Source organism: Actinomycetospora aeridis (assembly GCF_037400275.1).
Taxonomy (GTDB): domain Bacteria; phylum Actinomycetota; class Actinomycetes; order Mycobacteriales; family Pseudonocardiaceae; genus Actinomycetospora; species Actinomycetospora aeridis.
In genome coordinates, this window is record NZ_JBBEGL010000010.1 from 1 (window position 1) to 56,178 (window position 56,178).

56 protein-coding genes and 1 pseudogene (1 of these 57 only partly in view) are annotated in these 56,178 nt (G+C 74.9%); 24 read left to right on the plus strand and 33 right to left on the minus strand.

From position 1 onward, the window contains the following. Positions 1 to 152 precede the first annotated feature (152 nt). On the plus strand, positions 153 to 1,553 hold the full coding sequence (locus WCD41_RS26555) for an Hsp70 family protein (RefSeq protein WP_337718223.1): 1,401 nt from the start codon (positions 153 to 155) through the stop codon (positions 1,551 to 1,553). Positions 1,554 to 1,687: 134 nt separating this feature from the next. Here WCD41_RS26555 and WCD41_RS26560 read toward each other — a convergent pair whose 3' ends face one another. Together WCD41_RS26560 and WCD41_RS26565 are read right to left on the minus strand one after the other, a co-directional pair. Then, the gene (locus WCD41_RS26560) at positions 1,688 to 2,404 is read right to left on the minus strand and encodes an HAD-IA family hydrolase (RefSeq protein ID WP_337718225.1); all 717 of its coding nucleotides are present in this window, start codon (positions 2,402 to 2,404) and stop codon (positions 1,688 to 1,690) included. Beyond that, complete coding sequence (locus WCD41_RS26565; RefSeq protein WP_337718227.1) at positions 2,401 to 3,345, minus strand: phosphoribulokinase; 945 nt, start codon at positions 3,343 to 3,345, stop codon at positions 2,401 to 2,403. The genes WCD41_RS26560 and WCD41_RS26565 overlap by 4 nt, the downstream gene beginning before the upstream one ends. 114 nt (positions 3,346 to 3,459) lie before the next feature. On the opposite strand from WCD41_RS26565, the gene WCD41_RS26570 reads away from it, so the two are divergent. From WCD41_RS26570 to WCD41_RS26595, 6 genes are read left to right on the plus strand one after another with little or no spacing between them, the layout of a single operon-like run. After that, a complete protein-coding gene (locus WCD41_RS26570) occupies positions 3,460 to 4,122 on the plus strand; it encodes a response regulator (protein ID WP_337718228.1) in 663 nt (220 codons plus the stop codon). After that, positions 4,119 to 5,363: a GAF domain-containing sensor histidine kinase gene (locus WCD41_RS26575; protein ID WP_337718230.1), complete on the plus strand. Its 1,245-nt coding sequence runs from the start codon at positions 4,119 to 4,121 to the stop codon at positions 5,361 to 5,363. Before WCD41_RS26570 ends, WCD41_RS26575 begins: the two co-directional genes overlap by 4 nt. Before the next feature lie 35 nt (positions 5,364 to 5,398). Continuing rightward, positions 5,399 to 6,823: a form I ribulose bisphosphate carboxylase large subunit gene (locus tag WCD41_RS26580; RefSeq protein ID WP_133825759.1), complete on the plus strand. Its 1,425-nt coding sequence runs from the start codon at positions 5,399 to 5,401 to the stop codon at positions 6,821 to 6,823. A 14-nt stretch (positions 6,824 to 6,837) separates the two neighbouring features. Beyond that, a complete protein-coding gene (locus WCD41_RS26585; protein WP_337718234.1) occupies positions 6,838 to 7,302 on the plus strand; it encodes a ribulose bisphosphate carboxylase small subunit in 465 nt (154 codons plus the stop codon). Next, on the plus strand, positions 7,289 to 8,278 hold the full coding sequence (locus tag WCD41_RS26590) for an AAA family ATPase (protein ID WP_337718236.1): 990 nt from the start codon (positions 7,289 to 7,291) through the stop codon (positions 8,276 to 8,278). Before WCD41_RS26585 ends, WCD41_RS26590 begins: the two co-directional genes overlap by 14 nt. A 60-nt stretch (positions 8,279 to 8,338) precedes the next feature. Next, a complete protein-coding gene (locus WCD41_RS26595) occupies positions 8,339 to 9,214 on the plus strand; it encodes a LysR family transcriptional regulator (RefSeq protein WP_337718238.1) in 876 nt (291 codons plus the stop codon). On the opposite strand, the gene WCD41_RS26600 is transcribed toward WCD41_RS26595, so the two are convergent. Further along, complete coding sequence (locus tag WCD41_RS26600) at positions 9,215 to 10,216, minus strand: class I fructose-bisphosphate aldolase (protein ID WP_337718241.1); 1,002 nt, start codon at positions 10,214 to 10,216, stop codon at positions 9,215 to 9,217. Between the two features lie 160 nt (positions 10,217 to 10,376). Here WCD41_RS26600 and WCD41_RS26605 point away from each other — a divergent pair, with 160 nt between their 5' ends. Then, complete coding sequence (locus tag WCD41_RS26605) at positions 10,377 to 10,994, plus strand: hypothetical protein (protein WP_337718243.1); 618 nt, start codon at positions 10,377 to 10,379, stop codon at positions 10,992 to 10,994. A 9-nt stretch (positions 10,995 to 11,003) separates the two neighbouring features. Here WCD41_RS26605 and WCD41_RS26610 read toward each other — a convergent pair whose 3' ends face one another. Together WCD41_RS26610 and WCD41_RS26615 are read right to left on the minus strand one after the other, a co-directional pair. Continuing rightward, a complete protein-coding gene (locus WCD41_RS26610; RefSeq protein ID WP_337718245.1) occupies positions 11,004 to 11,321 on the minus strand; it encodes a hypothetical protein in 318 nt (105 codons plus the stop codon). A gap of 109 nt (positions 11,322 to 11,430) precedes the next feature. Then, the gene (locus tag WCD41_RS26615) at positions 11,431 to 12,267 is read right to left on the minus strand and encodes an alpha/beta fold hydrolase (protein WP_337718247.1); all 837 of its coding nucleotides are present in this window, start codon (positions 12,265 to 12,267) and stop codon (positions 11,431 to 11,433) included. A 176-nt stretch (positions 12,268 to 12,443) separates the two neighbouring features. Here WCD41_RS26615 and WCD41_RS26620 point away from each other — a divergent pair, with 176 nt between their 5' ends. Beyond that, positions 12,444 to 12,956, plus strand: a complete 513-nt coding sequence (locus WCD41_RS26620; protein ID WP_337718249.1) for a hypothetical protein — start codon at positions 12,444 to 12,446, stop codon at positions 12,954 to 12,956. Positions 12,957 to 13,005: 49 nt separating this feature from the next. On the opposite strand, the gene mftC is transcribed toward WCD41_RS26620, so the two are convergent. From mftC to mftA, 3 genes are read right to left on the minus strand one after another with little or no spacing between them, the layout of a single operon-like run. After that, positions 13,006 to 14,226, minus strand: a complete 1,221-nt coding sequence (gene mftC / locus WCD41_RS26625; protein ID WP_337718251.1) for a mycofactocin radical SAM maturase — start codon at positions 14,224 to 14,226, stop codon at positions 13,006 to 13,008. After that, positions 14,223 to 14,540 (minus strand): mycofactocin biosynthesis chaperone MftB, encoded by a 318-nt coding sequence (mftB, locus tag WCD41_RS26630; RefSeq protein ID WP_337718372.1) that lies wholly within the window; start codon positions 14,538 to 14,540, stop codon positions 14,223 to 14,225. Before mftB ends, mftC begins: the two co-directional genes overlap by 4 nt. 35 nt (positions 14,541 to 14,575) lie before the next feature. Further along, complete coding sequence (gene mftA / locus WCD41_RS26635) at positions 14,576 to 14,668, minus strand: mycofactocin precursor MftA (protein WP_337718252.1); 93 nt, start codon at positions 14,666 to 14,668, stop codon at positions 14,576 to 14,578. A 144-nt stretch (positions 14,669 to 14,812) separates the two neighbouring features. Between mftA and WCD41_RS26640 the strand changes: the two genes are divergently transcribed. The 3 genes from WCD41_RS26640 (at position 14,813) to WCD41_RS26650 (ending at position 16,596) form a co-directional block, all read left to right on the plus strand. Then, positions 14,813 to 15,400 (plus strand): acyl-CoA-like ligand-binding transcription factor, encoded by a 588-nt coding sequence (locus WCD41_RS26640; protein ID WP_337718255.1) that lies wholly within the window; start codon positions 14,813 to 14,815, stop codon positions 15,398 to 15,400. Beyond that, positions 15,397 to 15,762, plus strand: coding sequence for a GntR family transcriptional regulator (locus tag WCD41_RS26645; RefSeq protein ID WP_337718257.1), 366 nt, complete (start codon positions 15,397 to 15,399; stop codon positions 15,760 to 15,762). Before WCD41_RS26640 ends, WCD41_RS26645 begins: the two co-directional genes overlap by 4 nt. Before the next feature lie 84 nt (positions 15,763 to 15,846). Continuing rightward, positions 15,847 to 16,596 carry a hypothetical protein gene (locus tag WCD41_RS26650; RefSeq protein WP_337718259.1) on the plus strand — a complete coding sequence of 250 codons (750 nt, stop codon included), beginning with the start codon at positions 15,847 to 15,849 and terminating at the stop codon, positions 16,594 to 16,596. Between the two features lie 334 nt (positions 16,597 to 16,930). Here WCD41_RS26650 and WCD41_RS26655 read toward each other — a convergent pair whose 3' ends face one another. Then, positions 16,931 to 17,638, minus strand: coding sequence for an SDR family NAD(P)-dependent oxidoreductase (locus WCD41_RS26655; RefSeq protein ID WP_337718262.1), 708 nt, complete (start codon positions 17,636 to 17,638; stop codon positions 16,931 to 16,933). A gap of 260 nt (positions 17,639 to 17,898) precedes the next feature. Between WCD41_RS26655 and mdo the strand changes: the two genes are divergently transcribed. The 4 genes from mdo to mftM all read left to right on the plus strand — a co-directional run bounded on the left by mdo (position 17,899) and on the right by mftM (position 23,077). Continuing rightward, entirely contained in the window at positions 17,899 to 19,191 is a 1,293-nt protein-coding gene (mdo, locus tag WCD41_RS26660) for an NDMA-dependent methanol dehydrogenase (RefSeq protein WP_337718264.1), read from the plus strand. A gap of 98 nt (positions 19,192 to 19,289) precedes the next feature. After that, a complete protein-coding gene (locus WCD41_RS26665) occupies positions 19,290 to 20,549 on the plus strand; it encodes an AAA family ATPase (protein ID WP_337718266.1) in 1,260 nt (419 codons plus the stop codon). 30 nt (positions 20,550 to 20,579) lie between these two features. Continuing rightward, a complete protein-coding gene (locus WCD41_RS26670; protein ID WP_337718268.1) occupies positions 20,580 to 22,124 on the plus strand; it encodes a VWA domain-containing protein in 1,545 nt (514 codons plus the stop codon). Beyond that, on the plus strand, positions 22,121 to 23,077 hold the full coding sequence (gene mftM, locus WCD41_RS26675; protein ID WP_337718270.1) for a mycofactocin oligosaccharide methyltransferase MftM: 957 nt from the start codon (positions 22,121 to 22,123) through the stop codon (positions 23,075 to 23,077). The genes WCD41_RS26670 and mftM overlap by 4 nt, the downstream gene beginning before the upstream one ends. A gap of 51 nt (positions 23,078 to 23,128) precedes the next feature. On the opposite strand, the gene WCD41_RS26680 is transcribed toward mftM, so the two are convergent. Then, on the minus strand, positions 23,129 to 24,376 hold the full coding sequence (locus WCD41_RS26680) for a nitric oxide synthase oxygenase (RefSeq protein WP_337718272.1): 1,248 nt from the start codon (positions 24,374 to 24,376) through the stop codon (positions 23,129 to 23,131). A gap of 315 nt (positions 24,377 to 24,691) precedes the next feature. Beyond that, a complete protein-coding gene (locus WCD41_RS26685) occupies positions 24,692 to 24,865 on the minus strand; it encodes a hypothetical protein (RefSeq protein ID WP_337718274.1) in 174 nt (57 codons plus the stop codon). Positions 24,866 to 25,068: 203 nt separating this feature from the next. Here WCD41_RS26685 and WCD41_RS26690 point away from each other — a divergent pair, with 203 nt between their 5' ends. Next, on the plus strand, positions 25,069 to 25,974 hold the full coding sequence (locus WCD41_RS26690; protein WP_337718275.1) for a hypothetical protein: 906 nt from the start codon (positions 25,069 to 25,071) through the stop codon (positions 25,972 to 25,974). Between the two features lie 282 nt (positions 25,975 to 26,256). Continuing rightward, positions 26,257 to 27,966: an FAD-binding oxidoreductase gene (locus WCD41_RS26695; protein WP_337718277.1), complete on the plus strand. Its 1,710-nt coding sequence runs from the start codon at positions 26,257 to 26,259 to the stop codon at positions 27,964 to 27,966. Between the two features lie 122 nt (positions 27,967 to 28,088). Here the strand turns inward: WCD41_RS26695 and WCD41_RS26700 are convergent, their stop codons facing one another. Together WCD41_RS26700 and WCD41_RS26705 are read right to left on the minus strand one after the other, a co-directional pair. Continuing rightward, positions 28,089 to 28,613: an OsmC family protein gene (locus WCD41_RS26700; protein WP_133825776.1), complete on the minus strand. Its 525-nt coding sequence runs from the start codon at positions 28,611 to 28,613 to the stop codon at positions 28,089 to 28,091. Between the two features lie 32 nt (positions 28,614 to 28,645). Beyond that, complete coding sequence (locus WCD41_RS26705; RefSeq protein ID WP_337718281.1) at positions 28,646 to 30,028, minus strand: MFS transporter; 1,383 nt, start codon at positions 30,026 to 30,028, stop codon at positions 28,646 to 28,648. 58 nt (positions 30,029 to 30,086) lie between these two features. Between WCD41_RS26705 and WCD41_RS26710 the strand changes: the two genes are divergently transcribed. Further along, positions 30,087 to 30,620, plus strand: coding sequence for a winged helix-turn-helix transcriptional regulator (locus WCD41_RS26710; RefSeq protein WP_337718283.1), 534 nt, complete (start codon positions 30,087 to 30,089; stop codon positions 30,618 to 30,620). A gap of 52 nt (positions 30,621 to 30,672) precedes the next feature. Here the strand turns inward: WCD41_RS26710 and WCD41_RS26715 are convergent, their stop codons facing one another. Further along, positions 30,673 to 31,125, minus strand: coding sequence for a carboxymuconolactone decarboxylase family protein (locus tag WCD41_RS26715; protein ID WP_337718285.1), 453 nt, complete (start codon positions 31,123 to 31,125; stop codon positions 30,673 to 30,675). Between the two features lie 82 nt (positions 31,126 to 31,207). On the opposite strand from WCD41_RS26715, the gene WCD41_RS26720 reads away from it, so the two are divergent. Then, entirely contained in the window at positions 31,208 to 32,092 is an 885-nt protein-coding gene (locus WCD41_RS26720) for a sigma-70 family RNA polymerase sigma factor (RefSeq protein ID WP_337718286.1), read from the plus strand. Positions 32,093 to 32,170: 78 nt separating this feature from the next. Here WCD41_RS26720 and WCD41_RS26725 read toward each other — a convergent pair whose 3' ends face one another. The 7 genes from WCD41_RS26725 to WCD41_RS26755 all read right to left on the minus strand — a co-directional run bounded on the left by WCD41_RS26725 (position 32,171) and on the right by WCD41_RS26755 (position 40,319). Beyond that, complete coding sequence (locus tag WCD41_RS26725) at positions 32,171 to 32,848, minus strand: MadR family response regulator transcription factor (protein WP_337718287.1); 678 nt, start codon at positions 32,846 to 32,848, stop codon at positions 32,171 to 32,173. Further along, positions 32,845 to 34,251 carry a MadS family sensor histidine kinase gene (locus WCD41_RS26730; RefSeq protein WP_337718288.1) on the minus strand — a complete coding sequence of 469 codons (1,407 nt, stop codon included), beginning with the start codon at positions 34,249 to 34,251 and terminating at the stop codon, positions 32,845 to 32,847. Before WCD41_RS26730 ends, WCD41_RS26725 begins: the two co-directional genes overlap by 4 nt. A gap of 19 nt (positions 34,252 to 34,270) precedes the next feature. Then, on the minus strand, positions 34,271 to 35,575 hold the full coding sequence (locus WCD41_RS26735) for an iron-containing alcohol dehydrogenase (protein ID WP_337718289.1): 1,305 nt from the start codon (positions 35,573 to 35,575) through the stop codon (positions 34,271 to 34,273). A gap of 148 nt (positions 35,576 to 35,723) precedes the next feature. Further along, complete coding sequence (locus WCD41_RS26740; RefSeq protein ID WP_337718290.1) at positions 35,724 to 36,437, minus strand: PIG-L deacetylase family protein; 714 nt, start codon at positions 36,435 to 36,437, stop codon at positions 35,724 to 35,726. Further along, positions 36,434 to 36,736, minus strand: a complete 303-nt coding sequence (locus tag WCD41_RS26745) for an AzlD domain-containing protein (RefSeq protein WP_337718291.1) — start codon at positions 36,734 to 36,736, stop codon at positions 36,434 to 36,436. The genes WCD41_RS26740 and WCD41_RS26745 overlap by 4 nt, the downstream gene beginning before the upstream one ends. Beyond that, positions 36,733 to 37,449 (minus strand): AzlC family ABC transporter permease, encoded by a 717-nt coding sequence (locus WCD41_RS26750; RefSeq protein ID WP_337718292.1) that lies wholly within the window; start codon positions 37,447 to 37,449, stop codon positions 36,733 to 36,735. The genes WCD41_RS26745 and WCD41_RS26750 overlap by 4 nt, the downstream gene beginning before the upstream one ends. Before the next feature lie 218 nt (positions 37,450 to 37,667). Further along, positions 37,668 to 40,319: an AAA family ATPase gene (locus WCD41_RS26755; RefSeq protein WP_337718293.1), complete on the minus strand. Its 2,652-nt coding sequence runs from the start codon at positions 40,317 to 40,319 to the stop codon at positions 37,668 to 37,670. Between the two features lie 163 nt (positions 40,320 to 40,482). Between WCD41_RS26755 and WCD41_RS26760 the strand changes: the two genes are divergently transcribed. Next, positions 40,483 to 41,319, plus strand: coding sequence for a class I SAM-dependent methyltransferase (locus WCD41_RS26760; RefSeq protein WP_337718294.1), 837 nt, complete (start codon positions 40,483 to 40,485; stop codon positions 41,317 to 41,319). Here the strand turns inward: WCD41_RS26760 and WCD41_RS26765 are convergent. From WCD41_RS26765 to WCD41_RS26775, 3 genes are read right to left on the minus strand one after another with little or no spacing between them, the layout of a single operon-like run. Continuing rightward, a complete protein-coding gene (locus WCD41_RS26765) occupies positions 41,316 to 42,482 on the minus strand; it encodes an XdhC family protein (protein ID WP_337718295.1) in 1,167 nt (388 codons plus the stop codon). The genes WCD41_RS26760 and WCD41_RS26765 overlap by 4 nt on opposite strands. Next, entirely contained in the window at positions 42,475 to 43,704 is a 1,230-nt protein-coding gene (locus WCD41_RS26770) for a vWA domain-containing protein (protein WP_337718296.1), read from the minus strand. The genes WCD41_RS26765 and WCD41_RS26770 overlap by 8 nt, the downstream gene beginning before the upstream one ends. Before the next feature lie 28 nt (positions 43,705 to 43,732). Continuing rightward, on the minus strand, positions 43,733 to 44,629 hold the full coding sequence (locus WCD41_RS26775) for an AAA family ATPase (protein WP_337718297.1): 897 nt from the start codon (positions 44,627 to 44,629) through the stop codon (positions 43,733 to 43,735). Positions 44,630 to 45,143: 514 nt separating this feature from the next. On the opposite strand from WCD41_RS26775, the gene WCD41_RS26780 reads away from it, so the two are divergent. Together WCD41_RS26780 and WCD41_RS26785 are read left to right on the plus strand one after the other, a co-directional pair. Continuing rightward, positions 45,144 to 45,788, plus strand: a complete 645-nt coding sequence (locus WCD41_RS26780) for a LysM peptidoglycan-binding domain-containing protein (protein WP_337718298.1) — start codon at positions 45,144 to 45,146, stop codon at positions 45,786 to 45,788. A gap of 418 nt (positions 45,789 to 46,206) precedes the next feature. Beyond that, complete coding sequence (locus WCD41_RS26785) at positions 46,207 to 46,893, plus strand: LysM peptidoglycan-binding domain-containing protein (protein ID WP_337718299.1); 687 nt, start codon at positions 46,207 to 46,209, stop codon at positions 46,891 to 46,893. Positions 46,894 to 46,923: 30 nt separating this feature from the next. On the opposite strand, the pseudogene WCD41_RS31210 reads toward WCD41_RS26785, so the two are convergent. From WCD41_RS31210 to WCD41_RS26815, 5 genes and pseudogenes are all read right to left on the minus strand, one after another. Next, positions 46,924 to 47,861 (minus strand): annotated as a pseudogene (locus WCD41_RS31210) (molybdenum cofactor biosynthesis protein MoaE). Next, a complete protein-coding gene (gene moaC, locus WCD41_RS26800) occupies positions 47,833 to 48,321 on the minus strand; it encodes a cyclic pyranopterin monophosphate synthase MoaC (protein WP_337718302.1) in 489 nt (162 codons plus the stop codon). Before moaC ends, WCD41_RS31210 begins: the two are co-directional and overlap by 29 nt. Beyond that, entirely contained in the window at positions 48,314 to 49,774 is a 1,461-nt protein-coding gene (locus WCD41_RS26805) for an NAD-dependent malic enzyme (protein ID WP_337718303.1), read from the minus strand. Before WCD41_RS26805 ends, moaC begins: the two co-directional genes overlap by 8 nt. A 25-nt stretch (positions 49,775 to 49,799) precedes the next feature. Further along, positions 49,800 to 50,360, minus strand: a complete 561-nt coding sequence (locus tag WCD41_RS26810) for a nucleotidyltransferase family protein (RefSeq protein ID WP_373695205.1) — start codon at positions 50,358 to 50,360, stop codon at positions 49,800 to 49,802. A 62-nt stretch (positions 50,361 to 50,422) separates the two neighbouring features. Continuing rightward, a complete protein-coding gene (locus tag WCD41_RS26815; protein ID WP_337718304.1) occupies positions 50,423 to 50,629 on the minus strand; it encodes a hypothetical protein in 207 nt (68 codons plus the stop codon). Between the two features lie 104 nt (positions 50,630 to 50,733). On the opposite strand from WCD41_RS26815, the gene WCD41_RS26820 reads away from it, so the two are divergent. Then, a complete protein-coding gene (locus WCD41_RS26820; protein ID WP_337718305.1) occupies positions 50,734 to 53,076 on the plus strand; it encodes a helicase-associated domain-containing protein in 2,343 nt (780 codons plus the stop codon). A 143-nt stretch (positions 53,077 to 53,219) separates the two neighbouring features. Here WCD41_RS26820 and WCD41_RS26825 read toward each other — a convergent pair whose 3' ends face one another. The 4 genes in view from WCD41_RS26825 to WCD41_RS26840 are tightly spaced (at most 22 nt apart) and all read right to left on the minus strand, a layout consistent with a single transcriptional unit that may run on beyond the window. Then, the gene (locus WCD41_RS26825) at positions 53,220 to 53,810 is read right to left on the minus strand and encodes a GTP-binding protein (protein ID WP_337718306.1); all 591 of its coding nucleotides are present in this window, start codon (positions 53,808 to 53,810) and stop codon (positions 53,220 to 53,222) included. Beyond that, positions 53,791 to 54,486 (minus strand): DUF742 domain-containing protein, encoded by a 696-nt coding sequence (locus tag WCD41_RS26830; protein ID WP_337718307.1) that lies wholly within the window; start codon positions 54,484 to 54,486, stop codon positions 53,791 to 53,793. The genes WCD41_RS26825 and WCD41_RS26830 overlap by 20 nt, the downstream gene beginning before the upstream one ends. Positions 54,487 to 54,508: 22 nt before the next feature. Next, positions 54,509 to 54,931 carry a roadblock/LC7 domain-containing protein gene (locus tag WCD41_RS26835; RefSeq protein ID WP_116707154.1) on the minus strand — a complete coding sequence of 141 codons (423 nt, stop codon included), beginning with the start codon at positions 54,929 to 54,931 and terminating at the stop codon, positions 54,509 to 54,511. Further along, a protein-coding gene (locus tag WCD41_RS26840) for a sensor histidine kinase (RefSeq protein ID WP_337718308.1) crosses the window boundary here: on the minus strand, positions 54,928 to 56,178 show its 3' portion. The gene runs 3,411 nt beyond the window's last position; 1,251 of the gene's 4,662 nt are visible here — the last part of the coding sequence; its start codon lies beyond the right edge, outside the window; its stop codon occupies positions 54,928 to 54,930. Before WCD41_RS26840 ends, WCD41_RS26835 begins: the two co-directional genes overlap by 4 nt.

Consider the following 56,178-nt stretch of genomic DNA (forward strand, 5'->3'; position numbering starts at 1 on the left):
GCGCGAACTTCGGGGCTATCGCCCCGACGTTCGCTCACATGGGGAAGTCCGCGGGTCCACCCCGGCCCGGGTGGGGTGTTCCCTACTGTCCGGCGGCCCGGGGCGGCGCAGGCTCGTGATCACCCCGCCCGCCCCGCCCGCCGGAGACGACGATGACCTACCACCTCGGTGTGGACCTCGGCACCACGATCACGACCGCCGCCGTCCACCGTGCCGGCCGTGCCGGCGTCGTCGCCCTCGGCGAGCACAGCGCCTCGATGCCCTCGGTGCTGCTGTGGCCCGAGGTGGGCGCCCCGATCGTCGGCGACGCCGCGGTCCGCCGCGCCGCCGCCGAGCCCGGCCGCGTGGCCGACGGCATCCGGGCGCGCCTGACCGATCCGACCCCGTTCCTGCTCGACGGCGCCCCCTTCGCCGCGAGCGCGCTGCTCGGCGTGCTGCTGCGCCGGGTCGTCGACCTCGCCGCCGAGCGCGAGGGCGGCGCGCCCGACGGGATCGTCCTGACCCACCCCGCCACCTGGGGCGTCGCGGAGCGCGAGGCGTTCACCGGCGTGGGCGCGTCGCTCGGGCTCGGCGAGATCGCGCTCGTGCCGGCGCCCGTGGCCGCCGCCGTCGGGCACACCGAGGGCCGGGTGCTCGCCGAGGGCGCGACCGTGGCGGTCGTCGAGGTCGGCGGGGGCGCCGTCGAGGCCGCCGTGCTGCGGCACGCGGCCGGGGTCTTCACGGTGATCGGGACCGCCGTCGGCGACGGCGACGGGCCCGTCGTGGACGTCGTGCGCCGGGCGCTCACCGGCGCCGGAGTGATCGCCTCCGATCTCGACTCCGTGCTGCTGGTGGGCCGCTCCGGCCGGATGGGGTCGACCGCGGCCGCGCTGGGCGACGACCTCGGCCGCCCCGTCACCACCGGCCCGGAGCCGGAGCACGCCGTCGCCGTCGGTGCCGCCCACCTCGCGGCGCGCACGGCCGTCGCGGTGACCTCGCTGGCGCGGATGGCGCCCGTGGCTCCGGTCCGGCGTCCGCGTCCCGTGCTCACCGACCCCGTCACGGGGCCGATCAGCGCCCCGATCCCCGCGCCCGCGCCGGCACGACCCTCCGGCCGGCGGACCCTCGTCACCACGCTCGCGGCGGCGGCCATCGCCCTCGGGGTCGTCGGCGGCGGGGCGTACGCCCTGGTCGGCGCGGCCACGCCCGCCGTCGCCGCGGCGCCCGTGGTCCCGACGCCGACCGCGTCGTCGACGCCCACGACGACCGTCACGCCGGAGGCCACCGCGGTCGCCGAGCCGAGCCCGGTCGCCGTCGCCCGCCCGTCGGTGCGGTCGGAGAACACCGAGACCCGCGCCCCCCGCACCCGCGAGACGACCCGCCGACCGCAGACGGGCTCGGGTCGCGGCACCACGTCGCACCACGACACCACCGGCACGCACGACGACCACGACAGCCACGGCACCGACACCCACGGGACCGACACCGGCAGCACCCACGGGACCGACGGCACCGACACCCACCCGGCCGGCGAGGACACCGACTCCACGCCCTCCGGCACCCAGTCTTGGTGACCGACCGATCCACGGGGTGTGTCAGCGTGGCGGCCACGCTGACGTTGGACGTCAGTATTCCCACCCGCTCGACCCGGCCAAGATCGTGGTGGGTTTCCTGACGTTCAACGTCAGCATGGCCGCCAGGCTGACACTCACCAGGCGCGCACGTGGGGTGTGCGGACCAGGGCCGTGCCCAGCTCGTCCGCCGTGAGCTGGTCCGGCGCGTCGAAGGCCTCGCGCACGATCGCCGCGCCGGTCAGGTCGTGGTCGGCGGTGTAGTCGTTGGTCACCACGACCGTCGCCAGCCCCGCCGCCAGGGCCGCCCGCAGCCCCGGCCCGGAGTCCTCGACGGCCACGGTCGCCGCGGCGTCGACGGCCAGGCGCGCCAGCGCCACGCGGTAGGCCTCGGGGTCGGGCTTGAGCGCCGCCACGTCGTCGCCGCAGACCACGACCTCGGCCGTACCCGGGCCGAGGAGGTGGTCGAGCAGCGGCTCCACCCACGCCCGCCGGCCCGTCGTCGCGACCCCGATCCGCACGCCGCGGGCGCGCAGGTCGTCGACGAGCGCCGGCAGCCCCGGGCGCGGCGCGATGCCGCCGCGGCGCACGACGTCGGTGAACAGCGCGGTCTTGGTGCGGTGCACCTCGGCGGCGAGGCCGTCCGGGTCGTCGACGCCGGTCGCGCGCAGCGCCGCGGCGATCCGCCGGCGCCCGCCGGTGATCGCCAGCAGCTCGCCGTAGTGCTCGACGTCCCAGCGCAGGTCGAGCCCGTGCACGGCGAACGCGTCGTTGAACGCGACCCGGTGCCCGTCGCGCTCGGTGTCGGCGAGGGTGCCGTCGACGTCGAGGACGACCGCCTCCGGGACGCTCACCGCGCGGCGTCCGTCAGGTGGTAGAGCAGCAGGAGCTGGGCGATCGCCAGGGGCTCGCTGCGCGCGTCCCCGAGACGTCCCAGACACTGCGGCGTCTCGGTGTCGGGCGTGCCGAGCGAGGTCCAGATCGCCTTCTCCACCGCGAGGCTCTCCTCGCGCGGCACGTACCCGTGCACGTGCAACGACTCGACCGGGCGCCCGTCGGGATCGCGCTCGAGTTTGAGGTGCATCGCCCGCGACAGGCCCGGCTGGAGGGCCTCGGTGAGGTCGGGGTGGTCGATCGTCGGGCGCATCATCATCGTCGCCGACAGCGGCGTGTCCGGCGGGTCGTCGCGGCCCTCGATGGGCGCGAAGCGCACGACGAGGTCGGCGTTGGCGCGCTGCGGGCGGATCCAGGCCTCGGACTCGGGCTCGCGGCGCTCCAGCTCGGCGAGCACCTTCTCCTCGGTGTAGCCGCGCTTGCTGGTGTCCCGGCTGACCTTCCACCCGCGGCGGATCTCCTCGGGCGGGTCGAGGAAGACGGTGACGTCGAAGCAGGCCCGCGAGAGCTTGCTCCAGAGCGGGAAGAGCCCCTCGACGATGACGAACTCGGCCGGCTCGACCAGTTCGGGGCGCACGAGCTGCCCGGAACCGTGGTCGTAGACCGGCTTGAGCACCGGCGAGCCCGTCGCGAGCAGCTGCAGGTGCTGCTCCATGATCTCGAGGTGGTTGCAGTCCGGGTGGAGCGCGGTGAACGGCAGCTCCTTGCGCTCCTCCCGGTCGAAGCGGTGGTAGTCGTCGGTGCACAGCGACACGCACCGCTCGGGCCCGAGGGCCTCCACCAGACCCTTCGTCATCGTCGTCTTGCCGGCGGCGCTGTCGCCGGCGATCGCGAGCATCACCGGGCGGCGGTTCGGCGGCGCCGAGCCGGCACGCCGGATGCGCAGGGACTTGTCGGGCACGAGGTCTCCCTTCCTCGACGCCGACGCTAGGGACCGGCGCCCGGCGTGTGCTCCCCCGTCACGGGGGGTCCAACGGGGGAGACGGAACCACGGAGCGTCCCTAGGGTGCTCAGGATGACGGCGACCGCACCGCTGCGCGTGGTCCTCGTCGACGACCACGAGATGGTGGTCGCCGGGCTCAAGGCGATGCTCGCCCCGTTCGCCGGGCGGGTCCGCGTGGTGGGCAGCGCCAACAGCGCCCGCGAGGCCCTCGACGCCGCCGTGTCGCTGGCGCCGGACATCGTGCTCTGCGACGTCCGCCTGCGCGGCGACAGCGGCCTCGACCTGTGCCGCAGCCTGGCCGAGCGGGCCCCGGGCCAGAAGGTCGTGCTGCTCTCGGTCTACGACGACGAGCAGTACCTCTACCAGGCACTCCGGGCCGGGGCGGCCGGCTACCTGCTCAAGCACATCGGCGGCGAGGAGCTCGTGCGCCACCTCGAGCTCGCGGCGTCGGGGACGACGGTCGTCGACGCGACGATGGCCGGGCGCGCGGCGGCGTCGGCGGCCCGCCTCGAGCGCGACGAGTTCTGGCCGGGCGCGCACCTCGGCCTGACCCAGCGCGAGAGCGAGGTCCTCGCGCTGCTCGTCGCCGGCCACAGCAACCGCGCGATCGCCGCCGAGCTCGTCATCGGCGACGAGACGGTGAAGAGCCACGTGCGCGCGCTGCTGCGCAAGCTCGCGGTGCCCGACCGGACCGCGGCCGTCGCGGCGGCGCTGCGGGAGGGGGTGTTCCGGTGACGCGGGAGACGCAGCGGAGCGGAGCTCGACCCCTCGGTGCGGGCCTGGGCCTCGCCGATCCGGAGCGCGAGAACGCCGTCCTCCTCGCGATCATCGAGGCCGCGACGCGCGGGCCCGGCGTCGAACCGCTGGCCGCCGCGGTCGCCCGCGTGATCACCGAGGCCACCGCCACCGACGTCTGCTTCGTGCACGTCCTCGACGACACCGAGCCCTCGCTGACCCTCGCGGGCGCGACGCCGCCGTTCGACACCCAGGTCGGCGCGGTGCGGCTGCCCCTGGGCACCGGGGTGACGGGCTGGGTCGCGAGCCACCGCGAGCCCGTCGTCATCCCCGACCACAAGCAGGACGATCCCCGCTACGTCGCGATCCCCGAGCTGCGCGGCGAGGCCTACACGTCGATGGTGTCGGTGCCGATGGAGAGCGAGCCGGCCGGGCTGGTCGGGGTGCTCAACGTGCACACCGTGGCGCGCCGGGAGTTCGACGAGCGCGACGTCCGGGTGCTGCGCACGATCGGGCGGCTCGTCGCGGGCGCGGTGCACCAGGCGCGGATGCACCGGCGTCTCGCGGCGCGCGAGGAGGCGCACGGGCGCTTCGCCGAGCAGATGGTGGCCGCGCAGGAGGCCGAGCGGCAGCGTCTGGCGCGCGACATCCACGACGGCATCTCCCAGCGGCTGGTGACGCTGTCGTTCCACCTCGACGCCGTGCGCACGTTCCTCGGTCACCAGCAGGCCGAGGCCGCCGACGAGAACCTCGCCACCGCCTGCGACCTCGTCCTCACCACCCTCGACGAGGCCCGCGCGGCGATCGGTGCGCTGCGCCCGCCGGTGCTCGACGACCTCGGGCTCGCCGGCGCGCTCGCCGCGCTGGCCCGCGGGCTGCCCGACGTGCGCGTCGTGCTCGACCTCGACGACCGCCGCCTGCCCGAGCACGTCGAGGTCGCGCTGTACCGGATCGCGCAGGAGACCCTGCAGAACGTCCTCAAGCACGCCGGCGCCGACGAGGTGGACGTCCGCCTGGAGGCCGTCGGCGACGGCGTGCACCTCACGGTGGCCGACGACGGCGTCGGGTTCGACCCCCAGACCGGCTCCCGCGGCTACGGCCTCGCCTCGGTGCGCGAGCGCGCCGAGCTCGTCGGCGGCACCGTGCGGGTGGCCTCGCGACCCGGCACCGGCACGACCGTCACCGTCGCCGTCCCCCTCGACGATGAGCCGAACGGCGAAGGGTTCGCCGAGAACACTTGATTGTCCTGCACACGGTCGGCCCGCACTCTCGGTGCATGGCCGATCGATGGAGCGCGGGCGTCATCCCCTACGCGGAGATGGGGTACTGGCAGCCCGACTACGAACCCAAGGACACCGACCTCCTGTGCGCGTTCCGCGTGACGCCGCAGGACGGGGTGCCGCCCGAAGAGGCGGGCGCCGCGGTCGCCGGTGAGTCCAGCACGGCGACGTGGACCGTCGTCTGGACCGACCGGCTCACGACCTTCGAGCACTACCAGGCGAAGTGCTACCGGGTGGAGCCCGTCCCGGGCGTCGAGGGGCAGTGGATCGCCTACATCGCCTACGACCTCGACCTCTTCGAGGAGGGGTCGATCGCGAACCTGACCAGCTCCATCATCGGCAACGTCTTCGGCTTCAAGCCGCTCAAGGCCCTGCGCCTCGAGGACATGCGCATCCCGGCGCACTACGTCAAGACCTTCCAGGGCCCGGCGCACGGGATCGTCACCGAGCGCGAGTACCTCAACAAGTTCGGCCGCCCGCTGCTGGGCGCCACCACCAAGCCGAAGCTCGGGCTGTCGTCGCGCAACTACGGCCGCGTCGTCTACGAGGCCCTGCGCGGCGGGCTGGACTTCACCAAGGACGACGAGAACATCAACTCGCAGCCGTTCATGCGCTGGCGGGACCGCTTCATCGCCTGCATGGAGGCGGTGAACAAGGCACAGGCCGAGACCGGCGAGGTCAAGGGCCACTACCTCAACGTCACCGCCGCGGACATGGAGGACATCTACGAGCGCGCCGAGTTCGCCAAGGACCTCGGCAGCGTCATCGTCATGGTCGACCTGACCGTCGGCTACACGGCGATCCAGTCGCTGGCGAAGTGGGCGCGGCGCAACGGCGTGATCCTGCACCTGCACCGCGCGGGCCACGCCACCTACACGCGCCAGAAGAACCACGGCGTCAGCTTCCGCGTGATCTCGAAGTGGATGCGCCTCGCCGGCGTCGACCACATCCACGCCGGCACGGTCGTCGGCAAGCTCGAGGGCGACCCGGCGTCGGTCCACGGCTTCTACGACGTGCTGCGCAAGGGCCGCTACGACGCCGATCCGTCGAAGGGCCTGTTCTTCGAGCAGGACTGGGTGTCGATGCCCGCGACGATGCCCGTCGCGTCCGGCGGCATCCACGCCGGCCAGATGCACCAGCTGCTGCACCACCTCGGCGAGGACACGGTCCTGCAGTTCGGCGGCGGCACCATCGGCCACCCGATGGGCATCGCCTCGGGCGCCGAGGCCAACCGCGTCGCCGTCGAGTCGATGATCAAGGCTCGCAACGAGGGCAAGGACTACCTCGCCGAGGGCCCGGAGATCCTCCGCGAGGCCGCGAAGCGCAACAAGCCGCTGGACATGGCGCTCTCGACGTGGGGCGACATCACGTTCGACTACGCGTCCACCGACACCGTCGACGCCACCCCGACGCCCGCCTGAGGGAGGGAACGCAGATGAGGATCACCCAGGGGACGTTCTCGTTCCTGCCCGACCTGACCGACGACGAGATCACCGCGCAGATCGCCTACGCGCTCGAGCACGGCTGGCCGTGCTCGGTGGAGTTCACCGACGACCCGCACCCCCGCAACACCTACTGGGAGATGTGGGGCCTGCCGCTGTTCGACCTGGCCGACCCGGCCGCGGTGATGGACGAGGTGCGCGCGTGCCGCGAGGAGCACCCCGAGCACTACGTGCGCGTCAACGCCTACGACGCGAGCCTCGGACGGCAGACCGTCGCGCTGTCCTTCCTGGTCCAGCGCCCGAGCGAGGAGCCCGGCTTCCGCCTCGACCGCCAGGAGGGCGTCGACCGGCGCATCAACTACTCGATCCACTCCTACGCCACCGAACGGCCCGCGGGGTCACGCTACGGCGCGTCCGCCGGCGCGTCGGCCCGGAGCAACGGCAATGGTCACCACTGACAACGGACGGGTGTCGTTCGCGACGGGCGGGCGGGCCTCCCGCCCGGCCGTCGCGTCGGAGCCCGAGCCGCTCGACGAGACACCCGACGTCCTCGCCCCCGACGCCGTCGTCGACCTCGACGCCGTGCGCCGGGAGGCAGGCGTCGACGACGTCCTCGACGGCCTCGACCGGGAGCTCGTCGGGCTCGCGCCGGTGAAGGAACGCCTGCGGGAGCTCGCGGCGCTGCTGGTCGTCGACCGGGTCCGCGAGCGCTTCGGCGTCACGACCGACCGCCCGACCCTGCACATGTGCTTCACCGGCAACCCCGGCACCGGGAAGACGACGGTCGCGCAACGGCTCGGGGACCTGCTCAAGGGGCTGGGCTACCTGCGCCGCGGCCACCTGGTGACGGCGACGCGCGACGACCTCGTCGGCCAGTACGTCGGGCACACCGCGCCGAAGACGAAGGAGATCGTCGGCAAGGCGCGCGGCGGCGTGCTGTTCGTCGACGAGGCGTACTACCTGCACCGGCCGGGCAACGAGCGCGACTACGGCGGCGAGGCCATCGAGATCCTGCTCCAGGCGATGGAGGAGAACCGCGACGACCTCGTCGTCGTGCTCGCCGGCTACAGCGACCGGATGGCGACGTTCTTCGAGGCCAACCCCGGGATGCAGAGCCGGATCGCGCACCACGTCGACTTCCCGGACTTCAGCGCCGACGAGCTGGTGACGATCGCCGAGGGCATGGTCGCCGAGCAGGGGCTGGGGTTCTCGGACGAGGCGCACGAGGCGCTGCGCGAGTACCTGGCGCTGCGCCGCGAGCAGGAGTGGTTCGCGGGCGCCCGCAGCGTGCGCAACGCGCTCGACCGCGCCCGCATGCGCCAGGCCCGCCGCCTCGGCGAGGGCGGGGGCTCCGTGGGCCTCGCCGACCTGACGACCCTCGAGGCCGCCGACCTGCGCGCCAGCCGCGTCTTCGCCGGCGGCCACCGCTCCTGACTCCTATGTGAGCGGACTTTGGTGCTATAGCCCCAAAGTTCGCTCACATAGGTTCGGCGGGTGACCACCACCGCGCGCCTGCGGGCGTTCGTCGCGCTGGCCGACGCGGGGTCGGTGCGCGGGGCCGCGGCGGCGCTGGTCGTCACCGAGTCCACCGTCTCCGCCGCCGTGCGCGCGCTGGCCGACGAGGTCGGCGTCGCGCTGATCGAGCGTGACGGCCGCGGTGTGCGCCTGAGCCCCGCCGGTGCGCGCTACGCGGACTACGCCCGCCGCATCCTCGGCCTGCTCGACGAGGCCACGACGGCCGCGCGCGGCGAGGCCGACCCGGAGCACGGGCACGTGCGGCTCGGCGCCGTGACCACGGCCGGCGAGCACCTCCTGCCCGCCCTGCTCGCCTCGTTCCGCGCCCGCCACCCGCACGTCGACGTCGGGGTCGAGGTCTCCCCCAGCGCCGCGGTGTGGTCGATGCTGCGCCACCACGAGCTCGACGTCGTCGTCGCCGGCAGCCCGCCCGGCGACCTCGACGCCCGCATCCGCGCCCTGCGCGACAACACGCTCACCGTCGTCGGCACCCCGGACACCGCCGCGGCGTTCGACCCTGCCACCGCGACGTGGCTCCTGCGCGAGCGCGGCTCCGGCATCCGCGCGACGCTCACCGCGCTGCTCGAGGACCTGCCGGACGACCCGCCACGCATGGTCCTGGGCTCGCACGGCGCGACGATCGCCGCCGCCCGCGCCGGGCTCGGGGTCACGCTCGTGGCGCGCGAGGGTGTGGCGCGCCTGCTCGCCGAGGGCGCGCTGGTCGAGCTCGCGATGCCGGGCGTCCCGATCGCGCGCCCGTGGCACGTCGTGACCCACCCGGACGCGACGGCCAGCACCGAGCTCCTCGTCCGCCACCTGCTGGCGGACGAGGAGCTCGGCTGGCGACGGGCGTGATCAGGCCGCGGCGGCCCGGTCCACCTCACGGCGCAGCGCGTCCCGACCCGCGTCGACCGCGGACGGGTCCCCCCGCCACGCGAGCAGCGCCGGGGACACCAGCGCCCGGCCGAACGAGAAGGTCAGCGGCCACGGGCCACCCCGCCGGCGGATCGCGGCGAGGTTGGCGGCGGCGATCACCGAAGGCTGGCCGCCGGAGAGGAACGCGACGCCCGCGAGGTCGTCGGGCATCGTCGCCCGCAGGGTGTCGACGGTCGCGCGCGCGACCTCGTCGGGCCCTGCCGTCTGCCGCGCCCCCTCCCCCGCGGTGACCATGTTCGGCTTGAGCACCATCGCCGCCGGGTCGACCCCGGCGCGGTCCAGCGCGCGGGCCAGGGTCGCGAGCGTCCGGGCGGTCGCGGCCGCGCACACCTCGATGCGGTGCCCGCCCGCGCTGAGGATCTCGGGTTCCACGACGGGCACGAGCCCGCCGTCCTGGCAGGTCCGGGCGTACGCCGCGAGCGCCTCGGCGTTCGCCTCGAGCGCCCGGCTCGACGGGCGGCCGGCGCCGAGGTGCAGCACCGCGCGCCACTTCGCGAACTCGGCGCCCAGCTCGACGTACTCCGCCACCCGGCCGGCGAGCCCGTCCAGGCCCTCGGTGACGGTCTCGCCCTCCTCGCCACCGGCCAGGGGCGCCGTCCCGGTGTCGACCTTGATCCCGGTCTGGATCCCGGCGTCGGCGAGCGCCGCGGGGAACGGGCGCCCGTCGGCCAGGTGCTGGCGCAGCGTCTCGTCGCAGAGGATGACGCCGCTGACGCCGGCGGCGAGGTCGTCGGCGGTCAGCAGCAGCTCGCGGTAGGCGCGGCGGGACTCCTCGCTCGGGGCGACGCCGGCGTCCTCGAGGCGTCGCGACATCGTCCGCGGGCTCTCGTCGGCGGCGAGGATCCCGCGGCCCCCGGCGACGAGACGTGCGGCGGTGGCTCGGAGGACCTCGGGTGAGGTCGTGCTGGTCGTCGTGGTCACGGCGGCCTCCCTCGGCGGTACGCGTCGGGACGACGCTAGGGACGCCCGCTGGCGGCGGCGTCCCCTACGTGGTGGAGCCGAGGGGGGAGAACGATCCCGACTACTCCTCCTCGCGATTACTCTGGCCCGCCCTCCGAGACGCTGACCAGGATCATCGGCCATGTACCCCCAGCCCCCGTCCCGCGGACGCACCGCGGGCGTGCTCCTCGCCGCGGCGATCGCCCTCGAGGTCGTCGTCGTGCTCGTCCTCGTCACGGTCCTGGTCACCCGCGGCCCGACGGCCGTGCTCGTCGGGACGATCCTCGCGCTCGCCGTCGCCTCGATGCTGACGGTGCTCGCCGTCATCAACCTCCTGCGGAGCCGGATGCACCAGGCGATGTCCGGCTTCGCCGGCGCGGCGCTCGGCGGCGGGCCCTTCGGCCCCGGGCGGGGCCACGCCGCGGCGGGCCACCGGTCCGGGAGTGAGGGCGGCTTCGGCGCGACCGGGGGCGGCGTGCGCGGCGGACCCGGTCCCGGCTCCTGGTACGACCCGACGCGGGAGACCCACCACGGGTGGCCGCCGGGCCACGACCCCGGACACCACTACCACGGGCACCACGGGCACCACGACCACCACCACGGCGGCTGGTCCGGCTCGAGCTGGTCCGACTCGAGCTGGTCCGACTCGAGCTGGTCCGACTCGGGCTCGTCCTGGAGCGACTCCGGCTCCTCCTCGAGCGACTCCGGATCGTCGTCCAGCGACTCCGGCTCGTCGTCGAGCAGCAGCTCGTCGGACTGACCGGCCCGGCTACGCCTCGGCGACCACGCCCAGCTCCGGAGGCCGCCGGTCCGAGTCCTCGACGACGCGGTCCGTGGAGTGGACCAGCCGCAGGTCGGGCGCCACCTGGTGCTCGTCGAGCACCTGGAGCGCCTCGATGAGGCAGCCCAGCAACGCCTCCCGGGGCACGGCGCGGGAGATCCACACCTGGCGGGTGGCCGCGTCCGCGACCCACGCCGTCCGCCCCTCGAGCGGGATCCAGTAGACGCTGACGCCCGCCTCGGCGAGCAGCGGCAGGGCGGCCATCGGCTCCGGGGCCGCATCCGGTGTCGCGGTCATGCCCGTCATCCGTGCTGATCATGGATTCGGATCAGCCCGGAGCGGAAGTGACGACGTCCGGACCGGTCACTGCTCGCAATCGACCGAACGCGTTGCGCTGCTCGCCGCTCCGAGATCGTCAGGCGTCGACGGGTGCCGACGCGGCGAGCCGCGTGAGGATGGGCCGGATCAACGCCGCGAGCTCCCGGGGATGGGTGATCTGCGGGACGTGCGCACCGGGCGTCTCGACGAGCGGCGCGCCGAGACCGACCGCGGTCCACTGCGCGGCGCCGTACAGGCCGTGCAGCACCGCGTCCGGATCACGGTTGTCGGCACCGGCCAGCACGACGCTCGGCACCGCGAGCCCGCCGAGCTGGTCGGGGGTCGGCAGGTAGCTCAGTGACAGCTCCATCTCCATCCCGAACAGGACCTCGCCGTCACCGAGCATCCGGTCACGGAACGCCGGGTCGAGGGACTCGTAGACCTCGTCCCCGTCCGCCCACCGCAGGAACAGCTCCATGGCCAGTGGGGGACCGCCGCGTGCCATCGCGTCCGCGACGGTCCCCTGTAGCCCCTCGACGACCGCCCGGCCCGCCGGCGTGACGGTGAAGAAGGCGGGCTCGTGGAAGACGGCGCCCCGCAGCACGTCGGGGCGGCGCAGGGCGAGGCTGGTGAGCACGAGCCCGCCCCCGCTGTGTCCCCACGCGACGGCGGGGGCGAGATCCAGCGCCTCGAGCAGCGCGGCCGTGTCGTCGGCGTGCTCGTCGATCGACGTGGTCACCCAGTTCTCCGGGCGCGGGCTGCGCGAGTGCGCGCGACGGTCGTAGCTGAGCACGGTGAACTCGTCCGCGAGGAGATCCGCGAGCTCCGGCCAGAACCCGGCGTCGCCCGGAGCTCCGGAGATGAGGACGACGGGTGGGCCGCTCCCCCGCAGCTCGTAATAGAGCGTCGTGCCGTTCGCTGCGATCGTCGCCATGACGACGAGCGTCGCGGCACCTCGCGTCGCTCCGGGACCCCCGGGCGGGAAGTACGTACGAGTACCCGGACCGGACGCCGGACCGGGGACGAGTAGTCGGCTACTCGGGTGCCGGACGGCGTGATCACCCGAGACTCGGTGGGCCCCACCGGCCGACATCGCCCCAGGAGAACGCCGTGTCCCCCACGCTCACCCGCCCGGCCCCGATCGCCCTGGCTCCGCCGCCGGGTCCGACCCCGAGACGTGCCCCGACGCGGTCGGGCCGGCGGGTGGCCGTCGCCCTCGCCGTCGGCGCCTCGGTCCTGGCCGTCGGCGGACTCCTCGGCGGCGGGCTCGCGCTCGTCACCGCGGACGGCCCCGCGCCACCGCCCGCCGCCGTCGTCGCGCCGGCCGTCGACCCCGCCGCAGCACCGGCAGGGCAGCAGCCCGCGGACGCCGCGGCCCCGGCGGGAGCGAGCAGCTCGGTGACGGACACGGAGTCGTCGGGGACCGACACCGTCAGGAACTCCGGCTCCGGCACCGGCTCGGGCGGCAACTCGAGCAGCGACAACTCGAGCAGCGGCAACCCCGGCAGCGGTTCCGGCACCTCGGCGGGGACCAGCTCGGCCGAGCCCCAGCGGCCCCCGATCACCATCCCGCACCGCACCGAGCGGCCCCGGCTCACGATCCCGAGCCGGTCGGACGACTAGAGGGAGTCACCCCGGTGCCGCGAGGATCGCCCGCGGCACCGGGGGAGATTCAGCTGACCCGGATCCCGGCCGGCATCCGCGTACCCTCGCCGGCGAGGGGGTCGGAGTCGCAGGCCCGGTCCGGCCGGCGCACCGACAGCGTCAGCGGCACCGGCCCGCCGTCCTTGCGCGGACCCCGGGTCGTCTTGTGCGAGTGGTCGAGCGACGGCTTGGGGATGACCGTGTCCATCTCCAGCTTCGCCAGCTCGCGCTCGCCGTTGCCGAGGACGCACTCCGGGTCGGGCCCGTCGAGCGGCAGGCCGGTGAAGAACTTCGCCGCCATGCAGCCGCCCTGGCAGGCGTCGTAGTGCGAGCACTTGGTGCACGCCCCGCCCGACTGCGGCCCGCGCAGCTCGGCGAACAGCTCGCTCTCCTGCCACACCGTCCTGAACCCGCCCTCGGACCGGACGTTGCCGGCGAGGAACTGGTCGTGGATGGCGAACGGGCAGGCATAGACGTCGCCGACCGGGTCGATCAGGCAGACCACGCGACCGGCGCCGCAGAGGTTGAGCCCCGGCAGCTCCTCACCGAACGCGGAGAGGTGGAAGAACGAGTCGCCGGTGAGGACGTCCTCGCCGCGCGCGACGAGCCAGTCGTAGAGCTGGCGCTGCTGCTCGCGGGTCGGGTGCAGCTCGTCCCACGAGTCGGCACCGCGGCCGGAGGGACGGAAGCGGGTGATCCGCAGCTGGGCGCCGTAGCGGTCGGCGATCGCCTTGAAGTCGTCGAGCTGGTCGACGTTGTGGCGGGTCACCACGACACTGATCTTGAACTGGCCGAAGCCGGCCTCGTACAGGTTCTCCATCGCGCGGATCGCGGTGTCGAACGAGCCGGGCCCGCGGACGTGGTCGTTGACCTCGGCCGTCGCGCCGTCGAGGGAGATCTGGACGTCGACGTAGTCCGTGGCGGCGAGCTGGGCCGCGCGGGCCTTGTCCAGCTTGACGCCGTTGGTCGAGAACTTGACCCCGACGTCGTGGGCGATCGCGTAGTCCAGCAGCTCCCAGAAGTCGCTGCGGACGGTCGGCTCGCCGCCGCCGATGTTGACGTAGAAGACCTGCATGCGCTGCAGCTCGTCGATGACCGCCTTGCACTCCTCGGTGGAGAGCTCGTTCGGGTCACGACGTCCGGAGCTGGACAGGCAGTGCACGCAGGACAGGTTGCAGGCGTAGGTGAGCTCCCAGGTCAGGCAGATCGGGGAGGTCAGGCCTTCGACGAAGTGCTCGACGAGCTTCATGTGGTGGTGTCCCCCTGGAAGCGAGGCTGGATCGTGCCCGCCTGCGCGAGGCCGGCCAGTGCCTTGAGGTACTGCTCCCGCTGGTGTGCAGGAACCTCGGCGGCCTCGAGGGCGCCGTGGACGTCGGGGTGGTCGGCGAGCCCCTCCACGACCCGGACGAGGAGCCGGGTCTTGAGGAACGAGAGCCGCCGCGTGTGGAAGTCGTACACGAGGGCGCCGAAGGTCTCCGGGCGCACCGACACCGAACCGGAGATGCGGTAGGGCGCGTCGGGCGAGAAACCGTCGACGCCGGCGGGGGAGGCACCTCGGTGCATGCCCTGCGGTCCCGCCCCCGCCGCCGTCGTGGGCATCAGTAGACGCCGCACATACCGTCGATCGAGACCTCTTCGACGAGGGTCTCCTCGACCAGCTCCCTATCGGCGTGCTCGTCCTTGATCTCCATACCGTCCTCCTCACCACCGGTGCCTCGGGCGGGGGGAACGCTAAGCGGCACTCGGTGCCACCGCCAGACTCGTTCCGGGTGGGAAACACCCCTCCGGACGGCGGGGACGCCGTACCCCTCCCCGTGGTAGAGGATGGGCACGTGGTGACGACGAGGAGTGCGCGGCGGGTGCCGGTCGCCCAGCGTCTCGAGAACGTCGCCCTCGAGCTGTTCGCGTCCCAGGGGTTCGACGAGACGACCGTGGACGAGCTCGCCGTCGCGGGCGGGGTCGGCCGGCGGACGTTCTTCCGGTACTTCCCCACCAAGCTCGACGTGGTGCTCGGCGAGCTCGACGACGGGCTGGCCGCCCTCGCCGCGGTGCTCGCCGACGAGCCGGGCGACGACCCGGTGGCCGCGGCGCGCGCCGCCTTCCTCGCGGTCAACCACTACGCCGACGCCGAGCTGCCCGCCCTGCGCCGGCGTCTCGGGCTCATCGAGGAGGTCCCCGAGCTCGCGGCGCGCGCGACGGTCCGCTACCGCGACTGGGAGCAGACCCTCGCCGCCGACGCCGCCCGCCGCTGGGACACCGACGCCGCGTCGCTGATCGCGCAGGTGTTCGGGCGGTCGGTCGTGGCGGCGATGCGAGCGGTCTTCAGCGCCTGGCACGCGCGGCCCGAGGCGGACGCCGACGCGCTCGGCGCCCTCGTCGAGGAGGCGTTCGACGCCCTGTCACGGGGGTTCTCGTCGCGGTGAGCGTCGACCTCATCGATCTCGATCCCGCATCGACCGACCCGCCGTACGAGCAGCTCCGGGCGCGGGTCACCGAGCTCGCGCGCACGGGTGCGCTCGCCCCGCACACCCGCCTGCCCGCGGTCCGGCGCCTCGCCGGCGACCTGAACCTCGCGCCCGGCACCGTCGCCCGCGCCTACCGCGAGCTCGAGGCCGCCGGCGTCGTCGAGACCCGCGGGCGCCTGGGCACGTTCGTCGTCGGCGCGGAGACCGCCGCCGACCCGGCCCGCGAGCTCGCCGCCGAGTACGCCCGCCGCGTCACCGAGCTCGGCGTCTCCCGGGAACGCGCGCTGGACCTCGCCCGGGCGGCGCTCGCCGACCCCTGAACCACCGCCGTCGTCCGTGAGGGCAACGCTTTTCGCGACGTCAACACGCTCCGTCCGCATCAGCGCCATTGCTAGCGTGCCGGCGTGGGCGCGAACGGGACCGAGGTCGACGCCCTGGTCGCCGCCCTGCGGGGTCACGGTCTCGCCGTCGACGCCACCACGGCATCGCCCACCGTGGCGCCGCGCGGGAGCGGGGGGCCGGCCGCGGTCCTCGATCTGGCCGAGGACCTGCTCGGCGCCTACCTCGACGACGTCGCGGCGGGTTACGCCCCGTTCGAGGACGATCCGCGCGACGTGGCGCGAGGTCTCGTCGCGGTCCACCTCGCCGATCAGCTGACCGCCGACCACGGAGGCGGCGTCAACCGGGTCCGTCGCGTCTCGCTCGTGCTCGACGACGGCACCCCTCGCCTGGTCGAGGAGCGCACCGACGACCCCGACGCGCCCCCGAGCGTCGACGGCCCGCACGACGACCCGGCCGTCTACGCCTCCGAGCTCGAGGCCCTCGCCCGCCATCTCCGCGAGCAGGGCTTCGACACCGAGGCAGCCCCGGACCGGGCCGCGATCCGCATCGGTGCCCGGACCATCGACCTGCCGCCCGACCGGTGTCGGGCCTACCTCGAGGACCAGGAGGAGGAGTTCGAAGCGCTGGGCGGCGACCCGCGGGCCCACGCCTGGGGCGCGTGGTGTCGCCTCGTCGCCGGGCTGCTGCTGGGCGGCGCCCCGGGGCTGGCCCTGGCGACAGCACCGGACGGCGAGGTGCGCCTCGTTCCCCACCCCGCCGGCGACGAGGACGCCGACGCCTCCCGGGAGTGGAGCGCCGGCCCCGGACGTTGATCAGATGCGGTGACCGGCTGGTCATGCCCGACGGCGCGAGGCACGAGGTCCCGTCGTGCGGAGCCACGGAGATCAGGAGCAGCTCGGGAACGCTCGCGGTCCCTCCCGGGTCCCCCCGCCCTCGTGATCTTCTCGGCTCGGAGCGGCCCTCGCCCGGCCGCCCGTGATCAGCAGGCTCCCACGGGCGTTGTCGATCACCGTCGCGCTCGTGACAGCCTGGTGATCATCCGGGCCCCGCGCGAGCCGAACCCCGGCGCGAGCGAGGGAGTCCCTCGCTGCCTCCCACGTACCCAGGGGCTCCCTCGCTCCCCCACCCCGACCCGCGGCCTCGCGCCTACCAGGGCACCTCGGCCCGGTCCTCCCACAGCCGCCCGGTCGGCGCCGGGTCGGACGGCGTCGACGCGCGACGAGCCAGCCACAGCGCCGTGTCCGCACCCTGCTCGACCGAGCGGGGCGCGTCGGGCCCGCCCATGTCGGTGCGGCAGTGGCCCGGACAGGTCGCGTCGACGAGCACGCCGCGCCGGCCGAGGGCGAGCTCGTGGGCGAGGTTGCGGGTCAGGGCGTTGAGCCCCGCCTTGGCGACGCGGTAGGGCGCGAGCCCGCCGGCGGTCCCCGGCCCGGACATGCGCCCGAGACAGGCGCTGACGTTGACGACGCGCCCCCACCGCCGCCGCGCCATCCCCGGCACGAGCGCGGAGATCAGCGCGAAGGGCGCGTCGAGGTCGACGGCGCGCACGTCGCGCCACTGCGACAGCGACGCGTCGAGCGTCGTCGAGCGGCGCGCGCTCATGATCGCCGCGGCGTTGACCAGCACGTCGACCTCGAGCCCCTCGACGCGGGCGGCGATGCCGTCGACGTCGGCGAGGTCGTGGACCAGGCCCTGGCCGCCGAACGAAGCCACCGCCTCACCCAGGGCGTCGCCGTCGCGCGCCAGGCCGATCACCGTCGCCCCGGCGCCGGCGAGTCCCGCGGCGATCGCGCGTCCGAGGCCACGGCTCGCCCCGGTGACGAGCGCGGTGCGCCCGGTGAGGTCCTCCGTCACCGGACCGAGGTTCCCCGCCGCGCCCCCTTCCACCCGGCCCGCTTATCGCGTAAGAATGGCAACAACTCGTCGCCCACAACGCCGCGCATCGGGCAGGCTCGGAACCTGTCCGAAGGTGTAGGCCGGGCACCGTCGCCGTGGTCGGGATCACCGCGTGCCTCTGTTCCGGTGACCCGGGCCACCCCTAGCGTCGCGCCGGATCACGAGGGGCCCGCCGTCCGCGGACGGCCCCGAGGACCGACCCCGACGAGAGGACCAGCATGCAGGTTGACGAGCTGCTCAAGCCGTTCCCGATCAAGGAGTTCCACCCCTTCCCTCGGGCGCTGCTCGGGCCGGGCTCGCACGAGCTGATCGGCCCCGAGGCCCTCAAGATGGGCTTCAAGAAGACGCTGATCATGACCTCGGGTCTGCGCGGGACGGACATCGTCCACAAGATCTCGGAGTCCATGAAGTGGCACGGCATCGAGACCGTGATCTACGACCAGGTTGAGTCCAACCCCAAGGACTACAACGTCATGGACTCGGTGAAGCTGTACCAGGAGAACAACTGCGACAGCTTCGTCTCCATCGGCGGCGGCTCCTCCCACGACGCCTGCAAGGGCGCCCGCGTCTCGGTCGCGCACGACGGCCGCAACGTCAACGAGTTCGAGGGCTTCAACCAGTCCGAGAACCCGAAGAACCCGCCGCACATCGCGGTCTCCACGACGGCCGGCACCGGCTCGGAGACCTCGTGGGCGTACGTCATCACCGACACGACCACGGACCCGAACAACCCGCACAAGTACGTCGCGTTCGACGACGCCTCGGTGACGAGCCTGGCGATCGACGACCCGGTGCTCTACTACGACTGCCCGATCGACTTCACCGCCCAGTGCGGGTTCGACGTCCTCGCGCACGCCTCCGAGCCCTACGTCTCGCGCCTCAACTTCGAGCCGAGCCTCGGCAACGCGATCCGCGCCATCGAGCTCACCGCCCAGAACCTCCGCGAGGCGGTCTGGAACGGCCAGGACCTCCCCGGCCGCCAGGGCATGATGTACGCGCAGTACATCGCCGCCCAGGCGTTCAACTCCGGTGGCCTCGGGATCATCCACTCGATCTCGCACGCGGTGTCGGCCTTCTACGACACCCACCACGGCCTGAACAACGCCGTCGCGCTCCCCCGCGTGTGGGCGTTCAACATGCCGGTCGCCTACAAGCGCTTCGCGCGCATCGCCGAGGCCATGGGCGTGGACACCACGCACATGACCGACGTGCAGGCCGCGGAGGCCGCGCTCGCGGCCGCCATCCGGCTGCTGCGCGACGTGGGCATCCCGGAGAAGTTCACCGACGTCACCCAGGACTCGTACTCGAAGAACCGTCTCGGCCAGGGCCCGACGAAGTTCTACGAGAACGAGAAGACGATCACGGGTAACGACGCCGACGTGGACCGCATCACCAACCACGTCCTCGGTGACGCCTGCACCCCGGGCAACCCCAAGGAGTGCACCTTCACGACGGTGCGCCCCGTGGTCGACCACTGCCTCAACGGCGACCTGGACGACCTGCTCAGCTGATCGCCCTGCACCGGTGCCCGGTGAGGTCGGCGTCTCCCGCTGGCCCACCGGGCACCGGTGTGTTCCCCTCGATCCGTCATCTGTAGGAAGGAACCCGCGTGACCAGCACGACCGAGCAGCCCGCCTCCTCTCCCTTCGCGTCGGTCGACGAGGTCGTCGACGCGCTCGCGGAGCAGGGCTACATCGCCGACCGGCGGCTGGCCACGACGGTCTTCCTGCTGACGAGGCTCGAGAAGCCGCTGCTGCTGGAGGGTCCCGCGGGTGTCGGCAAGACCGAGCTCGCCAAGATGCTGGCGCTCGCGACGGGCCGACGCTTCCTGCGCCTGCAGTGCTACGAGGGCCAGGACGAGACCAAGGCCCTCTACGAGTGGGACTACGGCAAGCAGCTGCTCTACACCCAGATGCTGCGCGAGAAGATCGCCGAGATCGTCCAGGACGCGCCCGACATCAGGACGTCGGTCGAGCGCATCGCCGCGCAGGACAGCGTCTTCTTCTCCGAGGAGTTCCTCGCCGAGCGGCCGCTGATGGAGGCCATCCGCTCCGACGAGCCGGTCGTGCTGCTGATCGACGAGGTCGACCGCGCCGACGAGGCGCTCGAGGCCGTGCTGCTGGAGACCCTCGGCGAGTTCCAGATCTCGGTGCCCGAGGTCGGCACGTTCGTCGCCGAGAACGCGCCGTACGTCATCCTGACCAGCAACAACACTCGCGACCTGGCCGCCGCGCTCAAGCGCCGCTGCCTGCACCTCTTCCTCGACTACCCCACCGCCGAGCGCGAGCTGGAGATCGTCCGGTCGAAGGAGACCGGGCTGCCCGAGGCCACCGCGCGCGAGCTGGTCGAGGTCGTCCGCGGCCTGCGCGAGCTCGAGCTGCGCAAGGCGCCGAGCATCTCCGAGACCATCGACTGGGCCCGCACGCTCGCCGTGCTGGGCGTCGACGAGCTGAACAGCTCGGTGCTCTCCGACACGGTGTCGGTGGTCGTCAAGTACGACAAGGACGTCACCAAGGCCCTCGGCGCACTGCCGAAGCTCGTCGACCCCAACGCCGAGATCGACGACGCGCACGGGCACGGCCACGGTCATGGCCACGGGCACGGGCACGGGGACAACGGGCACTCGTCCGGACCGGCGCCGGCGACGTCGCGTCGGGTCACCGACGACGAGGACGACGGCCCCGACGGCCGGTCCGTGCGCGCCGCGAAGGACGAGGAGGGCCGCCACGTCGGCCACTACGCCGCCGGGGTGGAGCAGAAGGAGAAGGCCCGCAGCGGCGAGCTCGAGCCCCCGAAGAAGCGGCCGGTGAGCTCGGGTCAGGGCTCCCGGTCCTTCGGCGCGGGCCTCGGCAGGCGTCGCGCGCTCTAGCCCGCCCGGACGCTCGAGAGGAGGGCCTCGATGGAGGCCAGCATCCACCGCTTCGTCCGGCTGCTCCGCATCCGGCAGGTCCGGATCTCCACCTCGGAGGTCCTCGACGCCATGCGCTGCGCGCGGGAGCCCGGCGTGCTCGCGGACCGCGAGACGCTCAAGGCCGCGCTGCGCGTGTCGCTGGTCAAGGACATCCGCGACGAGGACACCTACGACGAGATCTTCGACGCGTTCTTCGCCCTGGTGCGGATCGGCGCCGAGGACCGGGGCCACGGCCACGGGCACGGCCACGAGGACCTCTCCGACGACGGCTCCCTGGAGAACTTCACGCTCTCCGACGAGCCGAGCGAGACCCCCGAGCAGGGTCACGACCACGGCGCGCCCGTCGACATCAAGGAGTTCTTCGACCCCGAGGACATGGCCCAGCAGTACAACCTGCACCAGGAGGCCAACAAGATCGACCTCGCGGCGATGACCGACGAGATCGTCTTCTCCAAGGACGGGGCCACCGACCAGACCGGCACGCAGGAGAAGGTCCAGATCGAGACCGACCGCCTGCACGGCGGCGGGCTGCCCGGCGACATCGCGACCGACTCCGGGACGAAGGTCGACGCGGACCTCAACGTCGCCCAGCAGGAGGCCCTGCTGGGCTGGCTGCAGGGCGTCGAGGACGGTATCTCCGACGAGGGTGACGAGACCGACGCGATGGCGCTGCGGCGCCGGCTCGCCGGGATGCTCGAGAACCTGCCCGAGGCGATCAAGCGCCACCTCGAGCGGCTGATGGAGATCGAGCAGCGGATCGTCGACGGCGGGCACGCCGATGAGGAGGCGCACAAGGCGGAGGTCGACCGGGCCCAGGAGCACGAGCGCCAGCAGCTCGAGGACTCCCTGCGCCGGCTGGCCAAGACCCTGCACGGGGCGCTGACGCACAAGCGCCGCGAATCGCCCCGTGGGCGCATCGACCCGGGGCGCACCATGCGCCGCAACATGCGCTTCGACGGTGTCCCGTTCCGGCCGGTCACCGTCGAGCGCACGGAGGACAAGCCGCGTCTGGTGATCCTCGCCGACGTGTCGCTGTCGGTGCGCGCCACCGCCCGGTTCACCCTGCACCTGGTGCACGGCCTGCAGGACATGTTCGGGCAGGTGCGCTCGTTCGCGTTCGTCTCCGACCTCATGGAGGTCACCGACCTGTTCGCCGACCACACCGTCGAGGACGCCCTCGGGCTGATCTTCGGTGGCGACCTGATCGACGTCGACGCGAACTCCGACTACGGGACCGCGTTCGGCACGTTCCTCGACGACCACGGTTCGGCGGTGAACCGGCGCTCGACGGTGATCGTCCTGGGCGACGGCCGGGGCAACGGGAACGACGCGAACATGGAGGCGTTCGCCGAGATCACCCGCCGGGCGCGCGAGACGATCTGGCTGACCCCGGAGCCGCGCTACTCGTGGGGCCTCGGAGCGTGCGACCTGCCCCGCTACGCGGAGTTCGTCGACCGCATCCGCGTCGTCCGCGACCTCACCGGGCTCTCCGAGGTCAGCCACGACATGGCGGCCGAGATGATCGGGCGGTGACCGGGCTGGCCGACCCCGTGTCCTCCGGGGCGACGGGCACCGTGCGCATCGACCCGCTGGGCGCGGCGCACCCGGGGCGCTGGGAGGACGAGCACGTCGTCGTGTGCCACGTCGACCGTGCCCCGGTGCCCGTGCGGCTGGTCGCCGCGCGCCCGCCCGAGCGCGTCACCGAGCACTTCGAGGTGCACCGCCCCGGCGAGCGCCTCCTCGTGCTGCACCGGCTGCGCCCGGACGAGCTCGACGACGACATCGCCGGCCTGCTCGCGGGCGAGCTCGCCGGCATCGTCACCTCGGCGGGCGACTTCGAGCGGATCTTCACGGGGATCGTGCGGTCGACGATCAGCGACCCGCTCACGGCGTGGTCGACGTTCTACGCCAACAGCCTCGCGGTGCTGCGCGACCCGCGGGACGTGGTCGACCCGGGCGCGGCCCCCGAGTCGTCGCTGGCCGCCTTCGCCCCGGTGCACGAGCGGGCGCTCGCGGAGATCCGCGGGCGCACCGTGCTCGACGTCGGCTCGTGCTTCGGATTCCTGCCGCTGCGCCTGGCCCAGGAGGGTCTCGACGTCGTCGCGACCGACCACACCGCGGGCACCATGGGCCTGCTCGGCGCCGTCGCGCGCCGCCGCGGGGAGGCCGTGCGCCCCGTCGTCGCCGACGCCCGGGCCCTCCCGGCCGCCGCGCGCTCGGTGGACACGGTCACCGCCGTGCACCTGCTCGAGCACCTGCCCGCCCGCGACACCGTCGCGGTGCTCGACGAGATGCTGCGCGTGGCCCGCCGGCGCGTGGTCGTCGCCGTGCCCTACGAGGACGTCCCCGAGCCCGTGTACGGGCACCTGAGGACCTTCGACCACGCCGCCCTGCACGCTCTCGGCGCGCGCTCCGGGCGCCCCTTCACCGTCGCCGACGACCACGGCGGCTGGCTGGTCGTCGACGTGGGTGGCTGCGCCATGTGAGCAGAAATCAGTGCTCGAGCACTGTTTTCTGCTCACGTGCGCGCAGCGCACCTAGACCGGGCAGCCGCCCGCCCGGGCCACGGCCTGGTCGTCGAGGCGGAACATCGGCCCGGTGTCGGTCGGCTCGTCGTAGTACCGGTGGAACACCGGGGTGAGGCCGCCGGAGATCGGCGGGACGATCCAGCTCCAGTCCACCGGGCACTTCCGCCCCGCGGCCTCCTCCTTCTCCACGAAGCGCAGGAAGCGGCGGGACTCGCCGTGGTGGTCGGCGAGGGAGACGCCGGCCTCGTCGAACGAGTGCTGCACGGCCGCGGTGAGCTCGACCGCGGCGCGGTCGCGCCACAGCGTGCGGTCGCTCGAGGTGTCGAGGCCCATCGCCTCGGCGACCTCGGCGAGCATGTCGTAGCGATCCGCGTCGGCGAGGTTGCGGGCCGCGATCTCGGTGGCCATGTACCAGCCGTTGAACGGAGCCGCGGGGTAGGAGATCCCGCCGATGTCCAGGCGCATGTTGCTGATCACCGGCAGCGCGTGCCAGCGCAGGTCCAGGTCGGCGAACCAGGCGTGGTCGGGGTGGGTCAGCGGCACCTCGAGGACGGCGTCGGCCGGGATCTCGTGGACCTGCGGGCCGTCCTTGACGTGCTCGCCCCCGCCGCTGAGGACGAGCGGCAGGACGTCGAAGCGCCCCATCGGGCTCGGCGGCGTCCAGCCCAGGGTGCGGGCGGTGTCGGTGAAGCCCGCGGTGCGCGGGTCGCCGAGCACCCGCCCGCCGGCGCGGTAGCCGGCGTAGCGGATGAGCTGCTCGTTCCAGATCCGCGGTCCGCGCCCCGATGGGCCGTCCGGCGCGAACACCGTGATCGTCGAGCGGATGCGGCCTTTGCGCGTGGCCTCGCGCAGGTGCCCGACGCACTCGGCCGCGACCTCGTCGGGCTCGGTGACGTGCCGGCGGTCGCGCAGGTGCAGGCTGCGCCAGTAGAGGCGCCCGATGCAGCGTGCGGAGCTGCGCCACGCGACGCGAGCGCCGAACTCCAGCTCGGCGCCCGTGTGCACGTAGGTGCCGGTCCGGGCGATCTCCTCGCGGACCGCGGCGACGCGCGGCTCGACGGGACCCGCACCCGGGTTCTCGGTGTGGAAGAGCCGCACGAACTCTTCGGCCTCCGCCGGGTCGACGGCGACGTGGCGCGTCGGCGTGACGGGGGCGGGGCCAGGGGCACTCGCCGGGGGCGCCGTGCGGGCGGCCGGGACCCGCGGGAGCGCCCCGGACCCGGCGTCGACCGTGCCGGCGTCCGGCGGGGGCGCCACGTGCGGGGCAGCTGTGGCGCCGAACGGCCGAGCCGTCCCGGCTCCGTGTCCTCCCTCGGGAGGGCCGACGGGATGCGGCGGGGACGCGGGACGGGGGTGCGCCGTCGGCACGGGCGGTGCCGGGGTCCCGGTGCCGACGACCGCGGGCCGGGGTCGGACGTCCCGGGACTGCGGGGACGGGGACGTCGGGTCCCCGGTGTCGACGAGCTCGGTCGCCACGCCGCGCGTCATGCCACCTCCGTGTCTCGAGCCGTCCCCACGCGGCCGCCGGTCACTCTGCCGCCCCGGAACCCGGAACGGATCTCGCTGTTCGGATCAATCCCGCCGGAGAACGTCCGAACCGTGATGGGCTGTTCGGCGCAGCTGCAGGAGGGCCGTGGACGCGGTCGCGAGCGGGATGACCACGAACGAGGACGTCGCCGCGACGACCGCCACGCGGCGTGCCGTCGACGGCCCCGCGCGCGTGCCGATGCCCTGGGACGGCTCCACGCGGGATCACTGTAGAGGGTGCTCCGACCACGATTCGCACACACCGGCCCCTTCCGGAGACCCTCCCGGATCGCCGCAGCGCACGGGTCGTCCGACGCCGGTCGATCGCGTCTGGCACGCTGTCCGGTCGACAACGTGTGATGGCCTCGTATACAGCGCGTGACGTCGTCGGGGACGGCGCCTGCGGGGCCGGGAGGTGCACCGTGACGCGAGCCCCGGGGCCCGCGGGCCGCGAGCCGAACGGCACGGGTGGCCGGGACGCGTCCGGCCCGCCCGCCGACGAGCGCGCGACCACGGTCCTGCCCGTCGTCACCCCGCACGGACCCGTCCCCGCCGTCCCCGAGGTGCCGGCGATCGCCGACATCGCCGCGCCGGGTCGCCCGGACGTCGACGAGGTGGTGGCCGCCGGGTCCGGGTCGGGGGGCGGGCCGGACGGGCCGTCCCGCCGGCGCCCGCGCCCGTCGCGGCACATGCGGGCCCGGGCGGACGAGATGGCCCGGATGCTCTCCCGCGCGACGCCCGCGGCGCGCAGCCGTCGCGGCCTCTCGTCCCTGCCGGCGGCCGCGGCCGTCATGGCGGCGGTGGCCGTCGGCGGGGTCGGGATCGCGCTGGGGCTCGACGCCCAGCGCACCGGCGCCCAGATCGCCCTGCCGGACGCCCCGGCCATCCCGGCGGAGCAGACCCCCGTGCCGGAGACCGGCGAGGGGCCCGTCGACACGGTCCCGACCGTCGACACGGGCGTCGTCGAGGCCCTCGAGCCCGACGCCGGCACCCGGACCGCCGAGCCCTCCTCCGCGGCCGCGTCCGCGCGCCGGGCGCCGCAGCCGGCCGCCCCGCCGCGGGCCACGACGCCGACCTCACGTCCCCGCGCGACGGCGACGAGGTCCACCACGACCGAACGCCCGACGACGACGTCGTCGCGGACCCCGCGGTCGACGACTCCCGCGAGCCCCACCCCCCGGGCCGACGGGGCCGGCGGCGCGAACGGGGCGGGCAGCGGGGTGCCCGGCGGCGCCGCGGTCGGGAACCGTGGGCTCGGGGACCTCGACGAGGACACCGCGGAGACCTCGCCGTCACCCCTGGACGGCGGGGCCACCACCGCCGAGTAGCGCCCGCCCGGCGACAGGCCGCGCGCGGTCGCGGGCGGCCCGGTGATCGAACACGGGGAACGGTCGCTGTCCGACGACGGATGACGCGGCCGTTCGGCCCTGTCACCCGATGCGGGGGTCCTCAGGCCCCGCTCACCGGGCGTGGCCTTACGCTGACCGCACGGACACACGTCAGAGCGGTGGCGGGGGCGACCCGGAGTAGCGTTCGCAGGTCGAGGACAACCGCTAGGGTGGCGCGACGCCGGGGGAGACCAGTCATTCGGGACGAGGAGTCGACCAGACGTGACCGCAGCGAGGGACGACCGCTCCCTGGCCGGGGGACCGCTCGGCCGGTCCCGCCCGGCAGGCGCCGCCCACCCCGATCGTGAGGACGCCCGCACCGCCGATGCCTGGTACGGCAACCGCTCCGAGCTCGACGGCTACGAGACGTCGTCCGGGCCGCTCTCCCGCCCGGTCGACCCCGGACGTCCGGGAGGCCCCGACGAGTCCGACAGCTCGGTCTTCGACATCGCCGATGATCACCGTGACGGCCCGCACCGCTCGTCCGCGCCGTCCGCACCCGGGCACGACCGCACGGGTTCCTACCGCTCCGCGTCCGAGGGAAGCTCGATGACCTACCCGCCCGGGCCGCCGCACGGCCCGCCGTCCGGCACGCGGTCCCCCTACCCGGGCTCCGCCCCGGCGGCCGCGCCGCCGCCGCCCTTCAACGGCGGCCGGCACGCGGGCTCGTCGACGGGCTCCGGTCCGTTCGGCCCCATCCCGACGGCACCCCCGCCTCCCCCACCGCCGCAGCCGGAGCCGTCCACCATCACGGGCGGCTGGACGCCCGAGGGCGTCGGGCTCCCCGCGCCGCGGGAGGCGTCGTCGTCCAACGACGTCAACCAGATGGTGTCGTTGATCCGCTCCAGCTGGGCGGCGGTGGCGCACCGCAGCGACGAGCTCGGCAGCCTCTTCTACGGGTGGCTGTTCCGCATCGCGCCGGAGACGCGCGACCTGTTCCCGGTGACGATGGAGCTGCAGCGCACCCGGCTGCTGCGGGCTCTCGTCCACGTGGTGCAGATGGTCGACCGGCCCGACGAGCTCTCGGTCTTCCTGCGCCAGCTCGGGCGTGACCACCGCAAGTTCGGGGTCATCGGCGAGCACTACGACAAGGTGGGCGAGGCGCTCCTCGGCGCCATCCGCGAGACCGCGGGCCCGGGCGTGTGGACGCGCGAGCTCGAGGAGGCCTGGACCGGCGCGTACGAGCTCGTCGCGCAGATCATGCGCGAGGCCGCCGACGCCGAGCGCGGCCCGGCGGTCTGGATGGGCCGCGTCATGGAGCACCGCCGGATCTCCCAGGACCTCGCGGTGGTCCGGGTGCAGACCAGCCAGCCCGTGCCCTACGTCGCCGGGCAGTACGTCAGCGTCGAGACCCCGCAGCGTCCGCGCATGTGGCGCTCGATGTCGCCGGCGAACGCGCCCGGCCCGGACTGCGTGCTCGAGTTCCACGTCCGCACCGTGCCGGGCGGCTGGGTCAGCCGGGCGATCGTGTCGCACGCCCGTGTCGGCGACGTGTGGCGCATCGGCCCGCCCATGGGTCAGATGACGCTCGACCCGCGCTCGCGCTCCGACCTGCTCATGGTCGCCGGCGGCACCGGCCTCGCGCCGGCCCGCTCGATCATCGAGCAGCTGATCGTCGAGGGCACCGACCGCAAGGTGGCGCTGTTCGTCGGCGGCCGGACGTGGGCGGACCTCTACGACATCGAGGCCCTCCGGCGCAGCGCGCAGGAGAACCCCTGGCTGTCGGTCATCCCGGTGGTCGAGGACGACGGCCGCCAGCACGGGGCCGAGACGGGCACGGTCGGCGAGGTCGTCGCGCGCTACGGCGCCTGGGCGGACCGGGAGATCACCGTCAGCGGCTCCCCGCCGATGGTGCGGGCGACGGTGAACGCCCTGCTCGACGCGGGCACGCCGTTCCTCAACATCCACTACGACCCGTACCACACGGACTGAGGCGCGGACCGGCTGCTCGCAGCGAACGGGTATCTCGCTGCTTCTAGGCGTCCGAAACTCCCCGTTGATCACACACGAAGGCGCCGCTCACGAGTCGTGAGCGGCGCCTTCGTCGTGCGGGATCAGGCGGTGGCGGCCTGGCGCGGCGTCATCTCGACCGAGAGCTCCGGCGGCTTGGCCAGCGTCTGGAAGACGACGCAGTACCGCTCGGTGAGCTTGTGCAGGGTGGCGAGGGTGTCGGCGTCGGCGTCGGTGTCCAGGTCGAAGCGCAGCCGGACCTCGCGGAACCCGACCGGCGCGTCCTTGGCGACACCCAGGGTGCCGCGGAAGTCGAGGTCGCCCTCGGCGTGCACGTTGCCGCCGCGGATCTCGACGCCCATCGACGTCGACACGGCCCGCAGGGTGACGCCCGCGCAGGCGACGAGGGCCTCGAGGAGCATGTCGCCCGAGCACAGCTGGGTGCCGTCACCCCCGGTCGCGGGGTGCAGGCCGGCCTCGACGAGCGCCTGCGAGGTCTGCACCCGGCACGCGATGCCGGAACCGTCGACGTCGCCGTCGGCCTTCAGCGTGACGACGGCCGACTCGGGGTCCTCCTTGTACTGCGACTTGAGCGGGCCCTGGGTCTCGGCGAGCTTCGACTTGTCCATACCCCTGATCCTCCCCCGGACGTGGCGCTGCGTCACCCGGTCGTCACGGGCGTGCGGACCCGTCGGGGTCGGCAGGCCGCGACCGCGACCGCGCCGAGCAGCGAGAACCCGATCAGCAGCGGCAGCGCGTCGTTCCACCCCGCGACGAGACCCGCCGGTCCACCGCCGAGCGAGGGGCGGGTCGCGACCACGGCGATGACGGTCGTGCCGATCGCCGAACCGACGTAGCGCGCGGTGTTGTTGGCGCCGCCGCCCATCGCGCCGCGTCCCGGCGGCACGCTCGCCACCGCCTCGCGGCCCAGCGCCGAGTTGACGATCCCGCTCGCGGCGCCGGCGATCACGAGGGCGGGCACCAGCGAGAGCGGACCGTCGTCCGGCGCGAGCCCGAGGAGCAGCAGCTGCCCGCACGCGACGACCAGCAGCCCGCCGGCGAGCAGCAGCCGCCCGGACCACGCGGCGGGCAGGCGCCGGGCGAGCAGCGCCGTCACCACGCTCGTGCCCGACCACGCGAGCAGCAGGAGCGCACCGACCAGTGCGGTGCTGCCCAGGCCGCGCTCGACGACGGTGGGCAGGAACGACGTCGTCGAGATGATCCCCATGCCGGTGGCGAGCGCCCCCACCGTCGCGGCGACGAACGCGGGCGAGCCGAACAGCGCCATGTCGAGCATCGGGGCGGCGCGCCGGCGCTCGAGGACGACGAACAGGGCGAGGAGCAGGACGCCGGCGGCCAGCAGCGCGAGCACGCCGGGCCGGGTGAAGCCGGCGCGTCCCTCGACGAGGCCGGCGAGCAGGGCGGCGAGCCCGGCGGCGAGCACCAGGACGCCGGGCAGGTCGATCGGCCGCGGCTCGGCGGCGCGGGACTCGGGCACGAGGCGGTGGGTGACGACCGCGAGCACGACGGCGCCGGCCGCGGCCGCCCAGTAGGCGCCGGTCCAGCCGACGACGCGGTCGAGGCCCGAGGAGAGAAAGGGCCCGGCGGCGATGCCGGCGCCGAGGCTCGCGCCCCAGACGCTGCTGGCGGTCCGGGCCTCCGGGGTGCCGGCCGGGAACGCGTGGCCGAGCAACCCCTGGCTGCACGCGACCAGCGCCGCCGCGCCGAGCCCCTGCAGGATGCGGGCGACCACCAGCACGAGGGCGTTGGGGGCGAGGGCGCTGAGCACGGACGCCGCCGCCAGGACCGCCGCGCCGAGCACGAGGACCCGGCGGCGCCCGAGGTCGTCGCCCAGCGCGCCGACCGAGAGCAGCGCGACGCCGAGCCCGATGCTCATCGAGCTGAGGATCCAGGCCTGGGCCTCGGGGCCGGCGCCGAGCGCGGTCGCCGTCGAGGGCAGCGTCGCCAGCGGTGTCGTGAAGACCACGAGCGCGAGGAACGTGGCGGTGCCGGCGACGGCGAGGGTGGCGCGGGGCGAGCTCACGCGGCGGACGGTAGCAGGTTCGGTTCGTTCATTGAACCGAACTGCTAGGCTGGTCACCGTGCCGCTGGGGCAGAGCTACGACCGTCAGGACTGTGCGCTCGCGCGCGCCCTCGAGGTCGTCGGCGAGCGCTGGACGATGCTCGTGCTGCGCGACTGCTTCTTCGGCGTCCGCCGCTTCGCCGACCTGCGCGCCCACCTCGACATCCCCCGCGCGGTGCTGTCCGACCGGCTGGCGACGCTCGTCGACGCCGGTGTCCTCGCACGGCGTCCCTACACGACCGGCCGCGACGAGTACGTCCTCACCGACGCCGGGCTCGAGCTGTGGCCCGCGCTGTACTCGCTGCTGTGGTGGGGCGAGCGGCACCACGCGGGGGCGGGTGGGCGGCGGCGCCGGTTCCGCCACGCCGACTGCCCGGCGGGCGGGGCCGACCTCGCCGCCGGCGCCGTGTGCCCGGCGTGCGGGACGTCGCCCGGGCCGGCCGCGCTGGAGACGCGGGTGACCGACCCCGACGCGACCGACCGCCCCCGGCGCGACGACGCCGTCAGCGTCGCCCTGCGCCGTCCCCACCGGCTGCTCACGCCGCTGCCCTGAACGGCCCATGTGAGCGAACTTCGGTGCTATGGCACCGAAGTTCGCTCACATGTCACCAGGCGCCCACCGGCCGCCGGATGGCGACGTTGGCGTGGTTGAACAGGTTCGTCAGGGCGATCTGGGCGACGAGCCCGGCCAGCGCGGTCTCGTCGAAGTGCCGCGCCGCCTCGGCCCAGACCTCGTCGGACACGGCCTCGGGGCGGTCGCTGATCCGCGTCGCCGCCTCCGCCAGCCCGAGCGCGGCCCGCTCGGCGTCGGTGAAGCCCGGGGCCTCGCGCCACACGACGAGCATGGCGAGCCGGTCCTCGGACTCGCCGTTCTTGCGCATCGTCTTCGTGCCCGAGTCCACGCAGAACGTGCACCCGTTGATCTGGCTGACCCGCAGGTGCACGAGCTCGCGGATGCCGTCCGACAGGCCGGTGGCCCGGATGGTGCCGATCATCGATCCGACGGCCTCGCCGAAGCCGGGCAGCGCGCGGGTGAAGTGCTCGAGTCGTCCGGCCATGACAATCTCCTCGTCCGTGGTCACATCGACCGGTCCGCGCCGGTCTATGGGAGAGACCCCCGAGGACGCAGGGATGTGACCGATGGACGAGAACGATCTGGCCACCGACTTCGAGACGCACCGCCCGCACCTCCGCGCCGTGACGCTGCGGCTGCTGGGTAGCCCGGCCGAGGCCGACGACGCCGTGCAGGAGACCTGGCTGCGCCTGTCGCGCACCGACAGCTCCGAGATCGACAACCTGCGCGCCTGGCTGACCACCGTCGCGAGCCGCGTCGCCCTGTCGATGCTGCGCAGCCGCGGCACCCGCGCGGAGTCCCCGATCGACGACGCTCCGGACGCCCCTGACCCCGAGCCGGACCCGGAGGCGCGGGCGGCCCAGGCGGACGCCCTCGGGGGTGCGCTGCTCGTCGTGCTCGAGCGCCTCGACCCCGCGGAGCGCCTGGCCTTCGTGCTGCACGACATGTTCGGGGTGCCGTTCGACGAGATCGCGACGGTCGTCGAGCGCAGCCCCGCCGCCGCGCGACAGCTCGCGAGCCGGGCGCGCCGGCGCGTCCGGGGCGGCTCGGCCGAGGCGGAGGCCGACCCGGCCCGGCGGCGCGAGGTCGTCGAGGCCTTCCTCACCGCCGCGCGCGAGGGCGACTTCGCCGGCCTGCTCAGCGTCCTCGACCCCGACGTGGAGCTGCGCGCCGACCGCGTCGCCGTGGCCGCCGCCGAGGCCTACCGCGACCGCGGAGCCCCCGACGTCACCGAGCAGATGCAGGGTGCCGAGGCCGTCGCCCGCGTCTTCTGCGGCCGCGCCCGTGCTGCCCAGCCCGCGCTGCTCGACGGCGCGCTGGGCGCCGCCTACGCCCCGGGCGGGCGCGTCTTCTCGGCGTTCGACCTCGTCGTCGTCGACGGCCGGATCGTCGCGATCGACATGATCGCCGACCCCGACGTGATCGCGGAGCTCGACGTCGAGCTGCGGTGATCGTGGGGGCTTTCCTGACCCTATCGGCGTGCTGTGTTGGATTGTCAGCGTGGCCGCCAGGCTGACACACGGCGTGTGTCAGATCAGGCCCATCTTCGAGGCGGCGTAGACGGCCTCGGCGCGGCGGGTGACGTCGAGCTTGCGCATGAGGTTGCCGACGTGGAACTTCACCGTCGTCTCGGAGATGAAGAGCTCGCGGCCGATGGTGCGGTTCGACATCCCGCGCGCGAGGAGGCGCAGCACGTCGAGCTCGCGGCCGGTCAGCGGGTCGCCGTGGGGCTGCTGGCCGTTGAGGGAGCGCACGACGGCCGCGGCGGAGCGGGAGTCGAACGCCGACTCGCCGCGCGAGACCGCGCGGATCGCCGAGGTCAGCTCGGTGGTGTCGACGTCCTTGACGACGTAGCCGCGCGCGCCGGCGTGGACGGCCTCGACCACGAGGCGGTCGTCGAGGAACGTCGTCAGCACGAGCACGCCCACCCCGGGGTGCGCCTGGGTGAGCTGGCGGCACAGGTGCAGGCCCTCGGAGTCGGAGCTCGTGGAGAGCTTGAGGTCGAGCAGCACGATCGACGGGCGCTGGTGGGCGACGACGGCGAGCGCCTCGGCGGCGCTGGACGCCTCGCCGACGATGGCGAACTGCGGCTCGCGCTCGAGCACCGAGCGCAGGCCCTGCCGGACGATGGCGTGGTCGTCGACCAGGACGATGCGCACCTCCCCGCGCTTGGCGGTGGTGCGTGCGGGCACGCGGATCTCGGTCATGACGTGCTCCTGGCTTCCGATGCGATCTCTGTGTTCTCGGCGGGCGCCGCGCGGCCGGGGCAGGCCGCCAGCGGCACGCCGACCTCGACCCGGATCCCGCCCTGGGGTGCGCGGCGGATGCGCAGCGTGCCGCCGATCTCCCGGGCGCGGTCGGCCATGTTGACCAGGCCGCGGTGGGAGCCGTCGAGGTCGCCGGCGGCGGCGACGCGCAGCGACCGGCGCACGTGCTCGGGGTCGCCGGTGCCGTCGTCGGAGACGGACAGGACGAGGCGGTCCTTGCGGTAGGCGAGGCGGACGACGGCGACGCTCGCCTCGGCGTGCACGGCGGCGTTGAAGAGCGCCTCGCCCGCGACCCGGAACAGCGAGCGCTCGGCCGCCGACGACAGCGCCACGGGGCGACCCTCGATGCGCACCTGGACCCGCAGGTCCGAGGGCATGTGCACCGTCGAGAGCTCCTCGAGCATCGCGGGCAGGCTCTGCGGGCCGCGGTCGCCGGAGTGGTTGAGCGCGTAGATCGCGCTGCGCAGCTGCTCCACCGCGCGGCGGGTGAGCTCCTTGGCGGTCTCGAGGCGTCCGCGCTGGCGTTCGTCGCGGATCTCCGAGCGCACGACCTCGATCTGCATGCCGGCCGAGAGCGCGTACTGGGTCACCGAGTCGTGCAGCTCGCGGGCGATCCGGTGGCGCTCGGAGTCGAGCACCTCGCGCTGGCGGGCGACGGTGAGGGCGTCGCGGGTGCGCTGCAGCTGGTCGTTGCGCGCCGCGAGGTCCTCGGCGTGGCGGCTGGCCTCGCCGTAGAGCCGCATCGTGCGCTGGTGCAGCGCGGAGTTCTGCAGCGCGGCCGCGGTCTGGCCGGCGAGGACGCGCAGCACGGAGGCGTCGGTGGCGTCGATGGCCCGCTCGGCGCCCGTCCACGCGACGATCTCGCCGACGACGTCGCCGTCGAGGTGCACGGGCACGTGCAGGTGGTGGGGATCGTGCTCGACGTCCGCGCTGTTGGTCGCGGCCCCGCCGTCCTCGTGGTGGTGGCCCCGTCCGGAGCGCACGGCCCGCAGGTGGGCGACGACCCACGGCGGCAGCTCCGGGTCCGCGGCGTCGACCTCGTCGCCGGCCGGGCCCAGCACGAGGTGGCGCGGCGCGGCCTCCGGCAGCGCGCCGTCGGCCAGCGCGAACACCACCCAGTGGGCGGTGAGGTGGTCGGCGGCGGCCTCGGCGACGGAGCGGACGAGCGTGCCCGGGCCCTCGGTGGTGCGCACCAGCGCCCGGGAGATCCGGTCGAGGGCGTGGATCACGCGTCGCAGCCGCTCGGCCGACGCGAGGTACTCGATGTAGAAGGACGGCTTGCCCGACCGGATGCCGGTGAGCTGGTCGAGATCGTGGAGGTCGGTCTCGGTCCGGCTGCTCATGGGGCGCTCCCGGGGAGCACTACAGGGCCGTCCGGAACAGCGCCTCGATGTCGGCCTGGTCGGCCTCGCGCGGGTTGGTCGACAGGCACGCGTCGGCGAGGGTCATCGTCGACAGCACCGGCACGTCGGCCTCCGTGACGCCGATCTCGCCGAGGCCCTTGGGCACACCGAGCTCGTCGGCGATGCGCCGGACCTCCTCCGCGGCCCACTCCGCGGCCTCGGCGGCGCCCGCCGTCGAGTCGGGCGCGATCCGCCCGGGCAGCCCGAGTGCCTGGGCGATCGGCACGAACCGGTGCGGGTCGGGCTCGGCGTTGAAGCGGATGACGTGCGGGAGCAGCACCCCGTTGATGACGCCGTGCGGCAGGTCGAGCAGACCGCCGACCTGGTGACTCATGGCGTGCGCCGCACCGAGGATCGCGTTGGTGAACGCGAGCCCCGCCTCGAGCGCCGCCTGCGCCATGCACGTGCGCGCGGCCTCCTCGGACGGGTGGTCCATCGTGCGCTCGAGGTGCTCGCCGACGAGCGCGATGGCCTGCAGCGCGTGGTGGTCGGTGAGCGGGTTGTGGGCGCGCGAGACGTAGGCCTCGATGCCGTGGGTGAGCGCGTCGAGCCCGGTGGCCGCGTTGAGCCAGTCCGGCATCGTGGTGAGCAGGTGCGGGTCGACGATCGACATGTCCGGCACCAGCGCCCGACCCAGGATCGTGATCTTGGTGTTGCGGGCCGTGTCGGTGACGATGCAGAACTGCGAGACGTCCGCCCCCGTGCCCGAGGTGGACGGCACCATGACCATCGGCGGGATGGGCAGGGCCATCCGGTCGACGCCCTCGTAGTCGGTGATGCGCCCGCCGTTGCCGGCGAGCAGCGCGATGCCCTTGGCCGCGTCGATCACCGAGCCGCCGCCGAGCGCCACGATGACGTCGCAGCCCTGCTCGCGGTAGACGACGTGGCCCGCGGCGATCTCGTGGTCCTTCGGGTTCGGCGTCACGCCGTCCCAGACCGTGGCACGCAGGCCGGCCTCGGCCAGGTGCGCGCACAGCTGGGTGGGCCAGCCGGCGGCGCACAGCCCGGGGTCGGTGACGAGCATGGGCCGGCGGGCGCCCAGGCGGACGGCCGCATGGGCCGCCTCGGACAGCGAGCCGGGTCCGAACAGGATCTCCGGGACGTGGAACTTCGCGAGGCGGGGGGTCCCCGTGCGCGACCGCGTGCTCGCCCGTCCGGGCGGTGTCCGCGGAGCGGCGACGGCCCCGTCGCCCACCGGCTCCGGCGAGCGACGATGGGCGATGACCGACTCCCCCGCGCGGGTCACGCTGTCGACGAGGACCACGCTGCCCCCTCTCTGCCGACCGGCCGAATGGCCGACCCGCACGACGATGTAGCCCACGTTACAGAGGGACAGCGGGCGACGGCAGGGTGACGACGAGGTTGTCCCCCACCGTTCCGTCGTGCCCGATCAGCGCAGGTCGCGACGCGGATCACACCGCTGCGGCGGCGCTCGCCGCCACCGGGCGGTCGACGAGGAAGGCCTCCTCGCCCCACCAGCGCCGGAACGTCGCGAGACCCACGCCATCGACCAGACGGCGGGTCTGGCTGTCCTGCGCGAGCATGGCCTCGATCTTCCGGTCGAGCTGTGCGCCCTCCAGCCGCAGGTGCAGGCCGGGGTCGACGTCGTCGGCCGGGTCGTCCATGAAGACGCCGAACGCCTCGTTCACCGCGGCGAAGCGCCGGGTGAAGCCGGGCGCGAGCACGGCGCGCAGGAGCTCGACCTGCGGCGCCACCCGGTGGCGAGCCCGCGTGGTCCAGCGCCCGACCGCGCGGTGGTCGTCGTGGCCGGTCACGCCGTCCGGGCCGAACGTCACGATCGTGTCCGGGCGGACCTCCTCGATGACCGTCGCGATCGCCCGCGCGGCCAGGGGCTCCGCGGCGTGGGCGCAGGAACCGTCGCCGTAGCCGAGGAAGCGGTGCTCGTCGACGCCCAGCACGGCGAGCGCGGCCTCGAGCTCGCGCTCACGCAGCCGGCCGAGGCGCCCGGGCGGCCAGCGCCCCGGGTCGTCGGTGCCGTGCTCGCCGCGGGTCGCCGTCACGAGCACCACGCGGTCACCGCGCTCGCGTGCCGCGAGGATCAGGCCGGAGGACAGGAAGGTCTCGTCGTCGGGGTGGGCCCAGACGCCGAGCAGGGTGCGGGTCACGACAGCACCTCCCACGCGACGGCGACCACGACGGCGGCCAGGACGGGCAGGGCGGGGTTGCGGAAGCGCCAGGCGACGAGCCCGGCGACGGCGAGCGCCAGGTGGGTGGGGCCCGGCGCGACCAGCGCGCCCGGCCCGGCGTGCCCGGCGAGCGCGGTGGCGACGAGGCCGGCCAGCGCGGCCGGCGCGAGGTGCGGCAGGCCGCGGCGCAGCACCGCGGGCAGCCGGTGCGCGGGGACGAGGGTGATCAGCACGATCCGCAGCCCGTAGGTCGCGACGGCCGAGGCGAGGAGGGTCACGACGGGCTCCGGTCGGTGAGGGTCGCGGCGACCACGCCGGCGGCGATGCCGCACAGCAGGCCGAGGCCGGTGGGCAGGGACGAGGCGAGGGCCGCGACGACGGCCGCGGTCACGGCCCCGACCCGGGCGGGGCGGGTGCGCAGCTGGGGGACGAGCATCGCCAGGAACATCGCGGGGGCGGCGACGTCGAGCGCCGAGGACGTCGGCAGCACGGGCGCCAGCAGGGCGCCGGCCGCGGTCAGCGCGGTCCACGCCACACCGAGGCCCACCCCCGCGGTCGTCCAGTAGCGACGGAACGTGACGGGATCGTCGAGCTCGGCGCCGGACAGCTCGCGACGGCGGGTGACCATCGCGTACACCGGGTCGACGACGAAGTGCGGGGCGATCCAGCGGAACCACCGCGGCTGGCCGCGGAAGTGGGGCTCGAGCGCCGCGGCGTAGAGCAGGAACCGCACGTTGACCAGGCTCACCCCGGCGAGCACGGCACCGAGACCGGCGCCGCCGGCCATCAGGGTGAGCGCGGTGAGCTGCCCGCTGCCGCCGTAGAGCAGCGGGGCGCCGAGGATCCCGGTGCCGGCCCCGACGCCCGAGCGGACGGCGGTGACGCCGATGAGCAGCGCGAACGGCGTGAGCCCGAGGACGACCGGCGCCAGGTCGCGCACGGCCGTCCGGACCTCTCCTCCGCGGAGGGTGTGACGCACGGTGATGGACATGGGAGGACCATGCCGCCGGGAGCCGTCGCCGGACATCGGTGCCCGCTCCCCATGTTGCCCTGCGTGACCACCTAGGCCCCGCGTCCGCGGCTGCCCACGCCTCGCCGGCGGGGACCGGTGAGGACCGGTGAGGACCGGTGAGGACCGGTGACGACGCTCGCCGTCCCGAGGCGAGCTCGGGGCGAACGGCACGTCCCGCAGGTCCGCGAGCCGCGGGCCTACGTGTGCTGGGCGACCCGGCGGTCGGGCACGAGGCCGAGGTCCCGCGCGGCCGCCGCGGCCTCGCGGCGGGTGGGCACGTCGAGCTTGGCGAGGATCGCCGAGACGTGGTGGTCGGCGGTCTTCTCGGAGATGAACAGGCGCGTGGCGATCCCCGCGTTGGTCAGTCCCTCGGTGAGCAGCCGCAGCACGTCGACCTGGCGGGCGGTCAGGCCCGCCGGGTTGGTGCGGGTCGTGCTGCGGGGCCGGGCGGGCACGCCGGTGACGCCGCGGGCACGCAGGTCGCGGCGCACCTTCGCCGCGACGGCGTCCGCCCCGAGGCGGTCGAGCAGCTCCAGCGCGGCGAACGCGTCGGCGGGCTCACCGGTGTCGACGAGGGCGAGGGCCTCCTCGTAGGGCGCGCCGAGCTCCGCGCAGGCCCGCGCGGCGCCGGCGGCGTCGCCTTCGAGCAGCAGCCGGCCCGGGCCGGCGGGCGGCAGGACGGGCGGACCGACGGGACGCCCGAGCCGGCGCAGCCACACCGCGAGCTCCGCGGCGGACCACTCGGTGCCGGGCCGCGATCCCATCTCCGCGAGGAGCTCAGCCGCGCCGGCCAGGCGGGGGTCCGCCGTGCCGGTGACCCAGGACCGCTCGGCCAGCGCCGACGCGGCGGGGAGCACCCGCAACGGCTCGCCGAAGCGCACCGCGATGTCCCAGCCCCGCTCGAGGTGCGCGTCGGCCTCGTCGCCGCCACGGCGCAGCGCGACGAGCCCGAGCACCAGGGACGGCCAGGTGTGGGTCAGCATCGACCCGCTGTCGGTGAGCACCCCGCGGGCGTCCTGCGCGGCCTCGTCCCAGGCGCCGCGCACCACCTGCAGGCGGGCGCGCACCCCGCGCTGCCAGTGCTCGCAGATCGGGTACTCCCACTGCACGGTCAGCGGCAGGCTGCGGTCGAGCACCTTCTCGGCGGCGTCGAGGCGCCGCTGCTCGACGTCGAGGTTGGCCAGCTGGGTCCAGCAGGTGGAGTGCTCGACCTTGACGTCGTCGCCGACCGCCTCGAGGGCGTCGAGCAACCGGGTCCGCGCCGACGCGTCGCCCGTCATCATCCCGGCCACGGTGTCCACCACCATCAGCCGCACCGGGAGGGCCTCGTCCCCGGCCCCGGCCGCCACCGTGCGGGCGCGTTCGTGCAGCTCGCGGGCCCTCGTCAGGTCGTTGTCCTGGATCGCCAGGAACCCCTGCACCGCCAGCGCGTGGCCGAGGAGCCCGGCCGCGGGGCTGCCCGGCAGGGCGCGGGGCTCGAGCACCTCGACCGCGGTCGCCGCGTGCGCCACGGCGAGGTCGCGGTTGCCGTGGTACCACTCGAACGAGGCCAGCGACCGGTGCCCGGCGCCGACGCCGTCGAGGTCGCCGTCGGCCCGGCGCCAGTCGATCGCGCGGTGGCACGCCTCGATGGCCTCGCCCAGCCGGTTGGTGAGGAAGAGCTCGTGCGCGAGCAGCTCGGCGAGCCCGGCCCGCGCGCCGAGCGCGTCGCGCGGCGCGTGGGCCAGCGCGGTCGCGAAGAAGCGGGCCGCCTCGGTGTGCGCCCCCGCCGTCGCGGCGACGCGTCCCGCGCGCGCCGCGTACCGGAACGCGCTCCCGTCGTCACCCGCGGCGAGCGCGTGGTGGGCGACGACGGCCGGGTCCGGGTCCGGGAGCGTCTCGAGGGCCGCGAGCATGCGCCGGTGCAGGGCGACCTCGCCGCCGGGCGGGATCGCGCCCGCCACCGCGAGCCGGCAGATGTCGTGGCGGTAGGTGACGCCCCGGCGGTCGCGCCCGATGAGCCCCGCGGTGTCGAGGGTCCGCAGCGGACCCATCCCCACCCCGAGCGCGGGGAAGAGCGTGTCCGGGACCGGTCCCGGGGCGCAGGCCAACAGGTCGGCGAGGTCGCGGGCGTCCGCGTCGAGGCCCGCGGTGCGAGCGAGGACCGCGTCGCGCACCGACACCGGCAGGTCCGCGAGGTCCCCGGCGTCGCCGAAGACGGCGCCCTGGCTGACCACCTCGGTGACGAAGAAGGAGTTCCCGCGCGTGAGCCGGTGCAGGTGGGCCGGGTCGATGGCGCGCCCGCCGACCAGCGCGGTGACGGCCGCGACCGACAGCGGGCCGAGCTCGAGGCGGGTGGCCGCCGGGGTGCGCGCGACGTCGCCGAGCAGGGCCCGCAGCGCCGGCTGCGGATCGGGCTCGTCGGCCCGGTAGGTCGCGAGCACCAGCGAGCGCGTCCCGGCGACGCGGCGCAGCAGGAAGCGCAGCAGGTCGATGGTCGCCTCGTCGGCCCACTGCAGGTCGTCGACGACGAGCAGCAGGGAGCGCGCGCCGAGCACGTCGAGCAGGGCGCGGTGGATCTCGTGCGGCGGGGCGCTGTCGTGCAGCAGGCGGGCCACCGGGTCGCCGAGGTCGGCGGCGACGTCGTGCAACGGGCCCAGCGGGCGCGGCACCCCGAGCGGATCGCAGACGCCCCACAGCACCTGCCCGTCGGGACCGCCACGGGGGTCGGTGGCGAAGCGACGGGCGAGCGAGGTCTTGCCGATGCCCGACTCGCCCGCGAGCAGCACGACCGAGCCCGTCCCGGAGCGCGCCTCCTGCCAGGCCCGCGCGAGGAGGCGTTGCTCGTCCTCGCGCTCGAGCAGGTCCACCCCAGTGACGGTACGTGATCGACTCCCCCCGGGAAATGTCCCGAACGGCCCAGTCCGGCACGCAGAACCTAGGGAGGACCTCCCGATGCCCGGCGCGCTCGGTGAGCGGACCGTTCTCGTCGTACCGATCGAGACCGACCGAGACCGATCCCGGGAGCCCCCCATGACCGACACCACGACCACCGACGCCGCCGCCGCCGACGCCGCCCTCAAGGCGCGCCACCGCACCATGTGGGGCCTCGGCGACTACCCCGACGTGGCCGCCCGGCTGATCGCCGAGCTCGGCCCGACGCTCGTCGCCGCCACCGGGATCCGTCCCGGCGAGCGGGTCCTCGACATCGCCGCGGGCACCGGGAACGTCGCCGTGCCGGCCGCGCTCGCCGGCGCCGACGTCGTCGCCTCGGACCTCACCCCGGAGCTGTTCGTGGCGGGCCGCGCGTTCGCGCAGCGCCAGGGCGTGGCCCTGCGCTGGGACGAGGCCGACGCCGAGGCGCTGCCGTACCCCGACGACTCCTTCGACGTCGCCGTGTCCTGCGTCGGGATCATGTTCGCCCCGCACCACCAGCAGGCCGCCGACGAGCTCGTCCGCGTCGTCCGCCCCGGCGGGCGCATCGGGCTCATCAGCTGGACGCCCGCCGGCTTCGTCGGCGACCTGTTCAAGACCATGAAGCCCTACGTGCCGCCGCCCCCGCCCGGTGCGCAGCCCCCGCCGCTGTGGGGCGACCAGGGGCACGTGCGCGACCTGCTCGGCGACCGCGTCACCGACGTCGAGACCCAGGTCCGGACCGTGCGGGTGTCGGCGTTCGACACGCCGTCGACCTTCCGCACGTACTGGAAGGAGACCTACGGGCCGACGATCGTGGCCTACCGCAACGTCGCCGACGACGCCGAGCGCACCGCGGCGCTCGACGCCGACATCGCGGGCGTCGCCGAGCGCCACGACCGCGGCGACGGGTCGATGGACTGGGAGTACCTGCTCCTGACCGCCCGGGTCACCTAGGGGGCCGTCTGGAGCGAGGCCGCCGACACGGCGGGCTCGACGTTGGACTCGGAGTGGATGGGGCCCTCGCGGTCCGAGAGCGGGGTGCCCCGTCCGCCCCACTGCTGGGCGATCATCTCCGCGGCGATCGACACCGCGGTCTCCTCCGGGGTGCGGGCGCCGAGGTCGAGGCCGATGGGGCTCGACATCCGGGCCAGCTCGGCCTCGGTGACGCCGGCCTCGATCAGCCGGTCCTGGCGGTCGAGGTGGGTGCGCCGCGACCCCATCGCCCCGATGTAGCCGATCTCGGGCAGGCGCAGCGCCACCTCGAGCAGCGGCACGTCGAACTTGGGGTCGTGGGTGAGCACGGCCAGCGAGGTGCGCGAGTCGATCCGCCCCGCCTCGGCCTCCTTGGCGAGGTAGCGGTGGGGCCACTCGACGACGACCTCGTGGGCCTCGGGGAAGCGGCTCGAGGTCGCGAACACCGGGCGGGCGTCGCAGACGGTGACCCGCATGCCGAGGAACGTGCCCATCCGCGCGACGGCGGCGGCGAAGTCGATCGCGCCGAAGACGATCAGCCGCGGCGGCGGGGCGAACGACTCGACGAAGACCTGCAGACCCTCACCGCGCCGCTCGCCGTCGGTGCCGTAGGACACGAGCGCGGAGCGGCCCGCGGCGAGCAGGCCGCGGACGTCGTCGCGCAGCGCGTCGTCGAGGCGGGCCGAGCCGGTGTGGCCCTCGACCTCCTCGGGCCACACCACCAGCCGGCGCCCGATCCGGTCCGCGGGGCCCGAGACGACGGTGGCGACGGCGACCGAGCGGTGCTCGCGCACGGCCGCGGCGATCGCGCCGAGCTGCGGGAACGACTCGCGGTCGACCTTCTCGACGTAGACGTCGAGGATGCCGCCGCAGGTCAGGCCGACGGCGAACGCGTCGTCGTCGGAGACGCCGTAGCGCTGCAGGGTGGCGTCGTCGGTGCCCTCGAGGATGCCGGAGCCGAGCTCGTAGACCGCGCCCTCGACACAGCCGCCCGACACGCTCCCGACGGCCTGCCCGTCGTCGCCGACGAGCATCGACGCGCCCGGCTGGCGGGGCGCGGACCGGAAGGTGCCCACGACGGTGGCCAGCGCCGTCGGGCGCCCCGAGTCCCACCAGGACTCCAGGGTCGGCAGCACGTCACGCATCCCGCAGCACCTCCAGCAGCTCGGCCAGCGTCGTCAGGGAATGGCCCGCCAGCAACCGGTCAACGTGCGGGAGGGCCGCCGCGATTCCCCCCTGCACCGGGGCGTAGCCGCTCTTGCCCGCGTGCGGATTGACCCAGACCACCCGGTGGGCCAGGCGCCGCAGCCGCGCGGACTGCTCCCCGAGCAGCTCCGCACCCCCGCGCTCCCAGCCGTCGGAGAACACGACGACGACCGCCCGCCGGGCGACACCGCGCTGTCCCCACCGGTCGAGGAACGCGCGCAGCACCTCGCCGAGGCGGGTGCCGCCCGACCAGTCGGGGATCGCCTGCCCGGCGTCGGCGAGCGCCCTCTCGGGGTCGCGCTGGCGCAGCTCGCGCGTGACCCGCGTGAGTCGGGTGCCGAGCGTGAAGGTCTCGACGGCCGTGGGGGTGCGCCGGGTGACGACGTGGGCGAAGCGCAGCAGCGTGTCCGCGTAGGGGCTCATGGACCCCGACACGTCGATGAGCAGCACCACCCGGCGCGGGCGCTCACGGCGGGCGCGCCGGCGCAGGTCGCCGATCTCGCCGCCGTTCGCCAGGGCCGCCCGCAGGGTGCGCCGCGGGTCGGGCTCGCCGCGCCGGGCCGGCCGGCGGCGCCGGGCCCGTCTCTTGGGGGGCGCCGGGCGCAGCAGCGCGAGGAGCTGCTTGAGGTGCTCGCGCTCACCGATCGAGAGCTCGGCGATGTCGCGGTCGCGCAGGATCTCCTCGCCGGAGGCGGCCACGCGCAGCTCCGGGGTCTCCTCCTCGTCGCCGTCGCCCGTGCCCGGGGGTGGCTCGGTGAGCGCCGCCATCGTCGAGACCCGCGGCTTGGGCTGCGAGGGGCGGCCCATCCGCTGGTCACGTGGGTCGGCGGAGAACCAGGCGGCGAAGGCGTGGTCGTAGCGCACCACGTCGTCGGGATCGGCGCACAGGGTCAGCCGTCCCGCCCAGTAGGTCGCGACCTCGCTGGCCAGGTCGGACAGGCGCAGCGCCTGCAGGTAGGCCGCGACGCGGTCGGTGGTGACGGGCACGCCGGCGTTGCGGACGAGCCGGGTGAAGGCGACGAAGTCCTCGAGCACCTCCTCGGGTCCCGGGGGCGCGCCACCACCGCGGAGGTCATCGACGATCCCCGCGGCGAGCACCGCACCGGCGTGCGGGCGCGGAGCGGGCCCCTCGGTGCTCCCGCCCTCGTCACTCGTGGTCATTCCCCGTCGCTCCGCTCGGACCGGGTCGTCATGAGGCGAGCAGGGCGTCCAGCTTGTCGCGCGCCCGGTCCGCGTCCTCGCGGTACTTCAGCACCGCGCCCAGGGTCGCGGTGGCGGACGCGAGGTCGAGGTGACGCGCGCCGATCAGCTGCAGCGCCTGCGCCCAGTCGATCGACTCGGCCACCCCGGGCGGCTTGAGCAGGTCGAGCCCGCGCAGCCCGTGCACGGCCTGGGCGACCTGCTCGGCGAGCTCCTTCGGGAGCTCGGGCAGGCGGCGCTGCAGGATCGCGGTCTCGCGGGCGAGGTCGGGGTGCTCGAGCCAGAGGTAGAGGCAGCGGCGCTTGAGGGCGTCGTGGACCTCGCGGGTGCGGTTGGAGGTGAGGACGACCAACGGCGGCGTCTCGGCGCGCACGACGCCGATCTCGGGGATCGTCACCGAGTTCTCGGCGAGCACCTCGAGGAGGAAGGCCTCGAACTCGTCGTCGGCGCGGTCGACCTCGTCGACGAGCAGCACGCACGGCGCGTCCTGCAGCGCCTGCAGCACGGGGCGCGCCAGCAGGAAGCGGCGGTCGTAGAGGGAGGACTCCACGGCGTCGACGTCGAGCTCGGTGTGCGAGGCGCTCGCCGACGCCTCGAGGGCGCGCAGGTGCAGCAGCTGGCGCGGGAAGTCCCAGTCGTAGAGGGCCTGGGAGGCGTCGATGCCCTCGTGGCACTGCAGGCGCACGAGCGGCAGGTCGAGCGCCTGGGACAGGGCCTGGGCGAGGGCGGTCTTGCCGGTGCCCGGCTCGCCTTCGCAGAACAGGGGCCGGCCCATGCGCAGGGCCAGGAAGGCTGCCGACGCGAGGCCGTCGTCGGCCAGGTAGCCGGTGCCGTCGAGGGCCTGCGCCAGGTCGTCCGGGCTACGGGGTTCGGTGGTGCCGCTCACCGGTCCAGCATGTCCCACCACCGGTGGGGTAGCCACCGGACCGGTGGCGAGATCACGGTCCCAGCTGAGATCCGTTGCTCCGAACGGCCCCGCCGGGACCGTGAGGCCACGCACAGAGCGGATCTGGGACGCGCCGGTGCGAGGTCCGCGTGAAGGAGATCGACTCCCGCTCGGAGCAGGAGATCTGGCGCTTCGACGGTCACGGGCGCGTCACGGGACGGTGACGGCGGTCGCATGAGCCCGGGTTGAAACGTGTTGTGTCCTCCGTACCGTCTGCGTCCGGCTCCCCGTAGCACGCACCCGATCGGTGTGTCGGGGGCCTGACACCCCCGGGGTCGCCGCGCCGTGGCCCGTCCAGCGCCCCCGGGATGACCCGAAACGAAAGTTGCGGACCGGACGGGCGTGAGGAGCCAGGCCCGGGTGCCCCTGCACCCACGGGCGGTGAGGCCGCGTGGAACCGGCCGTCGACCCACCCGCGAGGCCCTGCCCGCGCGGCGCGGTACGGAGAGAGGTCATGGCTCGGAATTCCGATGAGTCGCTGGCGCGCGCCCTGGGACGGCGGGCGGCGCAGATCGCCCTCGTGGGCGCGGTCGCGGCGACCCCGCTGGCCTTCACCACGGGGCTGGCGTCCGCCGACACGGACTGGGACGAGCTCGCCCAGTGCGAGAGCAGCGGCGACTGGAGCACCAACACCGGCAACGGCTTCGGCGGCGGCCTGCAGTTCACCGACTCCACCTGGCGCGCCTTCGGCGGCTCCGGGCAGCCGGAGGACGCCAGCCGTTCCGAGCAGATCCGTGTCGCCGAGCGCGTCAAGGCCGAGCAGGGCATGAACGCCTGGCCGACCTGCTCGAAGAAGACCGGCAACACCGACGACTCGGCCAACACCGAGTCGGACTCCGGCTCCTCGAGCTCCTCCGACTCCGACTCGGACTCGGACTCCGACTCGGACTCGGACTCCGAGGGCATCCGGTCGTCCGCGTCCGCCACCAAGCCGGCCCAGCCGGCCCAGGCCGGCGCCGGCACCCACACCGTCGCCTCCGGCGACACCCTGAGCTCGATCGCCGCCGCGAGCGGCGTGTCGTGGCAGTCCGTCGCCGAGCGCAACGGCCTGACCGACCCGGACAGCCTCAGCGTCGGGCAGCAGCTCGCCCTGCGCTGATCCCGTACCGCACCTCGACGGCCCCGGCTCCCGCGTGGGAGCCGGGGCCGTCGTCGTTCCGCTCGTTGTGAGCTGCGTCACCTGTCTCAGGTACGCACCGTTCCGCTCCCGTCGCACTCGGTCATCCCGTGTCCCCGGAGCTGCGTCTCCGTCACTCGTTCGTGATCTCGTCGCGTCCTCACGTACCTGAGAGCCACGAGCCAGGAGCTCGTCGAAGATCTAGCCTCGGTCCGTCGGCCCGCGCGGCGGCGCCGACCGAGGCCCGGGCGCTCCCCCTGTCCGACGGGCCCCGTTCCCCCGCAGCATCTGTGCCCGGACAGGGGCGCCCGCGACCGGTGCTCCCCCGTCCGCTCCCCGGTGACGGTCCGGTCCGGCGTCCGCGCGGCCCTCGTGGAGATCCGTGGACATCGTTGACCCCGTGCTGTCCGCAGCACCCACCGTCACCCGCGGCCGCCACCGCGCGGCGCGTCGCCCCGGCCGCGTCGGGCGGGCCGCTCTGGCCGTCGTCGCGGCCGGCGCCCCCGTCGTGCCCGCGGTGCTGCTGGCGGCCCCGGCCGCCCACGCCGACACCGACTGGGACGCCCTCGCCGAGTGCGAGAGCAGCGGCAACTGGAGCACCAACACCGGCAACGGCTTCGGCGGCGGCCTGCAGTTCACCGACTCCACCTGGCGCGCCTTCGGCGGCTCCGGGCAGCCGGAGGACGCCAGCCGCTCCGAGCAGATCCGTGTCGCCGAGCGCGTCAAGGCCGAGCAGGGCATGAACGCCTGGCCGACCTGCTCCCGGCGCACCGGCCAGACGGACAACTCGCCGAACACGGGCTCGTCGGGCAGCTCGGACGACGAGTCGGCGGACTCCGACGACTCCGACTCCGGGAACTCCGACTCCGGCAGCAGCTCCGAGACACGCCAGGTGCGCGACTCGGACTCGTCGTCGTCAGCGTCGACGTCGTCGTCAGTGTCCTCCTACACCGTGCGCAACGGCGACACCCTGAGCTCGATCGCCGCGGCGCACGGCGCGACCTGGCGCTCGCTGGCCCAGGCCAACACCGACGTCCTCAGCGACCCGAACATGATCTTCCCGGGGCAGACGCTCTCGATGAGCTGACGCCGGGTCACCGGGGCGCCGGGGAGCGGGTCAGGGGCAGTTGACCCATTCCTCGGTGCCGTCGGTGAACTCCTGGCGCTTCCACACCGGCAGCTCGCGCTTCACGGCGTCGACGAGCTCGCTGCAGGCGTCGAAGGCCTCGCGGCGGTGCTCGGCGGCGACGGCGCAGGCCAGCGCCACGTCGCCGATCCCGAGGGGGCCGACGCGGTGGGTCACGGCGAGCGCCCGCACCCCGGCGAACTGCGCGGCGACCTCCGCGGCCACCTTCTCCACGACGGTCGCGGCGCTCGGGTGGCCCTCGTAGTCCAGGGCGGTGACCGAGCGGCCGTGGTCGTGGTCGCGGACGACGCCCGCGAACGTCACGACCGCGCCGGCGGCGGCGTCGTCGACCAGCGCGGCGTGCTCGTCCACGCTGATCAGGTCCTCGGTGACGGTCGCCCGCAGGACGCGCGCGGGTGCACTCACTGGTGGTCCCCTCCCAGGATCTGGTCGACGGCGTGGGCCAGCACCGGCTCGAGCACGGCCAGGCCGTCGCGCACCCCGCCCGGGGAGCCGGGCAGGTTCACCACCAGGGTGCGCTTGGCGACCCCGGCCACGCCACGTGAGAGCACCGACGTCGGGACCTTGTCGGCCCCCGCGCGGCGCACCGCGTCGGCGAGGCCCGGGACCTCGTAGTCGAGGACCGCCCGGGTCGCCTCCGGCGTCGCGTCGGTGGGCGAGATGCCGGTACCGCCGGTGGTGACGACGACGTGCGCGCCGTCCGCGACGGCGTCGCGCAGCGCCGCGGCCACCGGCTCCCCGTCGGGCACGACGACGGGATCGGGCGTCGTGAAGCCCTGCCCGCGCAGCCACTCGACGATGATCGGGCCGCCGCGGTCGGTGTAGACGCCGGACGAGGCGCGGTTGGAGGCGGTGACGACGCGGGCGCGCCGCGTGGGGTCACCGGCCGTCGGGGCGGGTCCAGACACCGGAGCGTCCCCCTTCCTTGCGCTCGAGGCGCACCGCGTCCAGCGTCGCCGCCGGATCGAGCGCCTTGATCATGTCGTGCAGGGTGAGGCCCGCGACCGTGACCGCGGTCAGCGCCTCCATCTCGACGCCCGTGCGGTCGGCGCTGCGCGCGGTGGCGGTGATGGCGACGTGGTCGTCGCCGACCTCGAGGTCGACGGTGACGCCGGCCAGCGGGATCGGGTGGCACAGCGGGACGAGGTCCGGCGTGCGCTTGGCGCCCATGATCCCGGCGACCCGGGCCACGCCGAGCGCGTCGCCCTTGGGCACGGTGTCGTCGCGCAGCGCGGCGGTGACCTCGGCGGTGGTGTGCACGACGCCGGTCGCGGTGGCCGTGCGGCGCGTGACCTCCTTGTCGCCGACGTCGACCATGCGCGCGGCGCCGGTCGCGTCGACGTGCGTCAGGCCCGAGCTCTCACTCATCGGCGGTCTCCGTCGCCCTCGCGGTCTCCTCGCCGACGGCGAGGGCCTCGCCGATCGCGACGGCCGCGCCGTCCCGGTCGGACTCGGCGACCTTGCGGACCGCGCCGGCGACCGCGGGCGAGACCGTCGAGTCGAACACGCTGGGCACGATGAACAGCGGGTTCGGCTCGGCCACGACGTCGGCGATCGCGGCCGCGGCGGCCAGCAGCATGACGTCGGAGATGCCGCGGGCGTGCGCGTCGAGCAGCCCGCGGAAGATGCCGGGGAAGGCCAGCACGTTGTTGATCTGGTTCGGGTAGTCCGACCGGCCGGTGGCGACGACCGCGGCGTGCCGCTGGGCCACCGCCGGGTCGATCTCGGGGTCCGGGTTGGCGAGCGCGAACACGATCGCCCGGTCGGCCATGCCCGCGACGTCGTCCTCGTGGAGGAGGTTCGGTGCGGACACCCCGATGAAGACGTCGGCGCCGGGCATCGCGGCGTGCAGGTCGCCGGTGCGGCGGTCGCGGTTGGTCCGCTCGGCCACCCACTCCAGGCTCGGGTGCAGGCCCGGCCGGTCCGGGTGGATGATCCCCTCGACGTCGACGGCGATCAGGTCCGCGGGCGCCAGGGGCATGAGCAGGCGGATGATCGCCGACCCCGCCGCGCCGACCCCGCACACGACGATGCGGCAGTCGTTCATGTCCTTGCCGACGACGCGCAGCGCGTTGCGCAGGGCGCCGAGGACGACGACGGCGGTGCCGTGCTGGTCGTCGTGGAAGACCGGGATGTCGAGCATGTCCCGGAGGCGTTCCTCGATCTCGAAGCAGCGCGGCGCGGCGATGTCCTCGAGGTTGATCCCCCCGTACACCGGCGCCAGCGCGCGGACGATCGAGATGATCTCCTCGGTGTCCTGGGTGTCCAGGCAGACCGGCCAGGCGTCGACGCCCGCGAAGCGCTTGAACAGCGCAGCCTTGCCCTCCATCACCGGCATCGACGCGGCGGCACCGAGGTTGCCCAGCCCGAGCACCGCCGAGCCGTCGGTGACCACGGCGACGGTGTTCCGCTTGATCGTGAGGCTGCGCGCGTCCTCGGGGCGCGCGGCGATGGCCTGGCAGACCCGCGCGACGCCGGGGGTGTAGGCCCGCGACAGGTCCTCACGGGTCCGCAGGCCGACCTTCGCGTTGACCTCGATCTTCCCGCCGAGGTGCACCAGGAACGTCCGGTCGGAGACGTTGCGCACCCGCACGCCGTCGAGGCCGTCGAGGGCGTCGGTGATCTGGTGGGTGTGCTCCTCGGACAGCGCGTTGCAGCTGATGTCGACGATGATCGAGTCGGTGCGCGACTCGACGACGTCGAACGCCGTCATGACGCCGCCCACGCGCCCGACCGCGACGGCGAGGTCGCCCGCCGCGGTCGCGCTCGCCGGCGCCTCGACGCGGGCCGTGATCGCGTAACCGGGTCCCGGGACGGTCACCGTGGTGTCCTCTCGCTGGCTGTGATCAACGATGCGGCTCCGCCTCGGCCCATCGCTGCAGGTCCTCCGGTGTGTCGAGGTCGTCCCCGACCGCGACGTCACCGATCTCCACGGCCGCCACGTCGTCCCGGCCCCGCAGGAACCCCCGCGCGCCGGCGTCGCCCGAGGCGGCCGCGTGCACAGCTTCCCAGTGCGCCCGCCCGAGCAGCACCGGGTGGCCCGCCCGTCCGTCGACGGCGCCGCGCGCGAGCACGCGGGGGGCGTCGGGACCGTCGGCGCGGGCGGCGACGCGGGCCAGCGCGTCGGCGCCGATGCCCGGGGTGTCGACGAGCGCGACGAGCACCGCGACGGCGTCCGTCCCCGCCAGGGCCTCCAGCCCGGCGCGCAGCGACGCGGCCTGGCCCTCGGTGTCCCAGCCCGGGGCGGGCACCCAGGCCGTGCCCTCGTCGAGCAGCGCGGCCGTGCCCGGCAGCCCGGCGCCGAGCACGACCACGACCGGGGCGAGTCCCGCGGCGTGCAGCGCGCGGACGGCCCGGCGCACGAGCGGCTCGCCATCGAGCTCGACGGCGGCCTTCGGACGTCCCATGCGCCGGCCCCCGCCCGCGGCGAGCAGGAGGCCGGCGACGGGCGTCGGCGTGCGGTGCGTGGTCAGCGGTTGATCTCGGTGACCGGGTGCTCGTAGCCGAGCTGGTCGGCCGGCAGGGGGAACTCCGTCTCGCCGAACGGCGACGGCGAGCCCTGGGTGGGCGCCATCAGCTCGGTGATCGGGTGGCCGCCGTCGACCTCCGGCCACCAGGGGTCCTGCCGCGGCTGCTCGCCCTCGGCCTGCTGGGGACTCTCGTCGTGGTCGGCCATGGCTCTCCCTGACTCCTCTGGGGATCGGCTCGGCGAAGCGCTGGGGCCCCAGTCTGCCGCACCTCGGGGGTGTGCGCGCCCGGCCCCGACTACCGTGGGAGGTGATGTCCGGCCGGACCCTCCTCGAACACCTGCGCGCCCAGGACGACGACTTCCTGGCCGCACTGCTGCGCGCCCGCCCGGACCTGGCGCTGCCCGCCCCCGCCGACACCGGTGTGGTGGCCACCCGCGCGACCGTGCGGATGTCGGTGGGGCGCGCGTGCGAGGACCTCGACGCGTTCACCCTGCAGGTGGTCGACGCGCTGCTCGTGGTGCACGCCGACGAGGCGGCGGTCGCCGTCGGCGACGTGCTCGCACTGCTCGGCCCCGACCGCGCCGACGCCGGCCGCGCCGCCCTCGCCGACCTGCAGCGCCGCGCGCTCGTCTGGCCCGACGGGTCCACCCTGGCACCGGACCTCCCGCACGCCGATCCCGACGAGCGCGCGGGGCTGCGCGCCGTCCCCGGGCTACGCGACGTGTCGGTGCGCTACCCCGGCGGGCTGGGGCGTCCGGCGCCCGAGTTCTCCGCGATCGCCACGTCCGACGACCACGCCGCCGTCGTCGACGCGCTGCGTCCCGACGAGCGCGGGGTCGTCGAGGCGCTGGCGTCCGACGGCCCGATCGGGCGCAGCCGCGCCGGGGGCGACGACGGGCCCGTGGGTCGCCTGCTCGCCGCCGGCCTGCTGCACCGCGTCGACCACGAGACCGTCGAGCTCTCCCGCGAGGCCGCGCTCGGCGTGCGCGGCGACCGGCCCCTCGGCGACGTCGCGCTCACCGATCCCATGCCGGCCCCGCGCGTCCGGGCCCCCGCCGACGTCGACGCCACCGCCGCCGGGGAGATCCTCGAGCTGGTGCGGCGCGCCGAGATCGTGCTGACCTCGTGGTCGGACGCCCCGCCCGCGGTCCTGCGCTCGGGCGGGCTCGGGGTGCGCGACCTGCGCCGCGTCGCCCGTGAGCTCGGGCTCGGCGAACCGGACGCGGCGCTGCTGGTCGAGGTGCTCGCCGGCGCCGGCCTCGTCGCCGTCTCCGAGGGCGCGGACCCGGCGTGGACGCCGACCGTCACCGTCGACCGCTGGCTCGCCGCCGGCCCCGACGTGCGCTGGGTGATGCTCGCGCGGGGCTGGCTCGACACCCCGCGCGCCCCCTCGCTGGTCGGGGCGCGCGACGTCGGCGACAAGCTCATCGGCCCGCTCTCCGACGAGGCCCGCCGCCCGTGGGCGCCGGCGCTGCGCCGCCGGGTGCTCGACCGTCTCGCCGAGTTCGCCGACGGCGAGGGCCCGCCGAGCGCCGACGACCTCGTCGCCTCACTGGCCTGGCGCGCGCCCCGCAAGGGCGGCCGCCAGCGCGACGAGATGATCCGCACGGTGCTGCGCGAGGCGACGACCGTGGGGCTCGTCGCCCACGACGCGATCACCTCGGCGGCCCGCGAGCTGCTCGTGCCGGCGCGCGGACCGGGCGACGACCCCGACGCGGCCGCCGCCGCGGCACTGCGCCGGGCCCTGCCCGCCCCCGTCGACCACGTGCTCCTGCAGGCCGACCTCACCGCCGTCGCTCCCGGGCGCCTCGAGCCCGAGCTCGCCGCGGCGCTCGACCGCGTCGCCGACGTCGAGTCCGCGGGCGGCGCCACCGTCTACCGCATCAGCGAGGCCTCGGTGCGCCGCGCGCTCGATCTGGGGCAGACCGCCGCCGACCTCCACGACCTGTTCACGACCCGCTCGGCCACCCCGGTCCCCCAGGGTCTGAGCTACCTCGTCGACGACGTCGCCCGCCGCCACGGGCGTCTGCGCGGCGGCGCGGCCGCGTCGTTCCTGCGCTCGGAGGACGAGGCGCTCGTCGCCGAGGTGATGGTGCACCCCGAGGCCGAGCGCCTCGAGCTGCGCCGGATCGCCCCGACCGTGCTCGTCAGCCCCCAGCCGCTGGTCGAGGTGCTCGAGGCCCTGCGCGCCGCCGGGCTGTCCCCGGTCGCCGAGGACGAGGTCGGCGGCGTGCTCGACCTGCGCCCCCGCGGCCGGCGCACGCCCGCGAAACGGCCCGAGCGCGCCGTCGGCACCACGCCGTCGCTGTCCGACGACCAGATCGCCGCCCTCGTCGCCCAGCTCCGCGCGGGCGACCGGGCCGCCACCGCCAACCGGGGTCGCGGCGTGGGGGCCGGCGCGGGCCGCCCGGCGGCCTCGGCCACCGTCGCCGTCCTGGCCGAGGCCGCGCGCACGGGGCGCAGCGTGTGGATCGGGTACGTCGACGCCTACGGCACCGCGTCCCAGCGCGTCGTGCGCCCGCTGCGCGTCGGCGGCGGGGTGCTCGAGGGGGTCGAGGACGACGGCGAGACCAACGGCGACGTGGTCGGCGGCGCGGCGATGTCCTTCGCGCTGCACCGCATCACCTCGGTCAGCGTGCTCGCCGACCGCTGACCCATCTGTCGGAGCGCGCTCGCCCGCTGGCGCCCACCCCGGACGAACGAACGGCGCTTTCGCTGCATCGGTTGCAGCGAAAGCGCCGTTCGTTCGTCACGGGCACGCGCACACGGCCGCAGCGCCTGATCTGGGGGGGTGTGTCAGGCGCGGGCGCCGACCGCCCAGACCTGCATCGCGTGCTCGACCAGCGCGATGAGGGCCTGCTTCGTCGACTCCCGGTCGCGGGCGTCGACGGTCAGGATCGGCACCGCGGGGTCGATCGCCAGCGCCTCCCGGACGTCCTCGAGCTCGTGGCGCAGGACCCCGTCGAAGCAGTTCACGCCGAGCACGTAGGGCAGGCGGCGGTCCTCGAAGAAGTCGACGGCGGCGAAGCAGTCGGCGAGCCGGCGGGTGTCCGCCAGCACGACCGCGCCGATCGCGCCGCGCACGAGGTCGTCCCACATGAACCAGAACCGGTCCTGCCCGGGCGTGCCGAACAGGTAGAGGATCAGGTCGGAGTCGAGCGACACGCGACCGAAGTCCATGGCCACGGTCGTGGTGCGCTTGTTCGGCACCGCGGAGAGGTCGTCGACGCCGGCGCTCGCGTCGGTCATCACGGCCTCGGTCGTGAGCGGGGCGATCTCGGAGACCGACCCCACGAACGTGGTTTTGCCGACCCCGAACCCCCCGGCCACGACGATCTTGGCTGAGGTGGTCGTCGGGGACCGCTCGTCAGAGCCGTCGTAGTCCACTCAACACCCTTTCCATCAACGCCATGTCCGGGACGTCGCCCGAGGTCGAGGCGGTCTGGTGCACCACGACGGTGCCCTGCGACGCCATGTCGCCGATCACGACCCGGGCCACGCCGAGGGGCAGCTTCAGCAGCGCCGCCACCTCTGCGACGGACCGGGGCTCGCGACACAGGTCGGCCACGGCACGGTGCTCGTACTGGGCGATCCGCGACGGGTCGCGGCCCGCGGTGCCGATCGAGACGAGCGTCTCGACGGCGAGGTCGTAGACCGGGCGGGTCCGTCCACCGGTCCACGCGTAGGGACGCACGATCGCGACGTCGTCGGCGCGCTCGCCCGGCGGCTCCGGCTCGGGCAGCTCGTGCCGGGGCGGGCCACCGGCCTGCGGCACACCGTACGGCGCGGTCTGCGGCTCTCCCGGGGCGAGGGCGTGCGCACCGTCGGGCACGCCGTCGCCGTACAGGTACCCGTCGGGGGCGACGGTGCCGTCACTCGGTGGACCGACCTCGTCGACCGCCGGCTCGCCCGTCGGAGCCGCCGCCTCGGCCTGCGGCTCCTCGGGCTCGGCGGCGCGCCGTCGCCGGAAGAGCCCGCGACGCTCGCCGCGCGGCCCCCGCGACGTCGGTCCACTGATGCCGTTGAGCACGTCGGCGAAGGACTCGCCGGGGTCATCGCTCACCGGTCGTCACCCCCTTGTGACGTCATCGCACCGCCGACCCCTGGAGCTCGGCGCGGAGCTCGGGGGTCAGCAGCTGACCGACCCGGTCGACCAGCAGCGTCATCTCGTAGCCGACCAGCCCGATGTCGCAGTTCGGGGCGGCGAGCGTGGCGAGGCACGACCCGTCGCTGATCGACATGAGCAGGACGATGCCGCGCTCCATCTCCACCACGGTCTGCACGACCTCGCCGGCCTCGAAGCAGCGCGCCGCGCCCTGCGTGAGGCTGACCAGGCCGGAGGCGACGGCCGCCAGCTGGTCGGCGCGGTCACGCGGCAGGCGGTTGGACGCGGTGAGGAGCAGCCCGTCGGCGGACACCACCACCGCGTGCGCCACCCCCGGCACCCGCTCGGCGAAGTTCGAGACCAACCAGCCGAACCGGCTCGGCTGCGACTGGGCTCCGGTCACTGCTCCTCCTCATCCCCGGGGCGGGCGTCCTGCGGCTCCCCCTCGGTGTCGGCGGGCCGACCGCGGCGGGTGGACCGCCCGTCGGACACGCCCTGCTGATAGCTCGCGAGTCGACCGCGGATCGCGTCGGCACTGCGGCGCGGACCCGCCGGACCGGGCTGGCCCCCGGCCGGCCCACCCGCACCGCCCGCACCGGCGGGGCGCGCGGCCCCGGGCACGAGCTGGGCGCGCGGGCGGCGCTTCGGGAGCCCGGACTCCGTCGTCCCGCCCGCACTGACCCCGGCGTCGAGGGCGTCGGCGGTGGCCGCGGCCGCCCGCCAGCCCTCGTCGCCCGAGGTCGAGGCCCACTCGGCCTCGTCCGGACCGGCCGCGGGCGGGGCCTCGCGGAACCATGCGGACGCGACCTCGTCGTAGATCGGCGTCCGCTCACGCTGCGGCTTGCCGGCGCGGCTCGGGAGCCGCTCCGGGGCCGGCCGCCCGGGACCGCTCGGCCCGGCGGGCGCCGCCGGGCCGCGCCCACCGTTGCGGGTGTGCCCGTTGCCCTCGGTCGGCGGTGCCGGGTCGAAGAGCCGGTCGGCGTCACCGGCCGGCGGGGCCGGCGGCGCGGCGGCGGCCGGGGTCCGTCCCGTCGGCCGGGACGGCAGGGGAGCCCGCGGCTCCACCGGGGCTCCGGGGGCCGGCCGCCCCTCGAGGGCCTGCGGCACCTCGGGAGCCTGCGGTGCCCCGGGAGCCTGCGGCGCCTCGGAGACCTCCGGGGCGTCGGGGCCGGGCGGCGCCTGGTCGACCGGCGCGGGTGCCTGCTCCTCGGACGGCTCCCCCGGGGAGCGTCGCGGACGCAGACGCGGGGCCATCCCCGGGGAGAAGGCCGCCCCGGTCGGCGGCAGGCGCCGGCCGGCCGGTCGCATGCCCCGGTCGCCGGCCTCCGGCGCCTGCTGCGGGTCGTCGGCGACGGGCGCGTCGGGCGTCGCGGGACCCGCCGGGACGTCGGTCTCCCGGTCGGCCGCGGGGCCACCTGGGCCGGTCGTCGGCGCCGCGGTGTCCTCGGTGTCCTCGGCCTGGGGGTCCTCCGGCCATGCCGACCGCACCTGCGGGCGCACGACCCGCGGGCGCAGCGGCAGCGTGCCGCGACGGTTCGGACCGCGCGTCGGCAGCGCCTCGGGAGTGTCGGGGGCGGCCTCGGACGCGCCCGGCTCCTCCGGCTCCTCCGGGGCCGCCGGGGCCTCCAGGGCTTCCGGGGCTCCGGGCAC

Coding starts and splice junctions, on each gene's coding strand:
- WCD41_RS26555 (WP_337718223.1), top strand. CDS start 153: ATGACCTACCACCTCGGTGTGGACCTCGGCACCACGATCACGACCGCC.
- WCD41_RS26570 (WP_337718228.1), top strand. CDS start 3,460: ATGACGGCGACCGCACCGCTGCGCGTGGTCCTCGTCGACGACCACGAG.
- WCD41_RS26580 (WP_133825759.1), top strand. CDS start 5,399: ATGGCCGATCGATGGAGCGCGGGCGTCATCCCCTACGCGGAGATGGGG.
- WCD41_RS26585 (WP_337718234.1), top strand. CDS start 6,838: ATGAGGATCACCCAGGGGACGTTCTCGTTCCTGCCCGACCTGACCGAC.
- WCD41_RS26590 (WP_337718236.1), top strand. CDS start 7,289: ATGGTCACCACTGACAACGGACGGGTGTCGTTCGCGACGGGCGGGCGG.
- WCD41_RS26605 (WP_337718243.1), top strand. CDS start 10,377: ATGTACCCCCAGCCCCCGTCCCGCGGACGCACCGCGGGCGTGCTCCTC.
- WCD41_RS26610 (WP_337718245.1), bottom strand. CDS start 11,321: ATGACGGGCATGACCGCGACACCGGATGCGGCCCCGGAGCCGATGGCC.
- WCD41_RS26615 (WP_337718247.1), bottom strand. CDS start 12,267: ATGGCGACGATCGCAGCGAACGGCACGACGCTCTATTACGAGCTGCGG.
- mftC (WP_337718251.1), bottom strand. CDS start 14,226: ATGAAGCTCGTCGAGCACTTCGTCGAAGGCCTGACCTCCCCGATCTGC.
- mftB (WP_337718372.1), bottom strand. CDS start 14,540: ATGCACCGAGGTGCCTCCCCCGCCGGCGTCGACGGTTTCTCGCCCGAC.
- mftA (WP_337718252.1), bottom strand. CDS start 14,668: ATGGAGATCAAGGACGAGCACGCCGATAGGGAGCTGGTCGAGGAGACC.
- mdo (WP_337718264.1), top strand. CDS start 17,899: ATGCAGGTTGACGAGCTGCTCAAGCCGTTCCCGATCAAGGAGTTCCAC.
- WCD41_RS26670 (WP_337718268.1), top strand. CDS start 20,580: ATGGAGGCCAGCATCCACCGCTTCGTCCGGCTGCTCCGCATCCGGCAG.
- WCD41_RS26700 (WP_133825776.1), bottom strand. CDS start 28,613: ATGGACAAGTCGAAGCTCGCCGAGACCCAGGGCCCGCTCAAGTCGCAG.
- WCD41_RS26715 (WP_337718285.1), bottom strand. CDS start 31,125: ATGGCCGGACGACTCGAGCACTTCACCCGCGCGCTGCCCGGCTTCGGC.
- WCD41_RS26720 (WP_337718286.1), top strand. CDS start 31,208: ATGGACGAGAACGATCTGGCCACCGACTTCGAGACGCACCGCCCGCAC.
- WCD41_RS26725 (WP_337718287.1), bottom strand. CDS start 32,848: ATGACCGAGATCCGCGTGCCCGCACGCACCACCGCCAAGCGCGGGGAG.
- WCD41_RS26730 (WP_337718288.1), bottom strand. CDS start 34,251: ATGAGCAGCCGGACCGAGACCGACCTCCACGATCTCGACCAGCTCACC.
- WCD41_RS26750 (WP_337718292.1), bottom strand. CDS start 37,449: ATGTCCATCACCGTGCGTCACACCCTCCGCGGAGGAGAGGTCCGGACG.
- WCD41_RS26760 (WP_337718294.1), top strand. CDS start 40,483: ATGACCGACACCACGACCACCGACGCCGCCGCCGCCGACGCCGCCCTC.
- WCD41_RS26765 (WP_337718295.1), bottom strand. CDS start 42,482: ATGCGTGACGTGCTGCCGACCCTGGAGTCCTGGTGGGACTCGGGGCGC.
- WCD41_RS26770 (WP_337718296.1), bottom strand. CDS start 43,704: ATGACCACGAGTGACGAGGGCGGGAGCACCGAGGGGCCCGCTCCGCGC.
- WCD41_RS26780 (WP_337718298.1), top strand. CDS start 45,144: ATGGCTCGGAATTCCGATGAGTCGCTGGCGCGCGCCCTGGGACGGCGG.
- moaC (WP_337718302.1), bottom strand. CDS start 48,321: ATGAGTGAGAGCTCGGGCCTGACGCACGTCGACGCGACCGGCGCCGCG.
- WCD41_RS26810 (WP_373695205.1), bottom strand. CDS start 50,360: ATGGGACGTCCGAAGGCCGCCGTCGAGCTCGATGGCGAGCCGCTCGTG.
- WCD41_RS26815 (WP_337718304.1), bottom strand. CDS start 50,629: ATGGCCGACCACGACGAGAGTCCCCAGCAGGCCGAGGGCGAGCAGCCG.
- WCD41_RS26820 (WP_337718305.1), top strand. CDS start 50,734: ATGTCCGGCCGGACCCTCCTCGAACACCTGCGCGCCCAGGACGACGAC.